A 57479-nucleotide genomic window follows, 5' to 3' on the forward strand; every position below is an offset into this window, starting at 1 on the left:
TTGTTTGGGGGGCTGGTTTTTGTTTTTATCTCACTTTTACACCCCCGGTGGGGCTGCGCCCTGGCGGGTACTTGCCTGGCCTGGGGGGGGGGCGCGGGCCCCCCGGCGCCGACCGCACGCGTGCCTCCTCCGGGGCCGTGTACTCCGAACGGCTCTGTCCGGTGGCCCGCTTTCCGACCCTGTCGTGTAGTGGGAGCTGCGGCCGCGATCGGGCGGGCGCTGAGCTGCCCGTAGGGCGGCCCTGAGCTGTGAGGAGACTTGAATGAGGATCAACACCAGGACAGCCACCGCGGTGGCCGCGGCCGCACTCTGCGCCGGGACGCTCGCCGGTTGCTCCGACAGTGGGAGCGGATCGGCGTCCAAGGAGAAGCCCGCGGACTTCGTGGCGGCCTCAGCCTCCACCTCTCCGTCCTCGTCCATGCCGGCCTCCCCGTCGGTGAACCCGTCCGAGGAAGTGGGCAAGGTATCCGTCAAGACCGGGGCCTTCGGGAAGATCCTGGTCAACGGCAAGGGTCATACGCTCTACCTCTTCGAGGCGGACAAGGCGAAGAAGTCCACATGCGAAGGGGACTGCGCGGTCGACTGGCCGCCCGCGCTCGTCAAGGGCAAGCCACAGGCGGGCACCGGCGTCAAGGCGGACCTGCTGACCACCACCACCCGCAGTGACGGGACCGAGCAGGCCATGTACAACGGCCACCCGCTCTACACGTTCAGGGAAGACACCAAGCCCGGCGAGACCAAGGGCCAGGACCTGACCGAGTTCGGCGCCAAGTGGTTCGTCGTCAGCCCCGAGGGCAAGGCCATCACCACCCCGCCGCAGAGCGCGAGCCCCAGCTCAAGCACCAGCCCGAGCGCGAGCGCGAGCGCCAGCCCGAGCGCGAGCTGACGCTCCGCTCACCCACCCGGTCCACCGGTCCGATCCACCGGTCGGTCCGGTCCACCGATCCGAACGCTCGGAGAGGCCATGCCACTCACGAGGAATGACAGCGTGTGTGCCTATGGCCTGCCCCCGCCGGCCACGCGGACGTGGTGGGCGGGGGCGTGTGTGTACAGCCGGACGCCGGCCGGGTCAGCGGCCGGAGCCGCGCCTGCCGCCCATGCCCGTGTCGGTCTGATCGGTGTCGTACTCGATCTGCTCCTTGCGGACCTCGGCGGAGACCTCCTTCTGTTCGGTCACCTTCTCCGTCTCCATGCGCACGCGCTCGACCGGGACGGACTCCTTGCGGATGACCGGCTCTTCGGCGTGCAGGGTCACTTCGGTCTGGGCCTCCCCGATGAGGGAGCCGCGGACGCCGGTCCGGTCCTCGGGCGCGATCGCCTCGTGAATGACCCGGACCTCCTCATGGCTGAGCGGTACGGACGTGGTCACGTTCTCGGTCACCACGACCTTGCGCAGCCGGGCGTGGCCCACCTCGTGTTCCTCGGTGCTGACGTGCAGCTGCTCCTCGGACCGGATCAGCTCCTCGCCGTACCGTTCCTTGCCCTCGTCGGAGGGCATCGAGCCGCGCACCCCGGCCATGGGCCGTCCCGCGCCACCGGTGGAGGCGGCGCCCGCCAGCCCGCCGGTGCCCGCCGCCCCGGCTCCCGTCCGCCCCGTGCCGGAGGCCGCGCCTGTGGCCGTGCCCGCGGTCGTGCCGGCGGTCGTGCCCGTACCCGCGGCGGTGTCCGAGGCCATGCCGAGACCCGCGCCCGTGGCGGTCAGACCGTAGTGCTTGTAGAGCTGCTTCTCCTGACTGGGGTCCAGATGCTCGTCGGCGTCCAGTCGCGGAGCGTCCTTGACGGTCTCCTTCGCGTACGGGACGTGGATGTCCTCACCCGCGCGGCGGGCGCCGGACAGCGGGACGAGGCTTTCCTTCATGCCGAACAGACCGGTCTTCACGGTGACCCACTCCGGGCGGCCCGAGCGGTCGCCCACATAGACCTGGCCGACGTTGCCGATCTTGTCGCCGTCCTTGTCGTATATGGCCAAACCGTTGAGCCTGCTGGGGTTGTCGAACACGCCATCGGCTGACATCAGCGATCACTCCTCGCGTGGGGGAAGCGCGTCTGCGGGATCAAGCCCCTCACGGTCAGGCGCGCACGACTCCATCGCGCATCCGTCCGGGACCCGGGGCAACCGGGGCAGCGTTCCGACCCCGCCGCTCCCTGGCCCCCGGTGCCTGTCGGGCCAGTGCTCACGGTGGTCGGTGCCGGGGCGGCGCCATCCGGCGCTATCCGCCATTCGGGTGAATCCCATACGGGGCCGACCGGCCCCGGCCGTCCCGCCGGGTAATCGGTGATCCTTGAAAGTGCGCGGCGGCTCCCGACCGCCGGAGCGCACCGCTTCCGAGGGACCGGATGTACGGAGAGCGCGAGCATGTCTGTCGAACGCATCGGCCTCGTGGTCCACCGGGGCCGCCCCGCGGCCGTCGAGACGGCGAGCGCGGTCCACACCTGGTGCCGCGCGCACGGGATCCCGTGCACGGAAATCGATGTGTGGAAGGACCATGAACCACGCCATGGAGGCCAGGAGGAGGCCACGGCGGCCGGCCATCCCGACCTCGTCCTGACCCTCGGCGGCGACGGCACCTTCCTGCGCGGAGCCCGGATCGCCGCCAAGAACGATGCCGCGGTGCTCGGGGTCGATCTGGGCCGGGTCGGCTTCCTGACCGAAGTCCCGGCGGGGAAGGTCACGAAGGCGCTGGACGCCGTTCACGAGGGGCGCGCCGAGATCGAGGAACGGATGACGCTCACCATGCGGACGTCCCGCGTTCCGCAGATGCCCTCCGTCATGGAAGCGCTGCTGCGCTCCGGCCGCGTACCGTCGCTGCCGCCGCCCCACGTCCGGCCCGACACCGAGGTGGGCGACGGCTGGGGGGTGGCGCTGGACATCGTCGCGGTCAACGATGTCGTACTGGAGAAGCTTGTCCGGGACCGGCAGGTCAGCCTGGGGGTCTATATCGCCGGCCGTCTTCTCGCCGCGTACTCCGCGGACGCGGTCATCGTGGCCTCACCGACCGGCTCGACGGCCTACAGCTTCGCGGCCGGGGGACCGGTGCTCTCCCCGCACATGGACGCCGTGGTCTTCACGCCCGTGGCCGCGCACATGACCTTCGACCGTACGGTCGTGGCCGCGCCCGACGAACCGGTGGCCCTGCGGGTGCTGCCTCATTCCGGCGAGGTGGCGCTCAGCGTCGACGGGCAGTTGCGCGGGGTGCTCGGGCCCGGCGACTGGGTCGGCGTGTACGGCGCCAAGTACCGTTTGCGGCTGGTCCGGTTGGGCCCCACCGACTTCTACACCCGGCTGCGCGCCAGGTTCCGGCTCACCGACGCACCCGCGACGGCAGCCGACGGCGAGTCGGCTCCGCTGTTCCGCCCCAACACCCCGGTCCCGGACGACCTGGCCCATCTGCGCCTGCCACCGCCGCCCTCGGAGTGACGGTTGCACCGACAAGCAAATGGTTCTGGACAAAAAAAGCTGTCGGTGGGAGGGTGGAGCCATGTTGGACGTGACCGTGATCGAGGACGCGGCGGCGGCAGCCGTCTCGCTGGACCCCATGAGAGCCCGGCTGCTCGCCGAGCTGGCCGTCGGGCCCGCGTCGGCGACGATGCTCGCCGGACGGGTCGGGCTGCCCCGGCAGAAGGTGAACTACCACCTCAAGGCCCTGGAGCGGCACGGCCTGGTGGAGCTGGCGGGTGAGCGCAGAAAGGGCAATGTCACCGAGCGGCTGATGCGGGCCACCGCGGCCTCGTATGTCATCTCGCCGCTCGCGCTGGCCGCCGTGCAGCCCGACCCGGCCCGTTTCCGTGACCAGCTCTCCGCGCGCTGGCTGCTCGCGGTCGCCGCGCGGCTCGTACGCGATGTGGGCGCGCTGATCACCGGCGCGACGAAGGCCCGCAAGCGGCTCGCCACCTACGCGCTCGACGGGGAGGTGCGCTTCGCCTCCGCGGCGGACCGGGCCGCCTTCGTCGACGAACTGACCCGCGGCGTCAGCGCGTTGATCGCCAAGTACCACGACGAGCACGCGGACCAGGGCCGCGACCACCGGATCGTCGTCGCGCTCCATCCCACCGTCAAGCCCGACACCGTCAAGCCCGACACCGCCGGGCTGGATCCCGTCACGTCCGCCGACCACGGGCCGGCGGGCGCCGGACCGGCTGTCGAGAGCCGGCGGAACACGCCCGACGCGCGGCCGGCCGTGCGCGCGTCCCACACCGCATCACCTTCACACGCACAGGAGTAGGTCGTCATGTCCAAGGAATTCGAGATCGTCCGCGAGTTCGAGGTGGACGCGAGTCCCGAGCAGGTCTGGGAAGCGCTCACCACCGGTACGGCGGGCTGGCTGTGGCCCATGGAGTACGAGCCCCGTGAGGGCGGGGCGGCCCCGCACGGCGGCACCGTCACGGCCTGGGACCCGCCGAGGCGGCTGACCGGCCGGGTCGAGGACGTGGAAGGCATCTCGCAGCAGACGCTGAATCAGCTCGACCATGTCATCGAGCCGCGCGAGGGCGGCGGTTCGTGGGTGCGGTACGTCCACAGCGGCATCCTCGTCGACGACTGGGACAATCAGTACGACGGTGCCTCCAAGCACACCGACTTCTATCTGCACACACTGCGCCAGTATCTGCTGCACTTCACCGGGCGCACGGCGGTGTTCGCCGGTGTGGACGGACCCGCCGCCTCTCGGGCCGCGGACGCGCTCGATGTCGCGAGCCGGGGGCTCGGGGTGCCGGACGAGGCGGCTGAGGGGGCGACCGTACGGATCGAGGTGCCCGGCGCGGGGCCCGTCGACGGTGTCGTCGACTACCGCAATCCGTACTTCGTCGGTGTGCGCACCGACACGGCGATGTACCGGCTGTTCGGCAGGAACCACTTCGGCGCGCCGGTGGGGGTCAGCGTGCACGACTTCGCACCCGGCGCCGACTCCAAGGCGATCGAGGGCGCGTGGCGCGACTGGCTCGACGGCCTGTACGCGTAGCTCCCGTACACGCAGGGGCCTCTGCGCCGGCATCCGCCCAGGCGTGCGCACGGGTGCCGGTCGCTCACCCGTACGGCCCCGCTCAACCCGTTCCGGGCCGGGAGGAGACGGCATGATCAAGACGTTGCTCCAGGCATCCGGGCCCCCGGGGCGTGTCCCCGGGGGCCCGGCCCGAACGGGAACGGGAACGGGACACACATGGCGACGCGCGCGGCACTGTTCGACATCGACGGAACGCTCGTCGACACCAATCACCTCCATGTGACCTCCTGGTGGGAGGCGTTCCGGCAGGCCGGGCACACGGTGACGATGCCGGCGATCCACCGGGCGCTCGGCCTCGGTTCCGGCGACCTGATCGCGTATCTGCTCGGCGACGAGCGTGACCGTGGGCAGGACGCGCGGATCAGCGCCGTGCACACCACGCTGTACGGGACCTTTCTGGACCGGCTGCCCGCCTTCGACGGCGCGGGTGATCTCCTGCGGTCGCTCGCCGACCGCGGCTGGCGGATCGTGCTCGCCACCTCGGCGGGCGAAGCCGAGATCACCGCGCTGCGCGCGGCGATCGACGCCGACGACGTCATCCTGGGTACGGCGGGCGCGGACGGCGCACCGGCGGGCGAGCCCGCTCCCGACCCGGTCGGCCGCGCGCTGGAGCTGGCCGGGGTGCCGGCGGAGCTGGCGGTGTTCGTCGGCGACTCGGTGTGGGACATGGAGGCGGCGACAAGAGCCGGTGTCCGCCCCGTCGCCCTGCTGTCGGGCGGCATTCCGCGCGCCGCCCTGGAGTCCACCGGAGCGGTGGAGGTGTACGAGGATCCGACCGATCTGCTGGCTCGCCTCGACACCAGTCTGTTCGCCGAGTTGGACGGCCGCTGAGTCCCGCTCAGCCGTAGGCCCTGTCTTCAAAGTAGCGCCGTACGCCCAGGAGGAGTCGGTCAGCCCGGGGCCGGTGCCCGCCGGGTCCGCGTCCACTCCAGCAACCCCTCGGCCGGCCAGGTGTTGATGACCCGGTCGGCGGGCACGCCGCACTCCTCCGCCCGTGCGCAGCCCAGGAGTTGCCAGTCGAGCTGCCCCGGCGCGTGCGCGTCCGTGTCGATGGCGAAGAAGACCCCGGCCGCCACCGCCCGGCGCAGCAGCCGGCGGGGCGGATCGAGTCGTTCGGGCCTGCTGTTGATCTCCACCGCGGTGCCGGACTCGGCGCACGCCTCGAACACCGCGTCCGCGTCGAACGCCGACTCCGGCCGGCTGCCGCCCGACCCGCCCCGATCCCGCCGGCTCCGTCCGATGACCAGCCGTCCCGTGCAGTGACCCAGCACATCGGTCAGCGGATTGCGTACGGCGGCGATCATGCGTCGTGTCATCGGAGCGGCGTCCATGCGCAGCTTCGAGTGGACGGACGCCACGACCAGATCGAGCCGGTCGAGCAGTTCCGGCTCCTGGTCGAGCGAGCCGTCCGGCAGGATGTCGCACTCGATGCCGGTCAGCAGCCGGAACGGCGCCCACCGCTCATTCAGCTCCGCGATCACATCGAGCTGCCGGCGCAGCCGCTCGGCCGTCAGGCCCCTGGCCACGGTGAGGGTGGGGGAGTGGTCCGTGAGCACGGCCCACTCATGACCGAGCGCGGCGGCCGTTCGCCCCATCTCCTCGATGGGGCTGCCACCGTCCGACCAGTCCGAGTGCAGATGGCAGTCACCGCGCAGCGCCGCGCGCAGCGCGTGTCCGTGCTCCGTGAGCGGCCCGGCGGCCTCCCGCTCCAGCCGCGCCAGATACTCAGGAACGGAGCCCTTCACCGCGGCTTCCACGACCTGGGACGTCTTGGGACCGATGCCGCGCACCCGGCCGAGAGTGCCCGCCTCGGCCCGCCGCGCGACCTCGTCGGCGGGCATGTCCGCCACCACCGCCGAGGCGGTACGGAACGCCCGTACCCGGTAGGTCTCGGCCCGCGAGCGCTCCAGCAGAAAGGCGATCCTGTCCAGAGCCTCCACCGGATCCATGGCGCCCCCAGTGTGTCGGTGGCCTGTCGGCGGCCTTCCGGTCCCGGCCTCTTCCGGCCTCTTCCGGTCGGTCCCTTCCGGGCCGGTGGCGAGGTGTCGCCGCCGGGGCTTCGCTCCGTCGGCGGGTGTCCGGCCCATTCTCCGCGCCGGGGTCACCCCGCGCATGGCGAGGCCCCGCGAACGGGGATGTCGCGGGGCCTCACACTGTGCGAGGAGTACGTCGGGGTGGCACCCCGGTGGGGTCGCCCGCCCGTTCCGTACCTCCTCGACCTCACACCACCTCCGCCGCGGGGAGTCCGGCCGACGCGTCCCTTGCGGGCGAGCGGTCGTCCGGTCCATGCCTCATGGCCGGGTCACCACTGTCCGGGCCGCCGAGTGTTGGCGGTGGAAGTCCGGACGGCGTCCGGCGTGGCGGCGGGGCGGTGTGTCGGGCGGTGTGTCAGTTTCCCGCGGTGCGACGCTTGCGCGCGGCCCACATGATGCCCGCTCCGGCGACCAGTACGACAGCTGCCGCACCGGCGATCATCGGGGTGGCGCTGGAGGAACCCGTCTCGGCGAGGTCGTCCCCGGCCGGGCTCGGCTGCGAGGAGGGAACCGCCGGCGCCGAGTCGCTGGCCTCGTCCGAGGGCGTGACCGTCGCCGAAGGCGTCGGCTTGGGCGCCTCGGTGGTGGGCGTCGCCTCCGAAGGCGTCGGAGTCGGCGTCGGTGCCTGCGAGGACGGCGGCTGGCTGGGCTCCTCGCAGACCGGAGCGGTCTTCGTCTCGTCCTTCGAGAACTGGTCGCCGTCGGCGGCCACCACGATGAGACGAACGCTCAGCTCGCTCTTGTGCTCGGGAAGGTCGAGCTTCTTGTGGAAGTCGTTCTTGAAATTCTCCGTGGGCAGCAGGTCCTTGCCGTCCACGGTGACCGTCACCGTGTTCTTGTCGCTGTTGCCGTAGGCGGTCAGGTCGAGGCTGACCTCCGAGCAGGTCACCGACCACGTCGGCGTGTGCGCGGACGCGGGAACGGCCGACAGGCCGACACCGAGCGCACTTGCCGTGGCGACGGTTATGAGGGCGCTTCTGCGCCGCCATGATCCGCTGAATAGAGTCACAAAATCCTCCGCGATAACCGCGCCGCCCACGATGACGGCGCGCGCGCACAGTACCGCCATCCGCACCGGCCTCATCAACCGCCCCACCCAACTCGCGCTCTCCGCGCACCCCGTGGACCTGCCGAGACGCCGGAAAACGGTCCGCGCGGCGCACACGGGCGGCGGGGGCGAAGCTCCTGATCACATCCGGCCGCGCGGCCGGATCGCGTCGTCCTCGCTGATGGCGCCCATGATTGCGGGCCCGGAGGGGGGCGGGCGACGGCTTCCCCGCCCGAATACACCTCGGCTCAATGCGTTCTCGGCAAAGACTCCGTCAATAATTCGGTGGGAGTTTCCCGTTGGTCCACGGACGAGCGATTCACGCCACGGCGGTGGCCGGGAGAAGTCCAGCACCGCCCCCCTTTCCCGGTCCGGTATATCGGCCGGCCTTTATCCGCGCCGCCGCGGCAGCGCTTCCCGAACACATTGCCACGCGGCGGCCAGCCGGGGGTATCGCTCACGCGTTTCGCGAGAGGCGCGGTCCAACTCCTCCATCAGCCGCCTGGAGCGGTTCTCCAAGTCCAGCTCGTCCAGGATCCGGTCGAGCTCCGCGAGCAGCGCGCCATGGAGCTGCCACTGGCGAGGGTGCCGCTGGACGCCCTCCAGCAGTAGCCCCGCCACCCGTTCCCGGCTCACGCGCGCCGCCGCCAGATCCTCGGTGAGCCGCGCCTCCGCGGTCTCGGCGCTCCGGCTCGCCTCCGTGGTGACCAGTACGGCGAAGCTGACCACCGCGTCGGCGACCCGGGCCAGCAGCTCCTTCAGCGCGATGCCCACCTCCTGCGGGAACAGCGGCTCCTCCCTGCGCTCCTTGGCGAGATCGGTCAGCGTCCTGGCCAGTACGCGCAGCACCACCGTGCAGATCTCCAGGGTGTCGAGACCGGTACGCAGCACCACGCGATTCAGCAGCCCCTCCTTGACCCGGGGGTTGAGCCGGACGCTGTCCTCGGCCTGCCGGAGATCCGCGTCCACCTCGCTGATGTCGTGGTCGAGACGGCGCGCCTCGTGCAGCCGGTCGGCGGCGCGCTCGACGGGGGTGGGTTCCGTCAGCCCCTCCCCGATACGCAGCAGCAACTGGCGCATACGGCGGGACAGATCCTCGATGGACTGGCCTGCGGTACGGACCCACACCGGCGGTACGAACAGGAAGTTGAACAGCAGCCCCACCACCGCGCCGATCAGCGTCTCCAGCACCCGGTCCCAGGCGGTCGACGCCACCCGTGTCACACCGAGGACGAGCATCGCGCTGATCGCGACCTCCGGCACGAACTCGTCCACCCGGACCAGCCGCCCGACGATCAGCGAAGCCACGATGATCAGCCCCAGGCTCCACCAGGTCAGCCCGACCAGCACACTGAAACCGCTGGCGACCAGCACCCCCGCGACGACGGAGTTGACCCTGCGGATGCCGGTGGTCAGGGTCGAGTAGAGCGTGACCTGCACGACGAGCAGCGCCGTCAGGGGAGCGGTCAGCGGCGCGGGCTCGTTGCTCAGCCGCAGGGCGACCACATAGGCGATCGTCGCGGCGGCGGCCGACCGCACCGTCTGCACCAGGACCGGCTGCGGGCGCGGCCCCTTCACCAGCTCCGCCACCGGCACTCTCACCGCCTTTCGGTCACGACGTACGACCTCACCCTTCCCGCCCCACCCCGCCCGGCCCTCCCCGGCCGGTCCAATAGGGCCGTGTGGATGAGCGGATACGCGAACGACCTCCGCGCGGGCGTGTACGGGGAAGGGGAGGGGCAGACGAAGGTTCACACGCAATGCTCGTGGGGCACGAAAGGAAGTGCACGGCCATGGCCGAGTTCCTGACCGACATCGAGACCATCCGCGCCCGCGCGCGTGAGGAGATCGAGAAGGGCCCGGTGACGGACGCGTACGGCGCCGACGTCGGGCGTGTCATCCAGGTGCTGAACGAGGCGCTGGCCACGGAGATCGTCTGCACCCTGCGGTACAAGCGGCACTACTACACCGCGACGGGGCTGTACTCCGAGCCGGTCGCCGCCCAGTTCCTGGAGCACGCGGGGGAGGAGCAACTGCACGCGGACCGGCTGGCGCAGCGCATCGTCCAGCTCGGCGGGGAGCCCGATTTCAACCCGGACACACTGACCAGGCGTTCCCACGCCCAGTACGACGCGAGTGCGGACCTGATCGAGATGATCAAGGAAGATCTGGTGGCCGAGCGGGTGGCCATCGCGTCGTACACGGAGATCGCGCACTGGCTGGGGCAGGGAGATCCGACCACCCGCCGGGTCTTCGAGGATCTGCTCGCGCAGGAGGAGGAGCACGCCGACGATCTGCGCGGACTGCTGGAGCGCCTGCCGCGGGCCGCGGGCGGCCAGGGCTGACGCCCGCCGCCCGACCGACTCGGTGACCGCGAACGCCCGCTGACCGAGCGGCGCTTCGGCCGGGAACCGGACGGGTCCGGGACCGGTCCGGGACCTTGTCCGGACCGGTGAACTGCTCGGGGGATCCCTGATGCATGTCCCGCGGCCGCTCTCGCGTACTCTGAATCAGCTCCGTACGGGCACGCTCACCGACCGGTGGGTGGTGCGCGGCCGGGCACTCTCACCACCCCGCCCCGCACCCGGTGGAACCGGCCGACGCGGTACGCCGGAGGAGCGGCCGGGACCGGTGGCGCCACGCTCCGGCCACCCGCGGTAATGCGGGACGGGGAATGATGAGGTAGACACCTTTCCAGCGGGTCGATCGGCATTCGGGCCGCGCGGCCGCTCGACTCTCCGAACGGTTGTGCATGCCTTCTTCACCTTCCCGTCAGGATCCGCCGCAGGAACCGAGCACGGGGGCCGCGCCGAACGCGCGTCCGCAGCACCACGACATCTTCCTCGAACCGCGCTACACCGTGGAGCTGCCACCGCTGCCCGACGGCGAAGCGGAGGACGAACCCTCCATGGACAGCGTGTTCGACCGGCCGCAGGCCCGCCGGCGTACGCCCACCCCGCGCCGCGGATAGTCGCGGACAGTCAGGGAGGCGGCGCGGCGGCCCGCCCGGACGGGCCGGGTGACACCGGATCATCACTCGGCCCGCCGGTCCTCGGCCCAGACGATCCCGTAGTACCTCAGCTGCTCGTCCTCCGCGACGAGCCGCATCCCCACCGCCGTCATGACGCGCTGGGACGCGGTGTTCTCGTGATCGGTGTCGCCCTGGACGCGGGTGATTCCGCTCGCCCGCGCGAACCGCAGCAGCTCGCGCAGGGCCTCGGAGGCGTATCCCCTGCCGTGCGCCGACGGGATCAGGCCGTAGCCGATCGTGACGGTGAGGTTCTCGTCCGGGGCGCCGTGGAAGGCGAGACCGCCTATGGCGTACCCGTCCTCGCGACGGCGGATCTCGTACGGGCCGAACGGCTGGGGATCACCGGTGATCGCACAGGTCGTCAGATAGCGTCTGGCCCCCACCATGTCGCCGTCGGCGGGGTACCCGGGCGCCCAGCGGTCCCCGGCCGCCGGCTCGGCCGCGGCCACCCGCTCGGCCTCCAGAACACTCAACGGATGAAGCACGAGCCGCTCAGTCACAAGATCGTCCATGACACGGAGACGTATCACGCGCCGCGGCGGCCCCACACGCGGTTCATCCGATGTGCATACCCCGTCCGCCGGCACGTCCGGCTCGGACGGCCGGTCCCGGGCGTCAAGATCGCGTCAAGGTCCGCGCGGCCGACGGCAGGGCCGCGTCAAGACATCCATCGGCCCGAGTCGCCGGAGGCCGCCCGGGGAAAATCACCGGTGTGGGCCGCTGGACGGCCTGAATCCGGTGGTCGGACGGTTCGGTCCGGCGCACGAGGTACTGCGAGGTGGACCATGAGATTCCCGCTTCGCGACCGCATCGCACTCGGCGTGGCGCTGATCGCGCCGCTGGCGGTCGCCCTGTTGCTGCTGCCGCTCCGTTCGGGCATGGCGAGCGCCGACCTGGCGCTGATCCTCGTCGTGGTCGTCGTGGCGGTCGCCGCCATGGGCAACCGTGTCGCGGGCGCGGTGGCCGCGCTGTCGGCGGCCGTATGGTTCGACTTCTTCCTGGCCCGGCCGTTCGAGCGGTTCAGTATCACCGCCGCGAACGATGTCGTGGCCGCCGTGTTGCTGCTGGCGGTGGGACTCGCCGTGTCACAACTGGCCGCCCATGCCCGACGCCTGCGTGTCATGACGGTGGTGGACGCCGGGCTGCTCAGCCGGATCCATGACACCGCCCGGCTCGCGCAGTCCACCGGCTCGCCTGACGCCGTGGTCGACCAGGTGAGCCGGCATCTCGTGGAGATCCTGCGGCTGCGCGGCTGCCGGTTCGAGTACGGCAGTCTCCTCGGCCATCCGGGCCGTCTGGAGCAGGACGGCACCGTGACGGTGGACCACAAGCCGTGGGACATCGAACAACTCGGCTGGCCGGACGGCGATATCGAGCTGCGGGCCTCGGGCGGCGGGCATTACGTGGGGAGGTTCATGCTCCGGCCCAATCCCGGCCTCGTACCGTCCAAGCAGGTGCGGCTGGTGGCCGTGACGCTCGCCGATGACGCCGGGGCCGCGCTCGACACCACGGGCCCGGCCCTCGACAGCCCTTAGGCTCAGCGAAGAGGGAACGGCACCCCGCGTTCCGCGTCGGGCCGGGGGCCGAGGATCCGGCGCTCGCTCTCCTGGATCGGTACGTCGTTGATGCTGGCCTCGCGGCGGGACATCAGGCCCTCCGCGTCGAACTCCCACAGCTCGTTGCCGTACGAGCGCCACCACTGGCCGTCCGTGTCATGGCTCTCGTACTGGAAGCGCACCGCGATGCGATCGCCCTCGAAGGCCCACAGCTCCTTGCGCAGCGCGTACTCCAGCTCGCGCTCCCACTTCTGTGTCAGCAGCCCGACGATGGCCTCCCTGCCGGTGACGAACGTGTCCCGGTTACGCCATCGCGAGTCCTCGGTGTAGGCGAGCGAGACCTTGTGCGGATCGCGGGTGTTCCACGCGTCCTCGGCGGCCTGGACCTTCTGCTTCGCCGTGTCGAGGGTGAACGGCGGCAGGGGCGGACGAGTGCTCATCACGGTCTCCTTCTGTCGCGGACTGTGCGGACTGTGTACCGGCCTGTCCTCCCGTCAACCGCCTCATGGACGGGACCCTGCACGACTGGTAGCCGGCCGGCCGGGAGGCAGAGGCAGGGACGTCCGGGGCGTCACCGGTGGCCCACCGGCCCCGGGCGCTCCTCCGGCAGCCGGCCCGCCGCGACGGCCGCGGCGAGCGTGGCGTGGTCGGCCGCGTTCCGGTCGGCGTACCGCAGCGCGAAGTCGGCCATGGCACGGTCGAAGGCGTCGGAGCCGCCGAGGTAGTGGGCGATGGCGATCCGGTCGCCGGACCGGGCGTGCGCGCGGGCCAGCGCCGCGCCGCACAGCCGCGCGTAGTCGTGCAGCAGGGGCGGCGACATGTCCTCGACGACGAGGGAGCCCTTCATGTCACGCAGCTGACGCCAGTAGAAGTGCCGGCCCTCGGGGCCGGTCACCCACCCGAGGAAGATGTCGCTCGCCGCCTGGAGCAGCCGCTGCCCCGCCACCACCCGGTGGCCCTGGTGCGGGTAGGCGCTCTGCCGCAGATGGGGTTCGAGTACGGACCGTTCGGCCTCCCTGATCTGGAGGAACAGCGGGTCCCCGGCGTGCCGGCCCTCCAACAGCACGATGTAGCAGCGCGTGCCGACGCTGCTGACGCCCACGACCTTGCGGGCCGCGTCGATGAAGCGGAACCGGTCGAGGAGTGTGCGCCGCTCCTCCGGGAGCGTGCTCCGGTAGCCGATGAAGATGCGGCGGAGCACGGCCATGTCGAGCCGGCTCACCGGTTGCAGCAGGGGCGGGTCGGGGGTGATCCTGCGCTGCCCGTCCCGCGCGTCGGTCAGCATGTCGAGCGTCCGCAGCCCGATGCGTTCCCCGGCGCGCGCCAGCTGTGACTCGACGCGCTTGCGGTGTTCCGACCGCATGAGAGGAAGGATGTCCTCGGCGTCGAGCCGCTCGTACCAGACGTCGAGTTCAGCGCGGGCGGACAGTCGTCGCATCGACGTCCGGTAGGCGGCCGACGCGGCGTGTACGGCGCGCCGGGTGTCGGCCTCGGAGTGGCCGTTCTCGCCGGCGGCGACCGCGATGCTCGCGGCGAGCCGCTTCACATCCCACTCGAAGGGGCCGGGAAGGGTCTCGTCGAAGTCATTGAGATCGAAGAGCAGCGCGCGCTCGGGCGAGGCGAACACACCGAAGTTCAGCAGATGGGCGTCCCCGCAGAGCTGGACGGTCAGTCCGGTGCGGGGCTGGGTGGCCAGATCGGCGGCCATCACGGCGGCGGCGCCGCGCAGAAAGGCGAACGGAGAGGCGGCCATCCGCTCGTAGCGCAGCGGGAGCAGTTCGGGAACGCGGCCGGCGGTCTGACGCGCCAGTACGGTGAGCGGATCGAGCCGGTCCGCGGCGGGTATCCACAGACCGTGCGAGGACCGGGACGCCTGTTTGCGTGCGGACCGGCCGCGCTCCGCCCGGTCCGCGGGAGTGGTCATCACGGCCCCTCTCCCTCCGCTGGTCGGTGACGCGGTGTCGCCCGTGGGCACGAGCATCGCGTTCCGGGGCCCGGGGAGCCCGGTGTGACGGCCATTCGGGTGGTTTTCATACGGGAATACACCGCGACGGCGGACAGCGGAGCATTCTCGGACTACGGCGTGTCGGCCCCCGGCGCGTGCCATGCTCGATAGACGCCCTTACCCCCACGCGACCACGCAACACCGCACGTTCACAGGGCGATTCGGGGAGGTCGGATGGATCCGGTCCGGAAATCCAGGGACACATCGCCCGCCGGTACGGGCCGTTCGCCCGCGCGTACGGGACCACCACCCGCCGGTACGGGCCAGTCCCCCGGGGACACGACCCCCGCGCCGGACCGCACGGGCCAGACGCGCAGGGCGCGGCGCCGCGAGCGGCTGCTCACGACCGCCACCGAACTGTTCACCACCCGTGGTTACCCGGCCACCTCCATCGAGCGGATCTGTGTCACCGCGCGGGTCTCCATCCGCTCGTTCTACGAGGAGTTCGAGGGGCGTGAGGCGCTGCTGATCGCGCTGCACAACGATGTCGCCCGTTCAGGCATGGAAGCCGCGCTGACGGTCCTCAGCGATCCCGCGACGGAGTCCGCGGACACCCGCGACAGGATCACGGCCCTGACCCGCGCCTATGTGGACGCCGTCACCGCCGATCCCGCGGCCACCCGGATAGCCTTCGTCGAGGTCATCGGGGCGGGGCGCGCGGTGGAGGACCAGCGGCTGCTCTGGCGCGGTCTGTGGTCCGACTTCCTGACCGGGGAGGCGGAGCGTGCCGTGGAGCGCGGTGAGGCCGTACGGCGCGACTACGCGCTCGCCATGGTCGCCCTGATCGGGGCGGTCAATGAACTGGTCGGGCACTGGGCCCGTAACACCAGTATGTTCTCGCCGCTGATGCTGGCCGACGAGGTGGTCCACCACGCTCTCGCCGTCCTCGGTCTCTCCGCGGACGGCGCGCGCGGCGGCCTCGTGGACGAAGGGAAATGACGCGATGACCGGACTCTGGCACCAGGTCCTGCGCACCATGTCCCAGCCGGGCGCGTCCCCCGACGACGATCTGCTCGCCCAGGCGGCGGCGGACATCGCGCTGCGTGAGCACCCCCATCCGCCCGCCGACGCCCAAGTGGTGCTGGAGATCGCCCGCAACGAGTTCGCCGCCGTCCTCACGGTCGGGCAGGCGCGGGCCGCCCTGGACCGTGCGCGCCGGTCGTCGAAGGACGGGCAGGCCCGGTGAACGAGCCGCGCGGCGGCGGGTGAACGGGATGGTTCGCGAGCGGGCCGAACCCGCGCTGAACAGGCACCGCGCGAGCCTCGAAGCGTACGCCGCACTCCCGGACGGATAGCCTGTGACCACGATGAACCGTTTGACGACACCCTGGGGCGACTTCGGCCTCACCCGATTCCCCGAGCATCCCCGTGAGGCGCTGCGCGCGTGGGACGCCGCCGATGAATATCTGCTGCGGCACCTCGCGGGAGCCGAGGCCGGGCAGGGGGACGCCGGGCGGCCGGGCGACGCGCCGACGGACGTGGGCCCGGCGGCCGACGCGTCGGCAGGCACCGGACCGACGGACCTGTCGGGCACGGTGGTCGTCGTCGGCGACCGCTGGGGCGCGCTGACCACGGTGCTCGCCGCGCGCCGCCTCGAACAGCTCGACGCGGCCCCGCTCGTGCAGATCACCGACTCGTATCTCACCCAGCAGGCGACCCGCGCCAATCTGCGCCGGGCCGGCGTCGGCGGGGATTCCGTACGGCTGCTCTCGGCCAGGGACACCCCGCCGGAACGTGTCGACGTGCTGCTGATCCGCGTCCCCAAGAGCCTCGCGCTGCTGGAGGACCAGCTGCACCGCCTCGCCCCGGCCGTGCATCCGGGGACCGTGATCATCGGCACGGGACGGGTCACCGAGATCCACACCTCCACACTGAAGCTGTTCGAGCAGATCCTCGGACCGACCAGGACCTCGCTCGCGGTCAGAAAGGCGCGGCTGATCCTCAGTACGGCCGCGCCGGGGCGCACTCGGACCGCCGGCCCCTGGCCGCACAGCTACGCGCTGCCGGAAGGACTCGGAACCGTATCGGGCCGTACCGTCGTCAACCACGCGGGGATCTTCTGTGCCGAGCGGCTCGACATCGGTACGCGCTTCCTGCTGCGCAATCTGCCCCGGCGCCATGGACCCGAGCATGTGGTCGACCTCGGCTGCGGCAATGGTGTGGTCGGCACGGCCATGGCGCTGGAGAACCCGGCGGCCAGGGTGACCTTCATCGACGAGTCGTTCTCGGCGGTGGCCTCGGCCGAGGCCACCTTCCGCAAGAACGTCGACGCCGGGACAGCGGCGGAGTTCGTCCTCGGCGACAGCATGACGGACGTACCGGCCGGGACCGTCGATCTCGTACTGAACAATCCGCCGTTCCACACCCATCAGGCGACGACCGACGCGACGGCATGGCGGATGTTCACCGGGTCGCGCGCCGCGCTGCGGTCCGGGGGTGAGCTGTGGGTGATCGGCAACCGGCATCTCGGCTACCACACCAAGCTGCGACGGCTCTTCGGCAACTGCGAGACCGTGACCAGCGACCCGAAGTTCGTCATTCTGCGGGCCGTCAAACGCTGAGCCCGCGCGCCGTCAAACGCTGAGCCCGCGCGCCGTCAAGGGCTGAGCCGGCCGCCGGGGCCGGGGGCTGCCCGGCGGGGGCTTCGGGACTTCCTCCAGGCGACCTCGCAGCTGCCATGGATGATCATCTCAAGGATTGTATGTGCGAGCGAATACGGCCTATCTTGTCGCACATGCAGTCCTACACCATCGGTCAGGCGGCCAGGCTTCTCGGGGTGAGCCCCGACACCGCGCGCCGCTGGGCCGACGCCGGCCGGGTCACGACCCATCGTGACGAGGGCGGGCGCCGTCTCATCGACGGCCGCGCGCTCGCCGCGTTCTCCATCGAGCTCGCGCAGAACGACTCGGGCGAGGAGGACGTCTCGTACACCTCGGCCCGTAACGCGTTCCCCGGCATCGTCACCGCCGTGAAGCTCGGTGATGTCGCCGCCCAGGTGGAGATCCAGGCCGGTCCGCACCGGCTGGTCTCCCTGCTGACCCGGGAAGCCGTCGAGGAACTGGGTCTTGAGGTCGGTATGCGGGCCACCGCCCGCGTGAAGTCCACCAGTGTGCATATCGACCGTCCGTGACCCGCGCGGTCCCCGAGGCGAGGCGACGCGACGCGGTGCACCGCGCGGCCGTCGTTCCCCGGGCTGTCCCAGACCCATCCGCACCGCCCCGAGGCGTCGCCCGTCCCCGGCGCTCCTGTCACCGTCCGCTCGCGTGCCCGCACCGGGCTCGTACTGCCAAGGAGTCCACCCTCATGTCTCTCGTCCTCACCCGGCGCCGCGCCGCGACCGCGCTCATGACCGCCGCCCTGCTCGTGCCGCTGGCCGCCTGCGGCGGTGAAAGCGACAGCGAGAAGGACGCCGGCACGGGCTCAACCGCCGAGGCGTCGGCGAGCGGCGCCCCGGCGGCGGATCTGACCGTGCTGGCCGCCGCTTCACTGACCGATGTGTTCACGACGGCGGGAGCCGCCTACGAGAAGGCGAACCCGGGCACGAAGGTGAAGTTCTCCTTCGCCGGTTCGCAGGAACTGGCCGCGCAGGTCAAGCAGGGCGCTCCGGCCGACGCGCTGGTCACCGCCGATACCAAGACGATGGACGGCCTCCGGGGCGACACCGGCTCCCCGAAGATCATCGCCAAGAACCGGCTGGTGATCGCCACCGCCGAGGGCAACCCGGACCGGATCGAGAGCCTGAAGGACCTCGCCGACCCCAAGCTGAAGGTCGTCCTGGCCGCGCCGGAGGTGCCGGTCGGCCGCTACAGCAAGCAGGTGCTCGACGCCCAGAAGATCGTGGTCAAGCCGGTCTCGCAGGAGCCGAACGTGCGCGCCGTACTGAGCAAGGTCGAGCTCGGCGAGGCCGACGCGGGCATCGTCTACAAGACCGACGCCGCCACCGCGACCGGCAAGGTCGACGCCGTCACCATCCCCGACGCGCAGAACGCCATCGCCGACTACCCGGCCGCCACCCTGAAGACCTCCGAACACACCGACGCCGCCGCCGCGTTCGTCAGCTGGCTCAGCGGGCCCGAGGCACAGAAGATCCTCCAGGACGCCGGGTTCCAGAAGCCGTGATACCCACCCGGTGACCAGCGACTCCACCACCCAGGGAACCCCGATGAGACGCATGCGCACCCGCGGCCCCGGCGCTCCCGTGGCCCTGGCGCTGCCCGCGCTGCTCGCGATCGCGTTTCTGCTGCTGCCCCTGATCGGCATTCTCGCCCGCACCCCCTGGGGCGATCTCGGGACGCATCTCACCAGCCCCGGTGTGGTGGAGGCGCTGAGGCTGTCGCTGCTGGTCTCCTTCTGGGCGCTCGGTCTCTCCCTGGTGCTCGGGGTGCCACTGGCATGGCTGCTGGCCCGGGTGAGGTTCCCCGGCAAGACGCTGGTGCGCGCGCTGGTCCTGCTGCCGATGGTGCTGCCGCCCACGGTCGGCGGGGTCGCGCTGCTGCTCGGCTTCGGCCGGCGCGGGCTGCTCGGGCCCTGGCTGGAGGACTCCTTCGGCATCACCCTGCCGTTCCACACCTCGGGCGCCGTGATCGCCGCGACGTTCGTGGCGATGCCGTTCCTCATCATCAGCCTCGAAGGCACCCTGGCCGGAATGCGGCCCGCCTACGAGGAGACCGCCGCGTCCCTGGGCGCCTCGCCGGTACGGGTGTTCCTCACCGTCACCCTGCCCATGGTCGCCCCGGGGCTCGCCGCGGGCGCCGCGCTCACCTGGGCGCGCGCCCTCGGCGAGTTCGGCGCCACGATCACCTTCGCCGGCAACCTCCCCGGGACCACCCAGACCCTTCCGCTCCAGGTCTATCTGCTGCTCCAGACCTCGCCGGAGGCCGCGACCTCGGTCTCCCTGCTGCTGCTCGCCATCGCGATGGCCGTACTGATCGCCCTGCGCGGACGCTGGACGGGCGTGACGGCCGACCGCGCGCCGGGCCGTGCCCCGCTGCCGGACGATACGGACGCGCCCGCCACACCGTCCGGGCCGGACGACACCGTCCTCACGACGGACAAGTCCCCCGCCCCGTCCGAGCATTGGCGACTGCACGCCGAGGTCACCGGCTTCAACCAGCTCGTCCTGGACGCCGAGCCCGGTACGACCATCGCCGTCGTCGGCCCCAACGGCGCGGGCAAGACGACTCTGTTGCGCGCCCTCCTCGGCCTCACCCCGCGCGCCCACGCCGAACTCCGCCTCGGGGACCGGGAAGTCACCTCCCTCCCGCCGCACCGCCGCGGTGTCGCCTGGGTACCGCAGGACGGCGCGCTCTTCCCCCATCTCAGCGCCCTCGCCAACACCGCGTACGGGCTTCGCGCCCATGGCGTCCACCGCGCCGAGGCCCGCCGTACCGCGCGCCAGTGGCTCGACCGGCTCGGCGTCGGGCAGCTCGCCCACCGCAAGCCGCATCAGCTCTCAGGCGGCCAGGCGCAGCGGGTCGCGCTGGCCCGCGCGCTGGCCGTCCGGCCCCGGCTGCTGCTTCTCGACGAGCCGCTCGCCGCGCTCGACCAGACCACCCGCGCGCGGGTACGGCACACCCTGCGCGGCCATCTCGACGGCTTCGGCGGGGTCTGTCTGATCGTCACCCATGACCCGGTCGAGGCCGTCTCACTGGCCGACCGGGTCCTCGTACTCGACGACGGCAGAGTCCTCCAGGACGCCCCGCCCGCCGAAGTGACCCGTAACCCGCGCTCGCCATGGGTGGCCCGGATGCTCGGACGTAACGCCTGGCCCGGCAGGTCCGGTGCCGCCGGGTTCGAACTCACCGCCGGCGGGCGGCTGGTCGTCGCGGAGCCGCCCGCCGAGGGCACGGCCGCCCTCGCGATCATCGCCCCGGAGGCCGTCTCCGTACACCGTGAGCGCCCCAGTGGCAGCCCGCGCAACGTCTGGCCGGGAACGGTACGCGAGATCACCGCGCTCGGCAGCAGGCTGCGCGTCCTGATCACCTCGGACGAGGCCCCCGATCTGGTCGCCGAGATCACGCCCCAGTCCGCCGCCGAACTCGGCCTGGCCGACGGCGTATCCGTATGGACCAGTGTCAAGGCCACCGAGGTCACCCTCGTCGCCCTGTGAGACCGGGCCCGCCGGGGAGGTCCCATCGGCGCCCGGGCCTGACAGGGTGAGTACGCGGACCGAGCAGGGGAGCGAGCGATGTTGCTGCGTCAGCTGGAATATCTGGTGGCACTCGCCAGGGAACGGCACTTCGCCCGGGCCGCGGCGGCCTGCTATGTGTCGCAGCCCTCGCTGTCCGCCGCGATCCGCAAACTGGAACACGAACTGGACGTGCCCATCGTGCGGCGAGGCCGCCGCTTCGAGGGGCTGACCCCCGAGGGCGAGCGGGTGCTGCTCTGGGCACACCGCATCCTCGCCGAGCGCGACGCCCTGGGCCATGAACTCTCCGCGATGCGCGACGGTCTGGCCGGCACCCTGCGGCTGGGCGCCATCCCCACCGCGCTGACCGCCGCCTCACTGCTCACCACCCCCTTCGTGGAGCGGCATCCCCGGACCCGGGTCTCGCTCGACTCCCTCTCCTCCCGTGACATCGCCCAGCGGCTGGCCGAATTCGAGCTGGACATCGCGCTCACCTATCTGGACGACGACAGCCTCGGCCAGGTCCGCAGGAGTCCGCTGTACGAGGAGCGCTATCTGCTGCTCACCCCGCACGACGGACCGATGACCGGCCGCCCGGCCGCCCGTTGGGCGGAGATCGCCGATCTGCCGCTCTGCCTGCTCTCCCCGCAGATGCGCAACCGCCGGATCATGGACGAGTACTTCGCCGCCGAAGGCGTGAGCGCGGTGACCCCGGCCATCGAGACGGACTCCGTCGCCGCTCTGTACGCGCATCTCACGGCCGGCCACTGGTCGAGTGTCATCTCCCATGCCTGGCTGCACATGTTCGGCGTTCCCGACGGGATGCGGGTGATTCCGCTGGAACACCCGGCGCACGGCCCGCGCGTGGGCCTGGTCATCGCCGACCGCAGCCCCGCGCCCGTGCTGGCCAGAGCGCTGTTGGAGATAGCCAGGGAGGCGGGCGTACGAGAGGCGCTGGACCGGCTCCTGGACACGTATCTCAGTTCGGCGGGCCCGTCCGGTGACGCGGGATAGCCGCTCCCTATCCCGACATAGAAAGGTTCATTTTGACCATGACCCGGCGGCGCGACGAGGGTGGACACATCTTCCCGCAGCGATGAATGAGGAGCCGCAGTCATGGCAAAGGTGCTGTGTGTGCTGTACGACGACCCGGTCGATGGATACCCCAAGACCTACGCGCGCGACGACCTTCCTCGTATCGACCACTACCCGGGCGGCCAGACCACCCCCACCCCGCAGGGCATCGACTTCACGCCCGGGCAGCTGCTGGGCAGCGTCTCCGGTGAGCTGGGGCTTCGTACCTTCCTGGAGTCCCGCGGCCACACCCTCGTCGTCACCTCGGACAAGGACCGCGAGGGCTCGGTCTTCGACCAGGAGCTGGTCGACGCCGATGTGGTCATCTCGCAGCCGTTCTGGCCCGCCTATCTGACGGCGGAGCGCATCGCGAAGGCCGAGAACCTGAAGCTCGCCATCACCGCGGGCATCGGCTCCGACCATGTCGACCTCGACGCCGCCATCGCCAAGGGCGTCACCGTCGCGGAGGTCACGTACTGCAACAGCATCAGCGTCGCCGAGCATGTCGTGATGATGACGCTGTCGCTCGTACGTAACTACCTGCCCTCGCACCAGTGGGTCCTGGACGGCGGCTGGAACATCGCGGACTGCGTGGCCCGTTCGTACGACCTGGAGGGCATGCAGGTCGGCACCGTCGCCGCGGGCCGGATCGGGCTCGCCGTCCTGCGCAGGCTGGCGCCCTTCGACGTCGGGCTGCACTACACCGACCGCCACCGGCTCCCGGAGTCCGTCGAGCAGGAGCTGGGGCTCACCTGGCACGAGAGCGCGGCCGAGATGGTCCCGCACTGCGACGTGGTCACGATCAACGCGCCCCTCCACCCCGAGACGGAGGGACTGTTCGGCGACGAACTGCTCGCCACCATGAAGCGCGGCGCCTATCTCATCAACACCGCCCGCGCGAAGATCGCGGACCGTGACGCCATCGACCGCGCGCTGCGCAGCGGCCAGCTCGCCGGTTACGCGGGCGACGTGTGGTACCCGCAGCCCGCGCCGGCCGACCACCCCTGGCGGACCATGCCGCACCACGGCATGACCCCGCACATCTCCGGCTCCTCGCTCTCCGCCCAGGCCCGCTACGCCGCGGGGACCCGGGAGATCCTGGAGTCCTGGTTCGCGGGTACCCCGCTGCGCGACGAGTATCTGATCGTCGACCAGGGGGCGCTGGCCGGCGTCGGTGCCCACTCGTACTCCGTGAAGAACACCTGATCGAAACATCTGATCAGGTGTCATAGCTCCTCGGACAAAGAGATCTGACGGTGATTCAGCCGCTTCCGGCCGCGCCCTCGGCCGGGGTGGCTGTGTCGCGTCCGCTCTCGTGTTCGGCACACTGGTGCCGTGTCCACACTTCCTCACCAGGTACAACAGGGCCTGCCGGCGGGCCATATGGTCGTCTGCGGCGATGACACCCTGGCCCACCGGCTGGCCGGCGAGCTGCGCGACGTCTACGGCGAGCGGGTCACGCTCGTCATCCCGCCGGTACGCCCCTCCCGCCTCCCGCCCGCTCCGCTGGCCGGTCTGGGCAGAGCCTCGGCCTTCTTCGGACGGATGTCCGCGGCCATGGCGCGTACGGCGGCGACGCTCCCGGACCCGGCCGGGGAGGGGACCATGAGACCGGACGGTCCGCGTGTCCTGGAGGCGGCGGAACTCGACGAGGACGTCCTCGTGGACGCCGGGGTCGACGAGGCGGCGGCCCTCGCCCTCGTCCATGACGACGACGAGATCAATATCCGGATCGCGCTCGCCGCCCGCCGGCTCAACCCCCAACTGCGGCTGGTCATCCGGCTCTACAACCGCAAGCTCGGCCAGCATCTGGAAGAACTGCTCGACCAGGCGGCCGCCGTCGCCGTCCCCGGACTCGACCGGGCGGCGCTGGACGCCACCACCACCGTCCTCTCGGACGCCGACACCGCCGCCCCCGCGCTGGCCGCCACCGCCGTCGCGGGGACCAGCAAGGTGGTACGTGCCGACGGGCTGCTGCTGCGAGCCGTGGAGCGCAACCCGCCGGGGCCCGGCGAGATCGCCGACCCGGGGCTGTGCACGCTCGCCCTGCTCTCCGCCACCACCAACGATCCGGCGGGGGCGGAGGGTTCGGACAACAGCGGCCAGGACGGCCCGCGACTGCTGCCCGACGACGCGAGCGCCGCGGCCGCCACCGGACGCGGCACGGTCGTACTGGAAGCCGTCTCGCACGCCGCTCCCGACCTGCCGCCGCGCCGGCTCGTGGGCCGCGGTGCCCCGCTCGCCTCACTGTTCTCCCGCCGGCTGCGGTGGTCCTTCGCCGGGATCATCGCCGCCGTACTCGCCCTCGCGGTCGTCTCGTCGCTGGTCACCGAAGCCCATCCGCTGGGCGCGATGTATCTGACACTGCTCGATCTCTTCGCGATCGGCGATCCCGCCGTGGGTGAGCCCGCGCCCCGGCAGGTCATGCAGCTCCTCGCCATGGTCACCGGAATCCTGCTGCTGCCCGTGGTGCTGGCGGCGGTCCTGGAGGCGCTGGGCACGTTCCGTACGGCGTCGGCGCTGCGCCGGCCGCCGCGCGGCATCTCCGGTCATGTCGTACTCCTCGGACTCGGCAAGATCGGCAGCCGGGTGCTCGTACGCCTGCGTGAGCTGGGCATCCCCGTGGTGTGCGTCGAGGAGGACCCCGACGCGCGCGGGATCGCGCTCGCGCGCAGCCTGCGGGTGCCGACCGTCCTGGGCGATGTGACCCAGGAAGGAGTGCTGGAGGCGGCCAAGATCGAGCGCGCGCACGCCCTGCTCGCCCTCACCAGCGTCGACACCACCAATCTCGAAGCGGCGCTGTACGCGCGCTCCGTCGCGCCCGATCTGCGGGTGGCGCTGCGGCTGTACGACGACGACTTCGCGACCGCCGTCTACCGCACCCTGCGCGCGGCGCATCCCGGGGCGCTCACCCGCAGCCGCAGCGTCTCCACCCTGGCGGCCCCCGCCTTCGCCATCGCCATGATGGGGCGCCAGATCCTCGGGGCCATCCCGGTGGAACGCAAGGTGCTGCTGATGGCCGCCATCGATGTGGCGGGACATCCGAGGCTGGAGGGGCGCACGGTCGCGGAGGTGTTCCGACCGGGTGCCTGGCGTGTCATCGCGCTGGACACGGCGGCGCCGGGGGACCGGGTGCCCGATCTCGCGGACACCCGGCTCGATCATGAGGAGCGGCGGCCGGCCGGGCTGGTCTGGGATCTGCACCCCGGCTATGTGCTGCACGCCAGGGACCGGGTGGTGCTGGCGGCCACCCGCAGGGGGCTGGCGGAACTGCTCGGGCGGCAGTCCGCCTCCCGGACCCGCCCGGCGGGGTGATCCGCTGCCTCCGCGATGACGGCACGACCCTCGGCGCCGCCGCGTACCGGGGATGCGGCGGGGCCCGGCGGGCACGAGAATGGCGAACACCGGATGAACGAGGAGGCGGCATGAACGCAGAGTCCACGGCGCGACCGGAGCCCGAGAGCGTGACCCCCGACCGGCTGCTGCACACCGGCGCGTACGACGAGGTCACGGCCGAAGATCTCGCGCTGGCCTCCGGCCGCGATCTCACCCCTGAGAACATCGAATGGGCCAGGCGGCGGCTCGCGGAGAGGGGTCGCGCGGCCATCGAGGAGCAGCTGCCGTAGCCGCGCCGCGGCTGTCGTAGCGCGACCGCGACAGCCACCGAGTCCCCCACCTCCCACCCCCCCCGCACTTCCTACCTCCCACTTCTCACCTCCCGCTTCTCACCTCCCACCACGCGCCTCGCGCACCGAGCGCGCTCCACCGCGACCGAGCGGCGGGGCGCGTTTCTCGCTGCCGTACCCCGCTCCCGCTGATCACATCCGTAAGCTCGCGTCCTCCCGCCCGTCACCGAACTCGCCTACGCTCCCTCTCGGTTGACATGCCCAAGACATGCGCAACGGGAGGAACAAGGGATATGGCAAAGCTCCTTCGCACCACGGTGGCGGCCGGCGCCGTCGCCGTGCTCGCCCTCACCACCACGTCGGCCGGCGCCGCCGACCCGGGCGCGCTGCCGTACGCCTCCACCACCGGGGTCGGTGTCCACAACGCGTACGAGAAGGCCGCCTTCCCGTACTTCGCGGACGCGCTGGACTCCGGAGCCGGGATGCTCGAACTCGACGTGTGGACCAATGTGTTCGGCGCCTCCTGGCGTGTGTCCCACAGCAATCCGCTGGGCAATGACAACAACTGCGCCAACGCCACCACGGTGAGCCAGCTGCGGACCAACGCGAAGAACCGCGATCTGGCCGGCTGCCTGACCGACATCAAGACCTGGCACGACGCCAACCGGAACCACCGGCCGATCGTCATCAAGATCGAGATGAAGGACGGCTTCCAGGGGCAGGGCGGCCGTGGCCCCGCCGCCCTGGACGCGCTGCTCAACAGCAAGCTCGGCGACGCCCTCTACCGTCCCGCCGACCTGGTGGGCGACCGCGCCGACCTCGACCAGGCGGCCCAGGCCGGTGCCTGGCCGACGCGCGCGCAGATGGCCGGCAAGTTCATCGTCGAGCTGATCCCCGGCACGGTGGAGGAGCAGAACCCGCTCGACACCCTGTGGACCGACCGTGAGTACGCCACCTATCTGCGTGACCTCAAGGCGGCGGGCCGGCTGAGCGAGGCCGCGGCCTTCCCCGCCGTCCACAACGCCACCGCCGGTGATCCGCGCACCCGCTACACGGACACGACGATCAGGCCCTGGTTCGTCTTCTTCGACGGCGACGCCGCCACGTACGCGGCCGGCGGAATCGACACCGCCTGGTACGCGCAGCGGAACTACTTCCTGCTGATGACGGACGCCCATAACGTGCCGCCGGCCATCGACGGCACCAACCCCACCGAGCAGCAGGCCCGCGACCGGCTGACCCTGCTGGCTCAGCGGAACGCCAGCCTGATCTCGGCGGACTGGCGCGCGCTGCCGACGGTGCTCGCGACCGTCGTCCCGCGCGGCTGAGCCGGGGAGCCAGGGGAAGCCGGGGAGCCGGGGAGCCGGGGAGCCGCACACGTCCCGGGGCCGGTTCCGCTCACCGGCCCCGGGGCTCGCGGCGACCCGATGCGCGGCCCCGGGGCTCGCGGCATCGCGACCCGCGGTCCCCGGGGGTTCGCGGTCCTCTCGTCCCGTGCTCCCGCCCTGTCAGCCGCGCTCCGCCACATCCCGGCCGTGCGCCGAGAGGACGGCCTCGACCGTGTCCGCCTCCGTGGCGGCCTTGTCCTCGCGGTAGCGGACCACCCGCGCGAAGCGCAGCGTCACCCCCGCCGGATAGCGGGACGACCGCTGGAGTCCGTCGTACGCGATCTCGACCACCAGTTCAGGCCGTACGGTCACGGTGAAGCCGTCGTCACGGACCGCCAGTTCCCGCAGACGCTCCGTCTGCCATTCCAGCATCTGGTCCGTCAGCCCCTTGAACGTCTTGCCGAGCATCGCGAACGAGCCGTCCTGCCGTCGCGCGCCCAGATGCAGATTGGAGAGCCTGCCGGTGCGCCTGCCGTGCCCCCACTCCGCGGCCAGCACCACGAGATCCAGGGTGTGCACCGGCTTCACCTTCAGCCAGCCCGCCCCGCGCCGGCCCGCGCTGTAGGGGGTGTCGAGCGCCTTGATCACCACGCCCTCATGGCCCCGGGCCAGGGTGTCGTGGAGAAACGCCTCGGCGGCCCGCCCCTCCTCCCGGGCCGTGCCGGTGACCACGATCCGCCGTACCCGCATCGGCTCGGGGACCAGCCGCGCCAGCACCTCATGCCGCTCCGCGCACGACATCTCCAGCAGATCCTCGCCCCCGGTGGCGAGGACGTCGAAGAAGACGGGTGACAGCGGCACGGCCGCCGCCGCGGACGCTACGTCCATCCGCGAGCCGACCCGGCTCGCGATCTCCTGGAACGGCCTCGGCCTCCCCTCCGCGTCCAGCGCGATGACCTCGCCGTCCAGCACGAAACGGTCGCCCGGCAGCTCCAGGGCGATCGCCGTCACCTCGGGCAGCCGGTCCGTGATGTCGTCGAGCGTGCGGGTGAAGACCCGTACCGTAGGCCCGTCCCGGTGCACCTGCACCCGGATGCCGTCCAGCTTCTCCTCGACGGCGCACTCCCCGAGCCGGCCGATCGCCTCCGCGACGCTCGCCGCGCTCTGCGCGAGCATCGGCAGTACGGGCCGCCCCACCGTCAGCAGGAACTCCTCCAGCACCCGCGGCCCCTCCGCCAGCAGCCGCTCCGCCACCTGCTGGAGGGAGCCGGCCAGCATCACCGCCCGGCGCACCGCGGCGGCCCGCGCACCCGACGTCTCCGCCAGCGCCTCGACTGCGACGGCGTCCAGCGCGCCCTGGCGCACCTCGCCGGAGATCAGCCCCACCAGGAAGCGCTGCTCCTCGTCGGTGGCCGCGCCCAGCAACTCCTGGACCAGCCGTCGGCGCTCGCCCTGCGCCCCGCGGCCCGCCACGGCCGCGAGGGCGGTGAACACGGCGTCGACGCGATGCACGGTCAGCGTGGCGCGGTCCGCCGGCGCGGGCGGGTCCCTCAGCGCGTTCCAGCCGACGCCGATCCTGCCCTGCGGCAGCCGCCCGGCCAGATACGGAATGACGATGGGCACGTCCTCGGGTCCCGCTGTACGGAAGAGTCCGGCCAGCAGGGAGATCTTCCGGGAGCGCGCCGACGTCTCGGCGACCTCCCGGGAGACATGCGCGAGCGGTGCCAACAGCATGCTGCCATCCTGCAACGCCGCGCGCGGGTCCGCCCGTCCTGGCGGGAGACCGGGCCGAACACCCCGTTGGGTCCGGGCAATGGCCAGGCTAGGCTCTGTCTGACAAATCCCGCCTGGCTCGCGACACCTGGCACGCTCGCCGCGTTGTCGGGGTCTCCCCAGTACGTCCAGTACTGGGGAGACCCTCCGCCTTGCGATCGCACGCACCGGACGCCGCCAGGCCCGCCCTTCAGGCGGACGCCGCTACTTTGAAGACACGCCCTCGGCCCCGACACCCGTCCCGCCCCGTACACACTCCAGGACGGTGCGGCCATACTGGACGGGCCGGGGAGGGCGCAGCGAGGTGACGGGGGCGACAGCACGCGATGGCGGACACCAGGCTGATCCAGGGCCGCTACCGGCTGCTCGATCTGATCGGGCGCGGGGGCATGGGCGAGGTGTGGCGGGCTCTCGACGAATCGCTCGGCAGACAGGTCGCGGTCAAGTGCCTCAAGCCGCTGGGCCCGCAGCAGGACCAGTCGTTCGCCCGGATCATGCGGGAGCGGTTCCGCAGGGAGGCGCGGGTCGCCGCCGCGCTCCAGCACCGGGGCGTCACCGTCGTCCATGACTTCGGCGAGGACAACGGCGTGCTCTATCTCGTGATGGAGCTGCTCGACGGACGCAACCTCAGCCAGCTGCTTGAGGACAACGAACAGCATCCGCTGCCGGTGCCCCATGTCGTCGACATCGCGGAGCAGGTCGCGGACGCCCTCGCGTACACCCACGGCCAGGGCATCATCCACCGCGACCTGAAGCCCGCCAACATCATGCGGCTCACCGACGGCACGGTGAAGATCTGCGACTTCGGTATCGCACGGCTCGGCCATGACATCGGCTTCACCTCGCGGCTGACCGGCACGGGCATCGCGATGGGAACCCCGCACTACATGTCGCCCGAGCAGATCGGCGCCGGCCAGGTCGACCACCGCAGCGATCTCTACTCGCTGGGGTGCGTGCTGTACGAGATCGCCACCGGCGCCCCGCCGTTCGACCTGGGCGACGCCTGGTCGGTACTGGTCGGCCACCGCGACACGATCCCGGAGCCGCCGCGCAAGCACCGGTCGGAACTGCCGGAGTTCTTCGACCGGCTCGTCCTCGATCTGCTGGCCAAGACTCCGGAGGAGCGGCCCGCCGACGCGGGGGATCTGCGGCGCAGGATCGGCGCCGCGCGCACGGCCCCCGGCCCGGCGGGCACGGTCCTGGGGAGCACCGGTTCGCACGTACTCCCGGCGTTCCCGGCGCCTGACGGGGGTCCCGTGCCCTACCACCCGGGCGGCTCGGGGGCGCCGGCGGACGGATCCCGGCTGCCGTCCTGGGCCCTCTCCATGACCACCGGCCACAAGGCGACCGGTGTGTCCGTGCTGCGGCCCACCCCGCCCGACCACAGCGCGGGCCTCACCGGCGAGTGGACCCGCCCGGCCGATCCGCGCGCCACCACCGGAACGTATCCGGCCGCCGCGCGGCCCACCCCGTCCCCCGAGCAGCTGGCGGTCCTCGTCAGCCGGCACAACGCCGGTCTGAGCCTCGGCCGGCTCGGCCGCTGGGAGGAGGCGGGCGAGGTGCACCGCGCGGTCGCCGCGGAACGTGAGCACGCCCTGGGCCCCGACCACCCCGACACCCTCGCCAGCCGGTACGAGGTCGGGTTCACGCTCAGCAGGACCGGGCGTACGGCGGACGCGCTGCGCGAGTTCACCCGCGTCGCGGAGGGGCGCGCCCGCGCGCTGGGCCCGGACCACCCGGACACGCTCGCCGCCCGCCAGGAGATGGCGTACGTGCTGGGGCAGCTCGGCCGGCACTTCGAGGCCCACGACGTGTTCGCCGCGGTGCTCGCCTCCCGCGAGCGCACGATGGGTCCCGACCATCCCGACACCCTGCGCTGCCGCCACAACCTGGCGTACAACCTCAGCCGTCTCGGACGCCTGGAGGACGCGTACCGGCTGGCCCACTCGGTCGCCGTGGCCCGCGCCAGGGTGCTCGGCGCCGACCATCCCGACACCCTGGTCAGCCAGTACGAGGTGGCCTACGCGCTGGGGCGGCTCGGCCGCTGGCCGGAGGCGCTGGCCGGCTACCGTGAGGTGGCCGCCGTCCGCGCCCGCGCGCTGGGCCCCGACCACCCCGACACGCTCTCCGCGCGCTACGAGATCGGCATCAGCCTGGGGCGGCTCGGCCGCAGCGAGGAGGCGCTGGATCTGTACCGCGGGCTCGTCGCCGACCGCGTCCGTATCCAGGGGCCGCTGCATCCGGAGACCCTGCGGGCCCGGCACGGCTTCGGGGTCAATCTGGGCCGGCTCGCCCGCTGGGACGAGGCGCTGGCGGAGGCCCATGAGGTGTGCGCGGCCCGGGAGCGGGTCCTCGGCCCCGACCACCCCGACACCCTCGTCAGCCGTCGGGAGATCGCCGTCGGCCTGGGCTGGCTGGCCCGCTGGCCCGAGGCACTGACCGTCTACCGCGGGGTCGCCGAGGCGCGGCACCGGGTCCTTGGCCCCGTACACCCGGACACCCTGGCGGCCAGGAACGACGAGGCGCACTGCCTGGAACAGCTGGGGCGGGGAGCGGAGGCGGTGGAGCTGTACCGCCAGGTCGCCGCGTTGCGCCAGCAGCACGGCACCAGGGGCCGCTGAGTCCCGGTACCCGTAGGGGGTGGGCCGCCACGGGCCGCTGGGGGTCAGTCCTCCGACGCCACCCAGCCGACCGCCTCGATACGCGCCGCGTCCTTCCGCCGGGCCTCGTCGAAGACCGGGCGCCCGCCGTCCTCGACCCGTAGCCCGTCCACATACGCGCCCCGCCCCACGTACAGCCGGTCCGTCGTGTACCGCCAGCGCAGCCGCACCTCCGTATCCCGCCAGGCCGCCAGATCCGCGGTCAGCCGGTGCCAGCGGCGTTCCGACCAGCCCGTGGCCGAACCCGCCGGGTGTGCCAGCGGCTCCTGCCCGGTGCGTACGGTCGTGAAGGGCACCGGCCGCCAACCGCTCCCGGCGTCGGCCGACGCTTCCAGGAACAGCCCGTCCGCGTCCGGCTCGGTGTCCCACCACAGCGAACAGCGGAGCACTCCGGCGCGGGCCGTGACCGGGGGAAGCGTCAGCGTGGCCGTCGTGGCGCCCGCCATGCCGGAGAACCACGCGGTACGGCCGTGCGCGGGCCGCACCGCGACGGCCCGCGCCATCCGGTCGGCCGCCGCGACGCGCGGCGCGCTGCCGGACCGCCAGCTCCGCACGGGGTGTACCGAGTTGCCGAGCACGATCAGGAAGGAGTCGGTCGTCGGGTCGAGAACGATACTGGTGCCGGTGAACCCGGTGTGGCCCGCCGTGCTCGGGGTGGCCATCGCGCCCATGTACCAGTGCTGGTACAGCTCGAAGCCCAGTCCGTGGGCGTCGCCGGGGAACCCGGAGTTGAAGTCGGTGAACATCAGCTCCACGGACTCGGGCCGCAGGATCCGGGCCCGCCCGTACGCGCCGCCGTTCAGCAGCGTACGGGCGAGGATCGCCAGGTCCCAGGCGCGGGAGAAGATCCCGGCGTGGCCCGCGACCCCGCCGAGGCTGTACGCGTTCTCGTCATGCACCTCACCCCACACCAGCCCCCGGTCGAGCCCCGACCACGGCCGACGCGCGTCCTCGGTGGCGGCGATCCCCGGTTTCCAGGACGCGGGCGGGTTGAAGCGGGTGCGGTGCATCGCGAGCGGCGCGGTGATCTCGTCGCGGAGCAGGGCGTCCAGGGTGTGACCGGTGATCCGCTCCAGGATCAGCTGGAGCGAGATCAGATTGAGGTCCGAGTAAAGATAGGCCGTGCCGGGCGGGGTCACCGGAGCCTCGTTCCACAGCAGCTGGAGCTTGCCCTCGTACGTCGGCGCCGTATAGAGCGGGACCCAGGCGCGGAAGCCGGAGGTGTGCGTCAGCAACTGGCGCACGGTCACGTCCTGCTTGCCCGCCCGCCCGAACTCGGGGAGATACGTGCTGACGCGCGCCGGCAGCTCCAGTGCTCCGCGCTCGATCTGCTGGACGGCGAGGATCGAGGTGAACAGCTTGGAGAGGGAGGCGAGATCGAAGACCGTGTCCTCGGTCATCGCGATCCGACGCTCGGGGGGCAGCTCCACTCCGGTGTCGGTCTTCTCGTCGTACGCCGCGTAGCGCACGGCCGCACCGAGCGGCCGGTGCAGGGCGACCGTACCCCCGCGCCCGGCGAGCAGTACGGCGCCCGCGTACCAGGGGTGCGTGGGGGAGGGGCCGAGGAACGCCGCCGCGTCGTCGACCAGCCGGTCCAGTTGACCGGGGAGGAGACCGGCCCGCTCGGCGGAGCCGTGCCGCAGCGTCGTCCGTCGCGCGCCACCGGAGGCGCCGTCCGAACCGGGCGTGGTGGCGCGGGCCGCGCCCTCGGCGAACGGGATCGGCGCCACGGCCAGCGCCCCGCCCAGGGCCAGCACCCCGCCGCCCAGCCTGCGCCGGCTCATCCCACCGGCCCGCGGACCGCTCCGCGCGCCGTCACCCGCGCCGTCACCCGCGCCGTCTCGCGCGCCGTTCCCCACGCCGCCGCCCTCCGTACCGCTCGCTCCCCGTCCGCCCGCCCGGTGCTCCGCCATGCGGCAGCCCTCCCCTGAACGTCGCTTCTCACACACGGCCCAGGGCGTGTCCGCCGGAAGGACCTGGGTCCTGTCAGGACCTCTTACCACAGCGGAGCTGACACCGCATCACGAGCGACGGGACAGATTCGCCGTACGGCGCCGCCGCCGCGCGTACCACCAGTACCTCTGGCAGCGTGTGGCGCATGAGGACGAGCATCGGCATCAGGTCACTGGTGTCCCAGTGGACCGTGGTGGTGCCACTGCTCGCGGTGGTCGCGCTGGTGCTCAGCTGGGGTCGCAGCCTGGCCGGCTTCGCGGTCGCGCTCGTCGCCCTCTGTCTCGCGGGCGCCGTGCTCGCGGCCGTGCACCACGCCGAGGTGGTCGCCCACCGGGTGGGGGAGCCGTTCGGCTCACTCGTCCTCGCCGTCGCGGTCACGGTCATCGAGGTGGCGCTCATCGTCACGCTGATGATCGACGGCGGCGACAAGACCGCCTCGCTCGCCCGTGACACGGTCTTCGCCGCTGTCATGATCACCTGCAATGGCATTCTCGGCCTCTGTCTGCTGGTCGGGGCGGTGCGCAGCAGGGTCGCCGTCTTCAACGCCGAAGGCACGGGCACCGCACTGGCCACCGTCGCCACCCTGGCCACACTCACGCTCGTGATCCCGACGTTCACCACCAGCAAGCCGGGCCGGGAGTTCTCGTCCGCGCAGCTGGGCTTCGCCGCGGTCGCCTCACTCGTCCTGTACGGGCTCTTCGTCGCCGTACAGACCGTGCGTCACCGCGACTACTTCCTGCCCGTCACCCAGGAGGGAGACGTGCGGGAGGAGGACTCGCACGCCCCGCTGCCCACCCGTCGCGCGACCGTCCTGAGCCTGGTGATGCTGGTCGTGGCGCTGATCGCCGTAGTCGGGGACGCGAAGGCGGTGTCCCCCACCATCGAGTCGGGTGTGGAGTCGGCCGGGCTGCCACAGGCCGTGGTCGGGGTGGTCATCGCCCTGCTGGTGCTGCTGCCCGAGACCCTCGCCGCCGTACGCGCGGCCCGCCGCGAGCGTGTGCAGACGAGCCTCAATCTGGCGCTCGGCTCCGCGATAGCGAGCATCGGTCTGACGATCCCGGCCATCGCGCTCGCCTCGATCTGGCTGAGCGGGCCACTGGTGCTCGGGCTGAGCGCCATCCATATGGTGCTGCTCGCGCTGACGGTGGTGGTGGGCGCCCTGACCATCGCCCCGGGCCGGGCCACCCTGCTCCAGGGCGGGGTGCATCTGGGGATCTTCGCCGCGTTCGTCTTCCTCGCCATCAGCCCGTGACCCGGGCGGGCCGGTCCGGGGGATTGACCCGTCGCGTGACCGCCCGGAGGATCGCGCCATGAACACCGAGGACCACACCGCGCCGGAGCCCGACGACCCCCTGCGGGCACTGCTCGAAAGCACGGTCGACGGTGTGGTGCGGCGTACCGCGGCCCGGGTGCCCGACCGCGTGGCCGTACGGTACGCGGACCGTACCTGGACCTACGCGGAGCTGGACGCGGCCGTCTCCACCGCCGCCGCCGAGCTGCGCGGACACGGTCTCGCGGACGGCGACCGGGTGGCGTCCTACGGGCATAACTCGGACGTCTATCTGATCGCCTACCTCGCCTGCGCGCGGGCCGGGCTCGTCCACGTACCGGTCAATCAGCACCTCACCGGCGACGATCTCGGCTACCTCGTGAAGCAGTCGGGCAGCGCGCTCGTCCTCGCGGATCCGGGCCTCGCCGGACGGGTCGCCGGGGGCGTCCCGGTCCGCGCTCTGCGCGACACCGACGACTCGCTGCTCGCCGCGCTGGCCACGCCGAGGCCGTACGAACGCGCCGGCGACCCGCGCGAGCTGTCCCAGCTGCTCTACACCTCGGGCACCACCGCGCTGCCCAAGGGCGCCATGATGACGCACCGCGCCCAGGTGCACGCGTACGCCAGCGCCATCACCGCCCTGGATCTGCGGGAGAGCGACCGGCCGGTCCACTCACTGCCGCTCTACCACTCCGCCCAGATGCATGTCTTCCTGCTGCCGTATCTCGCGGTCGGCGCGGAGAACACCATCCTGGACGCACCGGACCCGGAGACGATCTTCGAACTCGTCGGCGTGGGCCGCGCCGACAGCCTCTTCGCACCGCCCACCGTATGGATCGGTCTCTCGCGGCACCCCGAGTTCACCACGCGCGATCTGACCGCGCTGCGCAAGGCGTACTACGGCGCCTCGATCATGCCGGTGCCCGTACTGGAACGGCTGCGCGCACAGCTGCCCTCGCTCGCCTTCTACAACTGCTTCGGACAGAGCGAGATCGGCCCCCTCGCCACGGTCCTCGGACCCGACGAGCACGAGGGCCGGATGGACTCCTGCGGCAGGCCCGTCCGGCACGTCGAGGCACGGGTCGTCGACGAGAGCGGCGAGGAGGTTCCGGACGGTACGGCCGGCGAGGTCGTGTACCGGTCGCCGCAGCTCTGCGCGGGGTACTGGGACAAGCCGGAGGAGACGGCGGAGGCGTTCCGCGACGGCTGGTTCCACTCCGGGGATCTCGCCGTGCGGGACACCGAGGGCTACTACACGGTGGTCGACCGGGTGAAGGACGTCATCAACTCCGGTGGGGTGCTGGTGGCCTCCCGGCAGGTCGAGGACGCTCTTTACACCCACCCCGGCGTCGCCGAGACCGCGGTCGTCGGGCTGCCCGACGACCGCTGGATCGAGGCCGTCACCGCCGTCGTCGTCCCGCGCGGCGAGGTCACCGAGGCCGAACTCCTCGCCCACGCCCGCGAGAAGCTTGCCCACTTCAAGGCCCCGAAGCGGATCGTGTTCATGGCGGCGCTGCCGCGCAACGCCAGCGGGAAGATCCTCAAACGTGAGCTGCGGGACCGCCTCAGCGGCTCCTGAGGTCCACGATCCGCTTGATCTTGCCCACCGAGCGCTCCAGGGTCTCCGGATCCACGACCTCCACCGCCACCGAGACCCCGACCCCGTCCTTGACGGCCGCGGCGATCGCCCGCACCGCGTCCGCGCGCTGCGCGGAGGTCGCCTCGGCGCGGGCCTCGGCCCGTACCGTCAGCGCGTCCATCCGGCCCTCGCGGGTCAGCCGGAGCTGGAAGTGCGGGGCCACCCCCGGCGTACGCAGCACGATCTCCTCGATCTGGGTGGGGAAGAGGTTCACCCCGCGCAGGATCACCATGTCGTCGGACCGGCCGGTGATCTTCGCCATCCGGCGGAAGACCCGCGCCGTACCGGGCAGCAGCCGGGTGAGGTCCCGGGTCCGGTAGCGGATCACCGGCATAGCCTCCTTGGTGAGCGAGGTGAAGACCAGCTCGCCCTCCGCGCCGTCCGGCTGTACCTCCCCGGTGAACGGATCGACCACTTCCGGATAGAAGTGGTCCTCCCAGATGTGCAGACCGTCCTTGGTCTCCACACACTCCTGGGCGACCCCCGGGCCCATCACCTCCGACAGTCCGTAGATGTCGACCGCGTCGATCGCGAACCGCTCCTCGATCTCGCGCCGCATCTCCTCCGTCCAGGGCTCGGCGCCGAAGATGCCCACCTGGAGGGAGGTCGTACGGGGGTCCACGCCCTGGCGCTCGAACTCGTCGAGCAGCGTCAGCATGTACGAGGGCGTCACCATGATGATCTCGGGGCGGAAGTCCTGGATCAGCTGGACCTGGCGGGCCGTCATGCCCCCGGACGCGGGGATCACCGTGCAGCCGAGCCGTTCGGCGCCGTAGTGCGCACCGAGGCCGCCGGTGAAGAGCCCGTAGCCGTACGCCACATGGACCTTGTGCCCCGGGCGTCCGCCGGCCGCCCGGATCGAGCGGGCCACCACATCGGCCCAGGTGTCCAGATCCCGCTGGGTGTATCCGACGACGGTCGGCCGGCCCGTGGTGCCGCTGGAGGCGTGGACGCGCCGTACCTCCGACTGATCCACGGCGAACATCCCGAACGGATAGTTGTCCCGCAGATCGGCCTTGGCGGTGAAGGGGAAGCGCGCCAGATCGGCGAGCGAACGGCAGTCCTCGGGACGTACCCCCGCCCGGTCGAAGGCCGTCCGGTAATGGGCGACGTTCTCGTAGGCGTGGCGCAGCGTGGCGCGCAGCCGCTCCAGTTGCAGTACGGCCAGCTCCTCGCGGCTGAGCTGTTCCGCCGCGTCCAGCAGAGGTGTCATGGGCGCTCTCCCGGTCCCTCGGACAATGCGGACGTCTGATCGACCGATCATTCGGTTGATCGTCCCGGGATCAGTAATTCAGGAGTGCCGACGAGCGTCAAGAGCCGCGACGCGACCCATGCGGCGATTCCCCGTGCTCCGGCCGGGGTGTCCGCGCGCGGACACGGGAACCCCGGCCCCGGCGGTACGGGAACCCCGGCCCCGCCAGTCCCCGGTGTGCGGCGAACTACGGCTGGACACGGCGCGGATGACGGCGCCGCGCCGCTCGCCCGGCTCGGCCGGCCGGCCATGAACCGCCCCGCCCGGGCCTCGCGCCGCGGCCTGTCCGGGACCGGCGCCGGTCGATAGGGTGGCCCCGGGACGACGCAGCGGGAGGAGCAGGACGTGGCTGAGAGCACCACCACCCATAAGCCGCTTTCGGGCTGGGAGAAGCCGGAACTCGATCTGAGCAACGCGGACTGGCAGTCGAGCAGCCGGGGTACGGGTGACGTCCAGATCGCCTTCGTGGAGGGGTTCATCGCCATGCGCAACAGCGGCCGGCCGGAGAGCCCGTCGCTGATCTTCAGCCCGGCCGAGTGGCGGGCCTTCGTGATCAACGCGCGCGACGGGGAGTTCGACCTCACCTGACAGATGTGACGGCGTTCCGCCCGGCTGACGGAGCGTGGGCGGCCGGCTCCGGTGAAGTGACGCGAACCCGTACCATGGTGGGATGTCCTTTCTCCGCCGCCGCAGCGCCGCCACACCCGCGGGCCCGGACTTCGATGTCCTGGCCATGGACCCGGGTGACTGGCCCGGCAATCTGGGGGCGGGGCTGCTGCCCGCGCCCGATGGCAGCTGCCAGGGTGTCTTCCTCAGGTACGACCTGTTCGGTGGCCGCGGGCCCGCGATGATCATCGGGAACCTGCCCGCGGGGTCGCCCGCCCGCGAGCTGGCCGACGGGCAGATTCCGTTCGAGGTGGCCCAGCTGCTGCTGGCGCTGGAGAACGAGGAGCCGGTCGAGGTGACCGGCGCCGAGGACATCCCGGTGATGCAGGGGGACAACCTCCTGATCGTGCGCCGCCTCAAGCTCTCGGAAAGCCGGATCTCCTGCGTGCAGTTCGACCGCAGCGACGATGTGCTGGTGACCATCGCCAGCTGGGACCGGCCGATCACGGACGATCTCTACGCACTGCTGAAGCCGCTGCCCGCGGAGCTGTTCCAGCAGGGCTGAGCCAGTAGCCGATCGCTCCCGCACGCTATGGATGACCGGCCGGTAATCGGCCGGGTCCGTACCGGCGGGAGCGAATTTGTCATGTCCCTTGCCATTTCAGTCATCGGACTTTTACCGTGCCTGCCATGACCCCTGGGATGAGCCGCAGAACCACGATCAAGTCCGCGCTCGGGGTAACGGGCGCCCTGACGCTGGGTATTCCGGCGATATCCGGAGCCGCAGCCGCCGTTAACCCCTCCGATGAATTGACGCTCAGGTATCACACACCCGCCGCCGACTGGGAGCGCGAGTCGCTGCCCATCGGCAGTGGTGCGCTCGGTGCGAGCGTGTTCGGCACCCTCGCCACCGAGCGCCTCACCCTCAACGAGAAGACCCTGTGGACCGGCGGCCCCGGGGCCGCCGGCGGATACGACCACGGCAACTGGACCCAGCCCCGGCCCGGGGTGCTCGCCTCCGTACAGCGGCGCCTCGACACCGAGGGCAAACTCACCCCGGAAGCCGTCGCCGCCGAACTCGGCCAGCCGAAGCACGGCTTCGGCGCGTACCAGGTACTGGGCGATCTGGAACTGGCCGTACCGGGCGCCCCGTCGGCCCCCGACGGCTCCTACCGCCGTACCCTCGACCTCGCGTCCGCGCTCGCCGCCGTCACGTACACCCACCAAGGCGTCGCGTACACACGGGAGTTCTTCGCCTCCTACCCCGGCAAGGTCATCGTCGGCCGGTTCTCCGCCAACCAGCCGGGAAAGATCGGCTTCACCCTGCGCTACACCTCGCCGCGCGCCGACTTCACCGCCACGGCGAGCGGTGACCGGCTCACCGTCAGGGGCGCGCTCCAGGACAACGGGATGCGGTTCGAGACCCAGATCCGGGTACGGACCGATGGCGGCCAGGTCAGCGCGGGGGCGAACGGCAGCCTCACCGTCATCGGCGCCAACAGCGCCTGGTTCGTCCTCGCCGCCGGTACGGACTACGCCGACACCTATCCGAGCTACCGGGGCGCCGACCCGCACGGAGCCGTCACCGGCGCGGTCGACGCGGCCGCCGCCCGCTCGTACGACGCCCTGCGCACCGCCCATGTGAACGACCACGGCGCGCTCTTCGGCCGGGTCTCGCTCGATATCGGCCAGCAACTGCCCGACCTGCCCACCAATCAGCTCCTGACGCAGTACACGGGGGGCGCCGGCGCCGCCGACCGGGCGCTCGAAGCGCTGTTCTTCCAGTACGGCCGCTACCTGCTGATCGCCTCATCGCGGGCCGGCTCCCTGCCCGCGAACCTCCAGGGCGTGTGGAACAACGTCACCAACCCGCCCTGGTCGGCGGACTATCACGTCAACATCAACCTCCAGATGAACTACTGGCTCGCCGAGGTCACCAACCTCGCCGAGACCACAGCGCCCTACGACCGCTACGTCGAGGCGATGCGCGCGCCCGGCCGGGTGAGCGCGCGGGAGATCTTCGGCTCGGGCGGCTGGGTCGTACAGAACGAGACCAACCCGTTCGGCTTCACGGGCGTCCACGACTGGGCCACCTCGTTCTGGTTCCCGGAGGCCGCGGCCTGGCTCACCCAGCAGCTCTACGACCACTACAGGTTCAATGGCTCCACCGACTATCTGCGCTCCACCGCCTACCCGGTGATGAAGGAGGCCGCGGAGTTCTGGCTCGCCAATCTCCGCACCGACCCGCGCGACGGCAAGCTCGTCGTCACGCCCAGCTACTCACCGGAGCACGGGGACTTCACGGTGGGCGCGGCGATGTCCCAGCAGATCGTGCACGATCTGTTCACCAACACCCTGGAGGCCGCCAGAACCCTGGGGGACGCGCCCGACTTCCGTACCCGGCTTCAGACCGCTCTGCGCGACCTCGACCCCGGGCTCCGTATCGGTTCCTGGGGCCAGCTCCAGGAGTGGAAGACCGACGTCGACAGCCGGACCGACGACCACCGCCATGTCTCCCATCTCTTCGGCCTCCACCCGGGCCGGCAGATCGTCGCGGGCAGCACATGGGCGGAGGCGGCCAAGGTCTCGCTGACCGCGCGCGGCGACGGAGGGACCGGCTGGAGCAAGGCGTGGAAGATCAACTTCTGGGCACGGCTGCGGGACGGCAACCACGCCCACAAGATGCTCTCGGAGCAGCTCAAGAGCTCCACCCTGCCCAACCTCTGGGACACCCACCCGCCCTTCCAGATCGACGGCAACTTCGGTGCCACCTCGGGGGTCGCCGAGATGCTGGTGCAGAGCCAGCACGGCCCGATCGAGATCCTGCCCGCCCTGCCGGCCTCCTGGCCGAACGGCCGGGTGACGGGGCTGCGGGCGCGCGGCGGCGTCACGCTGGACATCAGCTGGAGCGGCGGCAGGGCGAGCCGGATCACACTGCGCGCGAGCCGTACGACGAACCTGACCCTGCGCAGCACGCTGCTGCCGGGCGGTGAGCGGACCTTCCGGGCGACCGCGGGGCAGACGTACGAGTTCACCCCCTGATACGGGACAGACCACCTGGCGCCGTGACCGGCGATGTTCGCCCCGAAGGAGCGCGCGTACTGGACGACGCGACGGGGCGAGCATCGCCGGGAGGGGCACCGGCAGGGTCCTGACCTGGGGATTCAGAAGCTCCGCCACTGGGTGCGTTCATTTTCTTCTGTTGGACAGGATGACGGCTGGACCTGACCATGGAGAAGCAGGCCAAAACGCATGTTTTTGAAGGGCGGCCCGCCATGAAACGGATCTCTCTCGGCGCTACCGGCCTCCAGGTCTCCCGCATCGCCTTCGGCACCTGGCAGATCGGCGGGCAGTGGGGCACGTTCGACGAGGACCGGGCCATCAACGCCATCCACGAGGCCCGCGACCTCGGGATCAACTTCTTCGACACCGCACAGGCCTACGGCTTCGGGGCCTCGGAGCGTCTGCTGGGCAAGGCACTGCGCGGCGAGATCACCGGGGACAGGGAGGGCGTGGTGATCGCGACCAAGGGAGGTGTTCTGCCGGAAGGGGGGCGCGACACGTCCGCGGACTACCTGCGCCAGGGCGTGGAGCAGAGCCTTCGTGCGCTGGGCGTCGAGACCATTGATCTCTACCAGGTGCACTGGCCGGATCCCACCGTGCCCGCCGCGGAGACAGCCGGTGTGCTGCAGGCCCTCGTCGACGAGGGCAAGATCAGATTCGCGGGCGTGTCCAATTACGACGTCCGGCAGATGGCGGAATTCGCGGCGGTACGGCCGGTGGACACGCTCCAACCGCCGTATCACCTGTTCCGCCGCGGCATCGAGGCGGAAGTGCTGCCCTACACGATCGAGCACAACATCGGCGTGCTGGCCTACAGTCCACTCGCCAGCGGTCTTCTCACCGGCCGCTTCGACGAGAACACGACGTTCGAGGAGAGCGACTGGCGAAGCCAGTCCACGGCGTTCACCGGGGGCGCCCTGAAGCGGAACCTGGCGATCGTGCGGCGACTGGCGGAGTTCGCCCAGGAGCGCGGGCTTACCGTCGCGCAGCTGGCCATCGCCTGGGTGCTCGCACGGCCGGGCGTGCACGTGGCCATCGTCGGCGCGCGCAGCAGCGGCAACATCAAGGCGAGCGCCGCGGCCGCGGACGTCGAGCTGAGCGCCGAGGATCTGTCGCGGATCGACGACCTCACGGCCGGTGCGGTCCCCATCGAGGGCGCCACACCCGAGGGTGTGGTGTGATCCCGCGAGGCCGGTGCCGTGAGTGACCCGCGATGTTCACGGCAGGTGGGCACGTGGGGCCGGGTGGCCCTCCTCTCCTGCGGAACCGGGCGGAATCGCGCAAGATGGAATGCACGAGTGGGGGGCCGGCACGCGGCTGTCCGCCCGCCCGCCGGACCTTCATCGAGCGAAGGGACAGCATGGACAGCAATGGTCTGAACCCCGACGTCCTGCGGGAACTGCGAGCGCTGCGCGCCTATCCCGCCGTGTCCCTGACGATGCCCACGCACCGCCGCGAGCACCACCACGAGCAGGACGCGGTACGGCTGCGCAATTTGCTCGCCGAGGCGGGACGCCGGCTGGAGGGCGAACCGGATCTGGACAAGCGATCCCGCGCCGCCATCAAGGGACAGCTCGACAAGGCCGTCGCCGAGGTCGATCTGCGCCATCTGCTCGACGGACTGCTGCTGCTCGCCGACGCCGGGGAGTTCCGGGTCTGGTATCTGCCGCGCGAGGTGCCCGAGCGCGTCGTACTCTCCGACACGTATCTGACCCGGAACCTCGTGGCCGCCACCGCGCAGTCACGGCCGTTCTGGGTGCTGGCGATCGCCGCCGACCGCGCGACGCTCTGGAGCGGGTCAGGTGAGTCCCTGCGCGAGCACCGCGAGAACGGATTTCCCATGACGCCGCCGGAGGAGACCTGGGACGTCGAACGCGAGGAACGGATCGGCGACACCCCGAGCACCTTCACCGACGAGGAGACCCGCCGCTTTCTGCGGTCCGTCGACGAGGCCATGGGCGCGGTGCTGGCGCGCCGGCCCCGGCCGCTCCTCCTGGTCGGCCTCGCCCCCGCGCTCGCCCTGCTGGAGGAGGCGGGCAACGCCACCCGTACGGCCGTCGGACGGCTGGTCAAGGGCGGCCTGACGGATGGTCCGGCCCCCGTCCTGATGAAGGAACTCCGGCCCGTGGTCGAGGAGTACGCGCGCCGGCAGAAGGCCGAGGTGCTGACCCGGCTGGACGACGCCAAGGGCCGGCGCACCTTCGCCGCCGGACTCGACGAGGTCTGGGAGTCGGTACGCGAGAAGCGGGCCGATCTGGTCGCGCTCGAAGAGCACTACCGCCGTACGGTCCGCGTCAGCGACGGCCATCTGATTCCGGTGGACGACGGGTCCACCGCGGGGCCCGACGTACGCGAGGACATCGTCGACGAACTCGTGGAAGCCGCCCTGGACAGCGGCGCCGAGGTGGTGTTCCTCCCGGACGACGCGCTCGCCGCCCACGACCGGATCGCCGCCGTCCTGCGCTACTGACTCCACGCCACTGACTCCGGGCCGACGACTCCCAGACTGACGACTCCGCGCCGCTGACCCGCGTACCCGGACAGACATGCGCCGGGCGTCACCGGCTCCCCCGCGGCCGGTGACGCCCGGCATTCCCCCGCCGGTTGGTCAGCGTGCCGGACGCACCTCCACATCGGCCGCCTTCACATAGGCGACCCGGTGCCCGAACTGGATCTCGTAGTACGTGTCCCTGCCCCGCACCACCCGGTGTCCGGCGGTGTCGAAGGTCGGCGCGAAGTAGTACTCACTCGGAGCCTCGGCGCCCACCACATAGCGCTGGCCGGCGAGCAGCTTGTAGGGGAACGCCGAGACCGTCTGGACCGGAACCCCCTCCGGATAGGCCCCCGCCTCCGGATAGGCCCGTCCGTACACCGGGATCTCCGCCAGCCCGGCCCTCGGCGTCAGCACCGGCGCCTTGGCGCCCACGGCGGTCGGGCTCGTACGCGGGTTGTGGAACCAGGCCTTCTGCCCGAGGTACCAGATCGCCGTCCAGTCGCGCTCGCGCCCGGCGACCGCGTACTGCTGGCCGGTCGAGGCACGGGCCCCCAGGTCGTTGACGTCGATGGTGGAGTCCTGGCCGCCGGGCCGCAGCCCGATGTCCTTGACGAGCGGCGCGTCCTCGGCCGGCGCCGTGTGCAGCCGTACGGCGCCCGAGCCGTGCGGGGCGCAGGCCTGGCCCGCCTTCTCACAGCCGGTGTACGACGGCTGGTTGGCCGCGTAGTCCGGACGGATCGTGACCACGGACGCGCCCGGCCCCGCGGTCGCCCTGAACGGCTTGCCGAGCAGCTGGAAGTAGTGCGCCCAGTCCCAGTAGGGGCCCGGGTCGGTATGCATCCCGGGGATCAGCGCGGTGGTCGTGCCGGGCACATTGTCGTGGCCCAGGATGTGCTGACGGTCGAGCGGGATGTCGTACTTCCTCGCCAGATACCCGACCAGCCGCGCGGAGGTGCGGTACATCGCCTCCGTGTACCAGGCGTCCGGCGCGGCGAGGAAACCCTCGTGCTCCAGACCCACCGACTTGGAGTTGATGTACCAGTTGCCGGCGTGCCAGCCGACGTCCTCGGTCGCCACGTGCTGGGCGATATGCCCGTCGGACGAGCGCAATGTGTAGTTCCACGACACATATTTCGGGTCCTGGATCAGCTTGAGGGTGGTGTCCCAGGAGCCCTCTGTGTCATGGATGATGATGTAGTCGACCGACTGGGACTTCGGCCGGTCGGCCTTGTCGTGGTTGCCGTAGTCGCCCTCGCCGAACTCCGCGTACGGCGCCGGGATCCACTCGCAGGCGACCTTGCCGGGACACTCGGCCCGCCCCGCGTCGGCCGTGCGCAGACCGAGCCGCGCCGTCTGCGAGGTGTCGGGGGATACCCGGGGGGCCGCGCGCAGCGCCACCCGCTGGCCACTGTCCGTCGTGCGGCGCTCGCCGTTCCTGATCACGTCGTACACATCATTGGCGTAGGTCGTGGCGGTCGCGGAGTCGTCCGCCCCGGAGAACCGGGCCACCGCTCCGTACCAGTCGGCCGGATCGCCGCTCAGCGGCGCTCCCAGCTCCCGTTGGGCCGCGGCCAGCAGCGCCGCGCCACCCAGGACATTGGCGGCGGGGCTCCGCCGCAGCTCCTTGGCGGGCAGCCCGGTCAGCTCGGCGGCGCGGTCCAGGGTGCGCAGCCGGGCGGGCAGTTCGGAGGTCTTGGGCAGCGCCGCCTCGGTGACGGTCTTCGCCGCGCGCGAGGAGTCCCCGCGCGGGTCCTCCGTACCCTCCGAGTGGTGCGGCGCGTCGGCGAGCGCCGTCCTGGCGTCGGTCAGATGCATCGGGCCGTAGCCGCCGGTGACGCTGGGGGCGCCGCTGTGCGTGTCCCAGCGGGACTGGAGATACGAGACACCCAGCAGCACGCTCTGCGGCACCTGGTACCGCTCGGCGGCGGCGGCGAACTCACGTTGCAGCGCGGCGGATCCCGGCTGTTCCGCCGTGGCGGACGGAGCGGCGGAGACCAGGGGCAGCAGCAGCGCGGCGGACGCCACGACACCCCCCGCTCGCAGCGCGCGACCACGCGGGAATCTCGGTCGTGGGGGGACGGAACCTTGCAATGCAGCCTCCAGTGACGGGTGGTGCGTGACAGGGTCTGCCGGGCCGACTGGGACTACAGGGGTATCGGCTTCCGGACGATCCGTCAATCATCGGGCACGGAGCGGATTTCGCACGTCAGCGTGGGTATGACGGAGTTTCGCGGCGATGGTGTCCGGGCCTGCGGCGCGTCAGTGGAATGGACCAATGATCAGACATCCGTCGCCGGGAGCGAACGGGGGCGAACGGGAGCGCCCGGGCGCGGCGGGGAGTGACGCCGGACGCGCCGCGCGCCCCGTGAGTCCCACGGGGCGCGCGGCGCTCTTCGTTCTCGCTCGGTACGGCCGTATCAGCGGGTCCGGTACGGCCGTGTCAGCGGGTCCCGACCGCCGCGCGTACGGCCCGCCGGGCCATCGCGCAGTCGTCGTGCAGCCGCCGCAGCAGCAGCCGCTGCTCCTCGGCCGGCGTCAGACCGTTCTGCTGCGCGGACGGCGACGGGTGGGCGGACGGGCCGGTACCGGGCGCCGGCGTCTCATGCAGCGCGCGCTGCACCGCCGTCTCGTACATGCGGATCTCCCGGGTCAGTACGAGCATCAGATTGACCAGGAACGCGTCCCGCGCCACCGGTCCGCTCGCCTGCGCGAGCTGACTGATCCGGCGCCGCGCCAGCGGGGCGTCCCCGAGCACCGCCCACAGCGTCGCCAGGTCGTAGCCCGGCAGATACCAGCCCGCGTGCTCCCAGTCGACGAGCACCGGACCCGCCGGGGACAGCAGGACGTTGGAGAGCAGGGCGTCACCGTGACAGAATTCCATGCCCTGCCTGGCGCCGGCCAGACCGTGCAGCAGCTTCTGCAGATCGCCCAGGTCCCGGTCGGTGAACAGCCCCAACTCGTGGTAGCGGGCGATCCGCGACGCGTAGTCGAGCGGCTTGTCGAACAGACCGGCGGGGGGCCGCCAGGCGTTCAGCCTGGTGATCGCGCCGAGCGCGGCCCGCAGATCGGCACGCGGCGGCGCCTCCACCGGATGGCGGGTCAGCGCGGCGGCTCGCCCCGGCATCCGCTCGATCACCAGCGCGCAGTTCTCCGGGTCCGCGGCGATCAGCCGGGGGACCCGTACCGGCGGCCGGTGCCGGACGAAGGAGCGATAAGCAGCTATTTCATGCCTGAACCGTTCGGTCCAGACCGGAGAGTGGTCCAGCAGGCACTTGGCGACCGCGTTGGCGCGCCCCGTGGTTCCGACGAGCAGCACGGAGCGCCCGCTGCGCCGCAGCACCTGCACCGGGTTGAACTCCGGGCAGACCCGGTGCACCGCCGTGATCGCCATGCGCAGCTGCGCGCCCTGGGGGCCGGACACGTCGATTCTCCCGCTGAGCGGTTGGGTGACCGTCCCCGCCCTGAGCCGCGGCCGCCCCGCATGCGTGGGGTCCAGATACGGCCCGCTGCCGGGAGTGACCGTACGCTGCGACCGGGGCGGGGCGGACACGGAGGACGATGCTGTGTACATGGGCGATACAGATCCCTTCGTGTGCCGACGAATTACTCGCGCCATCCGCCCGGCAGCCATGGAGCACCCTGGGGAGTACGTCCGGCTGCCGGGCCGGGATGGCGCGTTCCTACCTGACACCGTCGACCCCCTGGCATACGAGCTGGCGAAGCCTGGCGAACCATGGCGAATAGTCGCCACGCGTCTGACAGGCGGTTACTGTCAACTCAGCCGAGAACCTGGGGGCTTGACGTGAGCGGAGAACCCAACACCCGTCTGTCGGATCTGTTCGGCCTGGCCGGCTGGTCCAAGGGCGAACTCGCACGGCTGGTGAACCGGCAGGCGGCGGCCATGGGCCACCCCCAGCTGGCCACCGACACCTCGCGGGTGAGGCGTTGGATCGACATGGGGGAGACCCCGCGCGATCCCGTGCCGAGAGTGCTGGTAGCCCTGTTCACCGAGCGGCTCGGTCGTGTCGTGACCATCGAGGACCTCGGGTTCGTACGGAGCGGGCGCGCGGGGAAACGACGGGACGCCGGGAAGGCGGACAACCCCGATGCCCTCCCCTGGGCGCCCGACCGGACGGCCGCGGTCCTCACCGAATTCACGGGAATGGACCTCATGCTCAACCGTCGCGGCTTGGTGGGCGCGGGTGCCGCGCTCACCGCAGGCTCAGCACTCACCAGCGCTATGTATGACTGGCTGCACTCCGACCCCGCACTCTCGTCCGACGCCCCCCGGATCGACGATCCCCTGAACGCGGAACCCGCCGGGTTCGACCGTTACGAGGCCGCCCCCATCGGGTCGCAGGAGATCGAGGCCCTGGAGCGCTCCGTCGAGGTGTTCCGCGCCTGGGACGCCGCCCGTGGCGGCGGTCTCCAGCGCAAGGCCGTGGTCGGCCAGCTCAATGAGGTGGGCGGCATGCTCGCCTACCGTCACCCCGACCATCTCCAGCGGCGCCTGTGGGGCGTCGCCGCCAATCTCGCCGTACTCGCCGGCTGGATGTCCCACGACATCGGTCTCGAACCCACGGCCCAGAAGTACTTCGTCATCGCCACCCACGCGGCGCGCGAGGGCGGCGACCGGCCCCGCGCGGGCGAGGCCCTGTCCAGGGCCGCTCGTCAGATGGTCCACCTCGGCAGGCCCGACGAGGCACTCGATCTGATGAAGCTCGCGGATTCGGGCTCGGGCGAGGAGGCGCTACCCCGTACCCGCGCCATGCTGCGCACCATCGAGGCATGGGCGCACGCGTCCATGGGCCGCGGTCAGGCCATGCGCCGGACTCTGGGCGAGGCGGAGGAGCTTTTCGTCGCGGACGAGCCGGGCGTCCCGTCGCCCTGCTGGATGCAGATGTTCGACGAGGCCGATCTCCACGGCATGGAGGCCCTGGCCTTCCGTACCCTCGCCGACCATGAGCCCGCGGCGGCGATCACCGCGCAGCGGCACGCCAAGCGGGCGCTGGAGCTGCGCGGCAACGGCCGGCAGCGCTCCAAGATCTTCGACTACATCTCGCTGGCGTCCGCCTGCTTCATCGCGGACGATCCCGAACAGGCCGACCGGTACGCGCGGCTGGCGCTGGTGTCGATGGGGGAGACCTCCTCGCACCGAACCTGGGACCGGCTGCGGGAGATGTACCGGCTCACCGGCCAGTACGCGGGGTACGAGAAGATCGACGATCTGCGCGACGAGCTGAAGCTTGCCATGCCGAAGGGGCCGGTGAAGCGGACGGGGAAGGCCGATGTCCAGGGTGTCTAGTGTCCTGGCGCGGGAGGGCCCGGGAGGGGCACCGGATCCGCGCTTCCCGGAGACCTGGCCCGTCAGCCGGGGATCCTGATGACCATCAGACAGGCGGCGTCCGCGCGTTCGGCCCGGTCGGACTCCTCGACGATCAGCTGAGCACACTCCCGCGCGGAGCGGGTCCCGGCGGTCCTGGGCGCGAGCTCGATGAGGCGTTCCCGTGTCAGCCCGTCGGTGTGCAGCACCAGCAGATCCCCGGGCCGTAGCCGGATTTCGGCCTGCTCGTACGCGGCCCCCGAGGTCGCCCCGAGCAGTACGCCGTCCGGCGGCGTCAGCGCGTGCCCCGTCCCGTCGCGGAACAGCAGCGGGGCGGGGTGGCCCGCCTGCGCCCACGAGAAGGTCCGGGTCTCCGGGGCGTATCGGGAGCAGAGCGCGCTGCCCAGCGCGGGCTGTTCCGCCGTCTCCAGCAGCTGGTTCAGATGGCCGAGCAGGGCCCCGGGCGCGATGCCCGCCACGGCCATTCCACGCAGCGCCCCCAGCAGCATCGCCATCGAGGAGGCACCGGCCACACCACGGACGGTCAGCTCGCCGATGGTCAACAGCGATTCCCCGCACGGAAGTTCAAGGGCGTCGAACCAGTGACCACCGGTCGCGGGGTGCACCGCGTCAGGGAGCCGGCGGGCGGCCAGGTCCAGCGCACCGGGCCCGCCGCGCGGCAGATATGACGAGCCGTGCCACGCGGGGAGCACCGCCTCGTGCAACTCGGCCACCAGCCGGTGTTCGGTCCGCGCGAGATGCTGTTCGCGCCGGAGGGAGTCATGGGAGTCGCGTACGGTCCGCTCGCCGTGGCGCAGCGCGCTGATGTCACGCAGCACCGCCCACATGGAGGCGGTGCAGCCGTCGGTGTCGAGGATGGGCTCGCCCATCATGTGCAGCGTACGGACCCGGCTGTCGGCCCTGATGATACGGAACTCGCCGTCCATGGGCTTTCCGTCGATCAGACAGTCCGTCACCATCGCGGTGAGCAGCACCTGGTCGTCGGGGTGCACCAGGGACGGCAGTTCGTCGAGTGTCAGCGGCCCGCTCTCCGGCTCGCGTCCGAGGATCCGGAACAGCTCGTCCGACCAACTGACCTCGTCGGTCAGGAGGTTCCACTCCCCGCTGCCCACCCGGCCGGGCATCGGCCCGGGGCGGTCCTGACCGGGAGCGGTGTTCCGCGCGGGGCTGTCCAGCGCTCCCTCCGCGTCCGGCCCTCCCGCCTTGAGCTGGTCCAAGTGGGAGCCCAGATGGTCCAGTTGACGTACCGCCAGATCGTAGAGCGCGCGCTGCCAGCGCCGGAGCGTATTGCCGTCGTCGACCTCGGTGTCCCGGCGTACGGCGTCCACGTCACCGCGCAGCCGGCGGGTCCGGGTGATGAGCGCGTCCATCGTCCCGGGCTCGGTGGGCCCCGGAACGGGGCGGTCCGCGAACAGAGGGGACGGCATCTCGTACTCCGATACGGGGCGGCACGGCCTGTCGGTGGGGGGACCGCTACGACTGTCGCACAGCCGCACCGGGCACGTAAGGCGTTTGGCAACACTAGGAGCGATGGTGCCTTTGGCATATGCCGCAGGCTGGGCGTCCCGCATTCACGCACCCCCCGGCGGGCCGGTCTTTCGCTGTATGTCCCGGCCGGTGCCTCAGGTGACCGGCATACGGTGGAGCGCCACCAGCAGCCGCCAGATCCGTGCCGCGATGCCCTCCGGAGTGTCCTCGATCAGCCCGTGCAGCCAGTCCGCCAGCACCCCGGCGAAGGCGGCGGCCACCGCCGAGGCGATCAGCTCGGGGGCGGGCGCCCCGGCCAGGGTCCGCTCCACGCGGCTGCGCTCCCGCAGTTCACGGTGGAGCAGCTCGCCGAGCGGACCGCTCCCGCCCGGGCGCAGCAGCGTCCGGTAGAGCGCGGCATGCGGGGTGAGGCCGGTGAAGAACGAGATCAGCGCGGGCGGTGGGACACGCGGATCGGGGGCGCCGCGCCAGGCGTGCAGGGCGTCCACCGCGTCCCGTACCACCTCGGCGCAGGCGTCGACCGCCAGCGTCCGGAGGTCCGGATAGTGCAGATAGAACGTGGCCCTGCCCATCCCGGCGCGGCGCACCAGAGCGGCGACCCCGATTTCCTCGAACGGGCGCTCCGCGCAGGCGTCGAGCAGAGCCCGCCGCAGCCTGGCCCGCGTCCTGGCCGTACGGGGATCGCCCGCCGCCCCGCTCGTGGACGGCCCGGCCGGTACGCCGGTCATCCCGCCGCCAGTACCGCGGCCAGGGTGACCGCGCCCGGCAGCGCCTGGACGAACAGGATGCGCCTGTTCGCGGTGGCCCCGCCGTACACACCGGCCACGACCACGCAGATCAGGAAGAAGATCTGTACGCGGTACCCCGTCGGGTCCGCGGCGATCAGCCCCCATATCAGCCCGGCGGCGAGGAAGCCGTTGTAGAGCCCCTGGTTGGCGGCGAGGGGCGCGGTCGCGCGGGCCATGTCGGCGTCGAATCCGGAGAGTTCACGGCCCGGCTTCCGCTCCCACAGGAACATCTCCAGCACCATCACATAGACGTGGAACGCGGCCACCAGGCCGACCAGGATGTTCGCGGCGGTCTGCATGATCGGGATCTCCTGAGGATCGGGCACTGCTGGACAGGTGTCCATGAAGGATAGACATCTGTCCAGGAAGTACTTCGGGCGGGGTGGTCCGGGCGGCCTCGGGGACGGGCCGTACGAGACTTCGCGGACAGGCCCTGGCGCCGGGGCGGGTGCCGGGACAAGCCGAAGCCCCCGGGCGAAGCGTGTCCCGGGGGCTCGGCCAGCATTCCCCGCTGGGGGCGCTTGGAGTTAACGCGGCACAGTCTGGCACCGCGGGCGATCAGGCGTGGGCAGGCCGCGCCGTGATCACCGGACGGCCCGCACGATCACCAGATGGCCTCCACCCATTCCGGGTGGTCGATGAACGGGTTGCGGTTGTGCTGGTACTGGTCGTAGATGACCTGGTTGCGGCGCTGCTCGAAGGCGTCCGGCGGGTCCTCGTCGTTCCACTGCTTGAGTACGGAGAGCTTCCCCATCGCGGGGCTCGATCCGTTGTTGACCCTCTCGTTGGGTTCGAGGTCGGGCCAGGAGTCGTCGCCCTCGTACCGTACGGCCATGTACAGGATCATCCGGGCGACATCGCCCTTCACCGCGTCGCGTGGCTCGAAGGAGTCGGAGTCCGTGTAGTTGCCGGGCGCGCCGGAGACCGCGCTGCCGCCGTTGTCGAAGTCCTTGTTCCCGCGTATGGAGTTGACGCCGACGTCCTCCGGGCGCAGATGGTGGACATCGGTGCCGGGACCGGTCGCCTCACCGAAGTCGCCGTGGGACTTGGCCCAGACGTGCTCGCGGTTCCACTGACCCGTATTGCCGCCGTTGCTCGACTTGGAGATGGACTTGCCGGTGTACAGCTCGATCACGTTCGACGAGTTCTTGGGATCCTGGTCCGTGTCCTTGAGCGCCGTCCAGACCTGGGCATAGGTGATCTTCGTCTGGTTCTTGATGATCGAGTGCAGCGACGACTTGAGCGCGGTACCGGTCTTGCCGATGGCGCCCTGGTAGTACGTGTCGTCGAGCGCGGCGACACCGGCGGTGGTGGCTGGCGCGGTCTCCTGGGAGGCGACGGCGGGTGCGGCGGCCGCGGTGGTGGCGAGCACCGCGGTGGCGGCGCAGAGAGCCAACAGCGTGCGTCGGGTGGGACGTTGACGACGGGACATGGGGAGCTGTCCTCTCCGGCGGGACCACCACGACGCACGGCCACAGGGTGGGGGGCGTGCGGCGCATGGTCGTGAAGTAACGGTTCAGCGGGAGCCTTCCACAGGGTGTGTGTCCTCACGTGAACGCCCGGTGTCGGTCATGTGCAAGTCAAATTCCCTTCGTGTTCGGTGTCGTGTCGCCCGGTTGTGGGGGGTCTGCGTTCATATGGATGTGAGTGGGACATGAATCTGGTCAACTTTGGTCCATACCAGCTTCTTGACGACCCCTCGCACCCTCCCTTAAATCAAGTATTGAAATAAGCGTCCGAGGCTGCTTTCCCCGAAGCTTCCCGGCGCTGCGATGTCATGCTCATGACCCCCCACTCGAAGTGATGTGATGACTGTGCGAATCCCGATGGGACGCCGAATGGCGCTCTACGCGCTCGCTCTTCTCTGCTGTTCCAGCCTGGCGGCGGCGGTACCCGCCGCCGCGGCCCCCGCGCCCGAGCAGCCGACCGCCGCGGTCGGGGCGGCGGCGGTCACGTTCTCCGACGACTTCAACGGCGCCGCCGGCTCGGCCGTCGACGGCGGGAAGTGGCAGATCGAGACCGGCGACAACGTCAACAACCACGAGCGGCAGTACTACACGGCAGGCAACAACAACGCCGCCCTCGACGGCCAGGGCAATCTGGTCATCACCGCGCGCAAGGACAATCCCGGCAACTACCAGTGCTGGTACGGCCGGTGCGAGTACACCTCGGCCCGGCTCAACACATCCGGCAAGTTCACCTCGACCTACGGACGGGTCGAGGCCCGGATGAAGGTCCCGCGCGGCCAGGGCATGTGGCCCGCGTTCTGGATGCTCGGCAACGACATCGGCAACGTCGGCTGGCCCAACAGCGGTGAGATCGACATCATGGAGAACGTCGGCTTCGAGCCCGGCACGGTCCACGGCACCCTGCACGGCCCCGGCTACTCCGGCTCGGGCGGCATCGGCGCCGGCTACACCCTGCCGAACGGCCAGGCGTTCGCCGACGCCTTCCACACCTTCGCCATCGACTGGTCGCCCAACGCCATCACCTGGAGCGTCGACGGCAACGTCTACCAGACGCGCACCCCGGCCGATCTCGGCGGCCGTACCTGGGTGTTCAACAAGCCCTTCTTCATCATCCTGAACCTCGCGGTCGGCGGCTACTGGCCCGGTGACCCCAACAGCAGCACCCCCTTCCCGTCCCAGCTCGTCGTCGACTACGTGCGCGTCAGCACGAACGACGGCGGCTCCGGCGGCACCGGGGGCACGATCACCGGACTCGGCGGCAAGTGTATGGACGTGGCCTCGGCCAGCTCCGCCAACGGCACGCCCGTACAGCTCTACGACTGCAACGGCTCGGCCGCCCAGCAGTGGACCGTCGCCTCCGACGGCTCGCTCCGCGCGCTCGGCAAGTGCCTGGACGTGAAGGACAACAGCACGGCGGACGGTGCGCAGCTCCAGCTGTGGGACTGCTCCGGCGGCGCCAATCAGCGCTGGGCCGTCCCGGACGCCCGCGACATCGTGAACATCCAGGCCAACAAATGCGTCGACGCGACCGGCAACAGCTCGGCCAACGGCACCCGGCTGCAGATCTGGACCTGCACGGGCGCCGCGAACCAGAAGTGGACGGTGAACCGCGCATGACGACGGTACGCACCCTCCGCAAGCCCCTCAGATCCCTCGCCTTGCTGGCCGCGCTGCCCCTCGCGCTCGGCGCGTCGCTCATCACCGCGCCCACCCCCGCCACCGCGGCGGTCGCCGCCGTCGGCACGATCACGGGCCTGGGCGGCAAGTGCGTGGACGTGGCGGCAGGCAGCTCCGCCAACGGCGCGGCCGTACAGCTCTACGACTGCAACGGCTCGGCCGCCCAGCAGTGGGACGTCGCCTCCGACGGCTCGATCCGGGCCCTCGGCAAGTGCCTCGACGTCAAGGACAACAGCACCACGAACGGCGCACAGCTCCAGCTGTGGGACTGCACCGGAAGCGCCAACCAGAAGTGGACCGTCTCGGCGGCCCGCGACATCGTGAACACCCAGGCCGACAAGTGCCTGGACGCGACGGGCAACAGCTCGGCCAACGGCACCCGGCTGCAGATCTGGACCTGCACCGGAGCGGCCAACCAGAAGTGGACCGCGCCCTCGGGCGGCGGCGGCCCCGCCCCCAGCGGACCCATGGCCGTCGCACCGTACATCTACAACGGCTGGGGCAGCCCGCCGAATCCGACCACCGTCATGAACGCGACCGGCGTGAAGTGGTTCACCCTGGCGTTCGTGCTCAGCAACGGTTACTGCAACCCTCAGTGGGACGGCGGTCGGCCGCTGACGGGTGGAGTGGACCAGCAGACCATCAACACCGTGCGTGGCGCGGGCGGCGATGTCATCCCGTCCTTCGGCGGCTGGAGCGGCAACAAGCTGGAGAGCTCCTGCTCCAGCGCCGGTGAGCTGGCGGCGGCCTACCAGAAGGTCATCAACGCGTACGGCCTCAAGGCGATCGACATCGACATCGAGGCAGCGGCGTACGACAGTCCCACCGTCCAGCAGCGCACCGTGGACGCCCTCAAGACCATCAAGGCCAACAACCCCGGCATCAAGGTCTATGTCACCTTCGGCACCGGCCAGAACGGTCCTGACAGCAGCCTGATCAACCGCGCGGCCGCCGCCGGACTCACCGTCGACAGCTGGACGATCATGCCGTTCAACTTCGGTGGCGCCGGCCAGAACATGGGCACGCTCACCACCCGCGCCGCCGAGGGCCTCAAGAACGCGGTCAAGAACGCGTACGGGTACAGCGACGACCAGACGTACCGCAGCATCGGCATCTCGTCGATGAACGGCATCACCGACAACAACGAGACGGTGACCGTCGCGGACTTCCGCACCATCCTCGCCTACGCGCAGCAGCACCATCTGGCCCGGCTGACCTTCTGGTCGGTCAACCGCGACCGGCCCTGCACCGGCGGCGGAGCCGACACCTGCTCCGGCGTGAGCCAGCAGGCGTGGGACTTCACCCGCGTCTTCGCCCAGTACGCCGGCTGACCGGGCGAGGAGCCTCCATGAACCGACACCCCTACGGCGGCGGGCAGCCCCGCCGCGGGATCTTCCCGCTCACCCTGCTGCTGACCGTGGTGGCCCTGTGCGCCTCCCTGGTCGGTCTGCCCCAGCAGGAGGCCGCCGCGGGTACCACCGCGGCGGCGGCCCTGCCCACCGGCTGGACCACGATCAGCAACAAGGGCAACGGCAAGTGCGTGGACGCCCGCGCCGCGGCGACCGGCAACGGCACCGCCGTGCAGCAGTACGCCTGCAACGGCAGCCTCGCGCAGAACTGGTCGCTGACGGCGACCAGCGCCGGCTACGTCAGGGCGGGCAACCGCAACGCCGACAGCCAGGTCTGGGACGTCACCGACGTCTCGGCCGCCGACGCCGCCACCATCCAGCTCTGGACGTACAGCGGCGGCAACAACCAGCAGTGGCAGCCGGTGGAGGAGGCCGACGGCGCCTACCACTTCGTCAACCGCAACAGTGGCAAGTGCCTGGACGTACCGGGCGCGTCGACCGCCGACAGCGTCCAGCTCCAGCAGTACACCTGCAACGGATCCGCCGCCCAGTCCTTCCGGGTCCAGGCCGCCGATCCGCCGGCACCCCCCGGCACCCCGGATCTCGGTCCGAACGTCGTCGTCTTCGATCCGTCGATGTCGGCCTCCTCGATCCAGAACCGGGTGAACGCGACCTTCCAGCAGCAGGAGACCAACCAGTTCGGGGCGCAGCGCGCGGCCTTCCTGTTCAAGCCGGGCACCTACGACGCCGATGTGAACGTCGGTTTCTACACCCAGGTGGCCGGCCTCGGACTCTCGCCGGACGACGTCAACATCCGTGGCGCCGTGCATGTCGAGGCCGACTGGTTCCCGCCGCAGAACGCCACGCAGAACTTCTGGCGCAGCGCCGAGAACCTTTCCGTCACCCCCGCCACCGGCACCGACCGCTGGGCCGTCTCACAGGCCGCCCCCTACCGCCGGATGCATGTCCGCGGCAACTTGGCGCTGGATGACGGCGGTTGGGCCAGCGGCGGATTCATGGCCGACTCGAAGGTGGACGGCCAGGTCAGGTCCGGTTCGCAGCAGCAGTGGCTGTCCCGTAACACCGAATGGGGCAGCTGGACGGGGTCCAACTGGAACATGGTGTTCGTCGGCGCCCAGAACGCGCCCGCGAACAGCTTCCCCAACCCGCCCTACACCACGGTCGACCAGACCCCGCAGGTGCGGGAGAAGCCCTTCCTGTACGTCGACTCGGCCGGTGCCTACAAGGTGTTCGTGCCCGCGCTGCGCGCCAACTCGAAGGGAACGACCTGGTCGGGCGGTGCTCCGGCGGGTACGTCGCTCCCGCTCGACCAGTTCTACATCGCCAAGCCGGGCGCGACGGCCGCGGACATGAACGCCGCGCTGGCGGCGGGCAAGGACCTGCTCGTCACTCCCGGCGTCTACCACCTCAACCAGACGCTGAGGATCACCCGTCCCGACACCGTCGTCCTCGGGCTCGGCCTCGCCACCCTCATCCCGGACAACGGCATCACCGCGGTGTCGGTCGCCGATGTGGACGGCGTCAAGGTGGCGGGTCTGCTCATCGACGCGGGCACGGTCAACTCCCAGCGGCTGATGGAGGTGGGCGCCGACGGCTCGAACGCGAGCCACGCCGCCAACCCCACCTCGCTGCACGATGTGTTCTTCCGCATCGGCGGCGCCGGCGTCGGCAAGGCGACCACCAGCCTGGTCGTCAACAGCCGCAATGTGATCGGCGACCATATGTGGATCTGGCGCGCGGATCACGGCAGCGGGGTCGGCTGGAACACCAACACGGCGGACACCGGTCTGGTCGTGAACGGCGCC

At 71.3% G+C, this 57479-nt stretch carries 47 protein-coding genes (1 of these 47 cut by a window edge); 31 read left to right on the forward strand and 16 right to left on the reverse strand.

What is annotated here, in order from left to right:
* The first annotated feature begins 262 nt into the window (after positions 1–262).
* Positions 263–886: a hypothetical protein gene (locus ACFRMN_RS05185; protein ID WP_383013439.1), complete on the forward strand. Its 624-nt coding sequence runs from the start codon at positions 263–265 to the stop codon at positions 884–886.
* A 183-nt stretch (positions 887–1069) separates the two neighbouring features.
* On the opposite strand, the gene ACFRMN_RS05190 is transcribed toward ACFRMN_RS05185, so the two are convergent.
* Complete coding sequence (locus ACFRMN_RS05190; RefSeq protein WP_383013442.1) at positions 1070–2014, reverse strand: DUF2382 domain-containing protein; 945 nt, start codon at positions 2012–2014, stop codon at positions 1070–1072.
* 342 nt (positions 2015–2356) lie between these two features.
* On the opposite strand from ACFRMN_RS05190, the gene ACFRMN_RS05195 reads away from it, so the two are divergent.
* The 4 genes from ACFRMN_RS05195 (at position 2357) to ACFRMN_RS05210 (ending at position 5831) form a co-directional block, all read left to right on the forward strand.
* Positions 2357–3418 (forward strand): NAD(+)/NADH kinase, encoded by a 1062-nt coding sequence (locus ACFRMN_RS05195; protein WP_383013445.1) that lies wholly within the window; start codon positions 2357–2359, stop codon positions 3416–3418.
* A 61-nt stretch (positions 3419–3479) separates the two neighbouring features.
* Positions 3480–4223 carry an ArsR/SmtB family transcription factor gene (locus ACFRMN_RS05200; protein ID WP_383013447.1) on the forward strand — a complete coding sequence of 248 codons (744 nt, stop codon included), beginning with the start codon at positions 3480–3482 and terminating at the stop codon, positions 4221–4223.
* A gap of 6 nt (positions 4224–4229) precedes the next feature.
* Positions 4230–4958 carry an SRPBCC domain-containing protein gene (locus ACFRMN_RS05205; RefSeq protein ID WP_383013450.1) on the forward strand — a complete coding sequence of 243 codons (729 nt, stop codon included), beginning with the start codon at positions 4230–4232 and terminating at the stop codon, positions 4956–4958.
* 198 nt (positions 4959–5156) lie between these two features.
* Positions 5157–5831 carry an HAD family hydrolase gene (locus tag ACFRMN_RS05210; protein WP_383013453.1) on the forward strand — a complete coding sequence of 225 codons (675 nt, stop codon included), beginning with the start codon at positions 5157–5159 and terminating at the stop codon, positions 5829–5831.
* Positions 5832–5890: 59 nt separating this feature from the next.
* On the opposite strand, the gene ACFRMN_RS05215 is transcribed toward ACFRMN_RS05210, so the two are convergent.
* The 3 genes from ACFRMN_RS05215 to ACFRMN_RS05225 form a co-directional block, all read right to left on the reverse strand.
* Positions 5891–6949, reverse strand: coding sequence for a PHP domain-containing protein (locus tag ACFRMN_RS05215; protein ID WP_383013456.1), 1059 nt, complete (start codon positions 6947–6949; stop codon positions 5891–5893).
* A gap of 439 nt (positions 6950–7388) precedes the next feature.
* The gene (locus ACFRMN_RS05220) at positions 7389–8042 is read right to left on the reverse strand and encodes an LAETG motif-containing sortase-dependent surface protein (RefSeq protein ID WP_383013459.1); all 654 of its coding nucleotides are present in this window, start codon (positions 8040–8042) and stop codon (positions 7389–7391) included.
* 429 nt (positions 8043–8471) lie between these two features.
* Complete coding sequence (locus ACFRMN_RS05225) at positions 8472–9683, reverse strand: aromatic acid exporter family protein (RefSeq protein WP_383013462.1); 1212 nt, start codon at positions 9681–9683, stop codon at positions 8472–8474.
* Between the two features lie 191 nt (positions 9684–9874).
* On the opposite strand from ACFRMN_RS05225, the gene ACFRMN_RS05230 reads away from it, so the two are divergent.
* Positions 9875–10426 carry a bacterioferritin gene (locus ACFRMN_RS05230; RefSeq protein WP_383013465.1) on the forward strand — a complete coding sequence of 184 codons (552 nt, stop codon included), beginning with the start codon at positions 9875–9877 and terminating at the stop codon, positions 10424–10426.
* Between the two features lie 407 nt (positions 10427–10833).
* Positions 10834–11052, forward strand: coding sequence for a hypothetical protein (locus ACFRMN_RS05235; protein WP_383013468.1), 219 nt, complete (start codon positions 10834–10836; stop codon positions 11050–11052).
* A 62-nt stretch (positions 11053–11114) separates the two neighbouring features.
* Here ACFRMN_RS05235 and ACFRMN_RS05240 read toward each other — a convergent pair whose 3' ends face one another.
* Positions 11115–11624: a GNAT family N-acetyltransferase gene (locus tag ACFRMN_RS05240; protein ID WP_383013471.1), complete on the reverse strand. Its 510-nt coding sequence runs from the start codon at positions 11622–11624 to the stop codon at positions 11115–11117.
* Between the two features lie 273 nt (positions 11625–11897).
* On the opposite strand from ACFRMN_RS05240, the gene ACFRMN_RS05245 reads away from it, so the two are divergent.
* Positions 11898–12647, forward strand: coding sequence for a DUF4118 domain-containing protein (locus ACFRMN_RS05245; RefSeq protein WP_383013473.1), 750 nt, complete (start codon positions 11898–11900; stop codon positions 12645–12647).
* Between the two features lie 2 nt (positions 12648–12649).
* Here ACFRMN_RS05245 and ACFRMN_RS05250 read toward each other — a convergent pair whose 3' ends face one another.
* Positions 12650–13108: a DUF1348 family protein gene (locus ACFRMN_RS05250; RefSeq protein WP_383013476.1), complete on the reverse strand. Its 459-nt coding sequence runs from the start codon at positions 13106–13108 to the stop codon at positions 12650–12652.
* Positions 13109–13239: 131 nt separating this feature from the next.
* Positions 13240–14592, reverse strand: a complete 1353-nt coding sequence (locus ACFRMN_RS05255; protein ID WP_383013479.1) for a DUF2252 domain-containing protein — start codon at positions 14590–14592, stop codon at positions 13240–13242.
* Between the two features lie 255 nt (positions 14593–14847).
* Between ACFRMN_RS05255 and ACFRMN_RS05260 the strand changes: the two genes are divergently transcribed.
* From ACFRMN_RS05260 to ACFRMN_RS05310, 11 genes are all read left to right on the forward strand, one after another.
* Complete coding sequence (locus tag ACFRMN_RS05260; RefSeq protein ID WP_383013482.1) at positions 14848–15612, forward strand: TetR/AcrR family transcriptional regulator; 765 nt, start codon at positions 14848–14850, stop codon at positions 15610–15612.
* Positions 15613–15616: 4 nt separating this feature from the next.
* On the forward strand, positions 15617–15859 hold the full coding sequence (locus tag ACFRMN_RS05265) for a hypothetical protein (protein WP_383013485.1): 243 nt from the start codon (positions 15617–15619) through the stop codon (positions 15857–15859).
* Positions 15860–15980: 121 nt separating this feature from the next.
* Positions 15981–17234, forward strand: a complete 1254-nt coding sequence (locus tag ACFRMN_RS05270) for a methyltransferase (protein ID WP_383013767.1) — start codon at positions 15981–15983, stop codon at positions 17232–17234.
* A 173-nt stretch (positions 17235–17407) separates the two neighbouring features.
* Positions 17408–17803 (forward strand): molybdopterin-binding protein, encoded by a 396-nt coding sequence (locus tag ACFRMN_RS05275; RefSeq protein ID WP_383013488.1) that lies wholly within the window; start codon positions 17408–17410, stop codon positions 17801–17803.
* A gap of 173 nt (positions 17804–17976) precedes the next feature.
* On the forward strand, positions 17977–18792 hold the full coding sequence (gene modA, locus ACFRMN_RS05280; protein WP_383013491.1) for a molybdate ABC transporter substrate-binding protein: 816 nt from the start codon (positions 17977–17979) through the stop codon (positions 18790–18792).
* A gap of 43 nt (positions 18793–18835) precedes the next feature.
* The gene (locus ACFRMN_RS05285) at positions 18836–20782 is read left to right on the forward strand and encodes an ABC transporter permease (protein WP_383013494.1); all 1947 of its coding nucleotides are present in this window, start codon (positions 18836–18838) and stop codon (positions 20780–20782) included.
* Positions 20783–20860: 78 nt separating this feature from the next.
* On the forward strand, positions 20861–21814 hold the full coding sequence (locus tag ACFRMN_RS05290) for a LysR family transcriptional regulator (RefSeq protein ID WP_383013496.1): 954 nt from the start codon (positions 20861–20863) through the stop codon (positions 21812–21814).
* A gap of 102 nt (positions 21815–21916) precedes the next feature.
* Positions 21917–23080 (forward strand): NAD-dependent formate dehydrogenase, encoded by a 1164-nt coding sequence (locus tag ACFRMN_RS05295; protein ID WP_383013499.1) that lies wholly within the window; start codon positions 21917–21919, stop codon positions 23078–23080.
* Between the two features lie 177 nt (positions 23081–23257).
* Positions 23258–25189 (forward strand): NAD-binding protein, encoded by a 1932-nt coding sequence (locus ACFRMN_RS05300; protein WP_383013770.1) that lies wholly within the window; start codon positions 23258–23260, stop codon positions 25187–25189.
* Positions 25190–25299: 110 nt separating this feature from the next.
* Positions 25300–25500 (forward strand): hypothetical protein, encoded by a 201-nt coding sequence (locus ACFRMN_RS05305; protein WP_365910186.1) that lies wholly within the window; start codon positions 25300–25302, stop codon positions 25498–25500.
* Positions 25501–25793: 293 nt separating this feature from the next.
* Positions 25794–26828, forward strand: coding sequence for a phosphatidylinositol-specific phospholipase C domain-containing protein (locus ACFRMN_RS05310; protein ID WP_383013503.1), 1035 nt, complete (start codon positions 25794–25796; stop codon positions 26826–26828).
* A 180-nt stretch (positions 26829–27008) separates the two neighbouring features.
* On the opposite strand, the gene ACFRMN_RS05315 is transcribed toward ACFRMN_RS05310, so the two are convergent.
* A complete protein-coding gene (locus ACFRMN_RS05315) occupies positions 27009–28562 on the reverse strand; it encodes an ATP-dependent DNA ligase (RefSeq protein WP_383013506.1) in 1554 nt (517 codons plus the stop codon).
* Positions 28563–28927: 365 nt separating this feature from the next.
* Between ACFRMN_RS05315 and ACFRMN_RS05320 the strand changes: the two genes are divergently transcribed.
* Positions 28928–31222, forward strand: a complete 2295-nt coding sequence (locus ACFRMN_RS05320) for a tetratricopeptide repeat protein (protein ID WP_383013509.1) — start codon at positions 28928–28930, stop codon at positions 31220–31222.
* 44 nt (positions 31223–31266) lie between these two features.
* Here the strand turns inward: ACFRMN_RS05320 and ACFRMN_RS05325 are convergent, their stop codons facing one another.
* Positions 31267–33045 (reverse strand): serine hydrolase, encoded by a 1779-nt coding sequence (locus ACFRMN_RS05325; RefSeq protein ID WP_383013773.1) that lies wholly within the window; start codon positions 33043–33045, stop codon positions 31267–31269.
* A gap of 314 nt (positions 33046–33359) precedes the next feature.
* On the opposite strand from ACFRMN_RS05325, the gene ACFRMN_RS05330 reads away from it, so the two are divergent.
* Both ACFRMN_RS05330 and ACFRMN_RS05335 read left to right on the forward strand, forming a co-directional pair.
* Positions 33360–34466 carry a calcium:proton antiporter gene (locus ACFRMN_RS05330; RefSeq protein WP_383013512.1) on the forward strand — a complete coding sequence of 369 codons (1107 nt, stop codon included), beginning with the start codon at positions 33360–33362 and terminating at the stop codon, positions 34464–34466.
* A 58-nt stretch (positions 34467–34524) separates the two neighbouring features.
* Positions 34525–36063 (forward strand): fatty acyl-CoA synthetase, encoded by a 1539-nt coding sequence (locus ACFRMN_RS05335; RefSeq protein ID WP_383013515.1) that lies wholly within the window; start codon positions 34525–34527, stop codon positions 36061–36063.
* Here the strand turns inward: ACFRMN_RS05335 and paaK are convergent.
* The gene (gene paaK / locus ACFRMN_RS05340; protein ID WP_383013518.1) at positions 36050–37336 is read right to left on the reverse strand and encodes a phenylacetate--CoA ligase PaaK; all 1287 of its coding nucleotides are present in this window, start codon (positions 37334–37336) and stop codon (positions 36050–36052) included. The two genes, ACFRMN_RS05335 and paaK, sit on opposite strands and share 14 nt — an antisense overlap.
* Positions 37337–37720: 384 nt before the next feature.
* On the opposite strand from paaK, the gene ACFRMN_RS05345 reads away from it, so the two are divergent.
* From ACFRMN_RS05345 to ACFRMN_RS05365, 5 genes are all read left to right on the forward strand, one after another.
* Positions 37721–37963: a DUF397 domain-containing protein gene (locus tag ACFRMN_RS05345; protein WP_365745644.1), complete on the forward strand. Its 243-nt coding sequence runs from the start codon at positions 37721–37723 to the stop codon at positions 37961–37963.
* Between the two features lie 82 nt (positions 37964–38045).
* Positions 38046–38546: a hypothetical protein gene (locus tag ACFRMN_RS05350; protein WP_030353882.1), complete on the forward strand. Its 501-nt coding sequence runs from the start codon at positions 38046–38048 to the stop codon at positions 38544–38546.
* Positions 38547–38671: 125 nt separating this feature from the next.
* Positions 38672–41023: a glycoside hydrolase N-terminal domain-containing protein gene (locus ACFRMN_RS05355; RefSeq protein WP_383013522.1), complete on the forward strand. Its 2352-nt coding sequence runs from the start codon at positions 38672–38674 to the stop codon at positions 41021–41023.
* A 188-nt stretch (positions 41024–41211) separates the two neighbouring features.
* Positions 41212–42225: an aldo/keto reductase gene (locus ACFRMN_RS05360; RefSeq protein ID WP_383013525.1), complete on the forward strand. Its 1014-nt coding sequence runs from the start codon at positions 41212–41214 to the stop codon at positions 42223–42225.
* Positions 42226–42404: 179 nt separating this feature from the next.
* The gene (locus ACFRMN_RS05365) at positions 42405–43514 is read left to right on the forward strand and encodes a chemotaxis protein (RefSeq protein ID WP_383013528.1); all 1110 of its coding nucleotides are present in this window, start codon (positions 42405–42407) and stop codon (positions 43512–43514) included.
* Positions 43515–43652: 138 nt separating this feature from the next.
* Here the strand turns inward: ACFRMN_RS05365 and ACFRMN_RS05370 are convergent, their stop codons facing one another.
* Entirely contained in the window at positions 43653–45629 is a 1977-nt protein-coding gene (locus tag ACFRMN_RS05370) for an N-acetylmuramoyl-L-alanine amidase (protein ID WP_383013531.1), read from the reverse strand.
* 349 nt (positions 45630–45978) lie between these two features.
* A complete protein-coding gene (locus tag ACFRMN_RS05375) occupies positions 45979–47109 on the reverse strand; it encodes an aminoglycoside phosphotransferase family protein (protein ID WP_383013534.1) in 1131 nt (376 codons plus the stop codon).
* A gap of 231 nt (positions 47110–47340) precedes the next feature.
* Between ACFRMN_RS05375 and ACFRMN_RS05380 the strand changes: the two genes are divergently transcribed.
* Positions 47341–48843: a hypothetical protein gene (locus ACFRMN_RS05380; RefSeq protein WP_383013537.1), complete on the forward strand. Its 1503-nt coding sequence runs from the start codon at positions 47341–47343 to the stop codon at positions 48841–48843.
* Positions 48844–48905: 62 nt separating this feature from the next.
* Here the strand turns inward: ACFRMN_RS05380 and ACFRMN_RS05385 are convergent, their stop codons facing one another.
* From ACFRMN_RS05385 to ACFRMN_RS05400, 4 genes are all read right to left on the reverse strand, one after another.
* A complete protein-coding gene (locus ACFRMN_RS05385) occupies positions 48906–50309 on the reverse strand; it encodes a PP2C family protein-serine/threonine phosphatase (protein WP_383013540.1) in 1404 nt (467 codons plus the stop codon).
* A 195-nt stretch (positions 50310–50504) separates the two neighbouring features.
* Entirely contained in the window at positions 50505–51098 is a 594-nt protein-coding gene (locus tag ACFRMN_RS05390) for a TetR/AcrR family transcriptional regulator (RefSeq protein ID WP_383013543.1), read from the reverse strand.
* On the reverse strand, positions 51095–51457 hold the full coding sequence (locus ACFRMN_RS05395) for a DUF1304 domain-containing protein (RefSeq protein ID WP_383013546.1): 363 nt from the start codon (positions 51455–51457) through the stop codon (positions 51095–51097). The genes ACFRMN_RS05390 and ACFRMN_RS05395 overlap by 4 nt, the downstream gene beginning before the upstream one ends.
* A gap of 305 nt (positions 51458–51762) precedes the next feature.
* The gene (locus ACFRMN_RS05400; protein WP_383013549.1) at positions 51763–52590 is read right to left on the reverse strand and encodes an endonuclease I family protein; all 828 of its coding nucleotides are present in this window, start codon (positions 52588–52590) and stop codon (positions 51763–51765) included.
* Between the two features lie 376 nt (positions 52591–52966).
* Between ACFRMN_RS05400 and ACFRMN_RS05405 the strand changes: the two genes are divergently transcribed.
* The 3 genes in view from ACFRMN_RS05405 to ACFRMN_RS05415 are tightly spaced (at most 17 nt apart) and all read left to right on the forward strand, a layout consistent with a single transcriptional unit that may run on beyond the window.
* Positions 52967–54244, forward strand: coding sequence for a family 16 glycosylhydrolase (locus ACFRMN_RS05405; RefSeq protein ID WP_383013552.1), 1278 nt, complete (start codon positions 52967–52969; stop codon positions 54242–54244).
* Positions 54241–55635 carry a ricin-type beta-trefoil lectin domain protein gene (locus ACFRMN_RS05410; RefSeq protein WP_383013555.1) on the forward strand — a complete coding sequence of 465 codons (1395 nt, stop codon included), beginning with the start codon at positions 54241–54243 and terminating at the stop codon, positions 55633–55635. Before ACFRMN_RS05405 ends, ACFRMN_RS05410 begins: the two co-directional genes overlap by 4 nt.
* A 17-nt stretch (positions 55636–55652) precedes the next feature.
* Positions 55653–57479: the 5' portion of an RICIN domain-containing protein gene (locus ACFRMN_RS05415; protein WP_383013557.1), read on the forward strand. Its footprint extends 405 nt past the window's final position; 1827 of the gene's 2232 nt are visible here — the first part of the coding sequence; the start codon lies at positions 55653–55655; its stop codon lies beyond the right edge, outside the window.

This window comes from Streptomyces sp. NPDC056835, from assembly GCF_042789485.1.
GTDB lineage: Bacteria > Actinomycetota > Actinomycetes > Streptomycetales > Streptomycetaceae > Streptomyces.

Excerpts from the sequence above, each read along its gene's own strand:
- ACFRMN_RS05185 (WP_383013439.1), top strand. The coding sequence starts at position 263 with ATGAGGATCAACACCAGGACAGCCACCGCGGTGGCCGCGGCCGCACTC.
- ACFRMN_RS05190 (WP_383013442.1), bottom strand. The coding sequence starts at position 2,014 with ATGTCAGCCGATGGCGTGTTCGACAACCCCAGCAGGCTCAACGGTTTG.
- ACFRMN_RS05195 (WP_383013445.1), top strand. The coding sequence starts at position 2,357 with ATGTCTGTCGAACGCATCGGCCTCGTGGTCCACCGGGGCCGCCCCGCG.
- ACFRMN_RS05200 (WP_383013447.1), top strand. The coding sequence starts at position 3,480 with ATGTTGGACGTGACCGTGATCGAGGACGCGGCGGCGGCAGCCGTCTCG.
- ACFRMN_RS05205 (WP_383013450.1), top strand. The coding sequence starts at position 4,230 with ATGTCCAAGGAATTCGAGATCGTCCGCGAGTTCGAGGTGGACGCGAGT.
- ACFRMN_RS05210 (WP_383013453.1), top strand. The coding sequence starts at position 5,157 with ATGGCGACGCGCGCGGCACTGTTCGACATCGACGGAACGCTCGTCGAC.
- ACFRMN_RS05215 (WP_383013456.1), bottom strand. The coding sequence starts at position 6,949 with ATGGATCCGGTGGAGGCTCTGGACAGGATCGCCTTTCTGCTGGAGCGC.
- ACFRMN_RS05230 (WP_383013465.1), top strand. The coding sequence starts at position 9,875 with ATGGCCGAGTTCCTGACCGACATCGAGACCATCCGCGCCCGCGCGCGT.
- ACFRMN_RS05235 (WP_383013468.1), top strand. The coding sequence starts at position 10,834 with ATGCCTTCTTCACCTTCCCGTCAGGATCCGCCGCAGGAACCGAGCACG.
- ACFRMN_RS05240 (WP_383013471.1), bottom strand. The coding sequence starts at position 11,624 with ATGGACGATCTTGTGACTGAGCGGCTCGTGCTTCATCCGTTGAGTGTT.
- ACFRMN_RS05245 (WP_383013473.1), top strand. The coding sequence starts at position 11,898 with ATGAGATTCCCGCTTCGCGACCGCATCGCACTCGGCGTGGCGCTGATC.
- ACFRMN_RS05250 (WP_383013476.1), bottom strand. The coding sequence starts at position 13,108 with ATGAGCACTCGTCCGCCCCTGCCGCCGTTCACCCTCGACACGGCGAAG.
- ACFRMN_RS05255 (WP_383013479.1), bottom strand. The coding sequence starts at position 14,592 with ATGACCACTCCCGCGGACCGGGCGGAGCGCGGCCGGTCCGCACGCAAA.
- ACFRMN_RS05260 (WP_383013482.1), top strand. The coding sequence starts at position 14,848 with ATGGATCCGGTCCGGAAATCCAGGGACACATCGCCCGCCGGTACGGGC.
- ACFRMN_RS05265 (WP_383013485.1), top strand. The coding sequence starts at position 15,617 with ATGACCGGACTCTGGCACCAGGTCCTGCGCACCATGTCCCAGCCGGGC.
- ACFRMN_RS05270 (WP_383013767.1), top strand. The coding sequence starts at position 15,981 with ATGAACCGTTTGACGACACCCTGGGGCGACTTCGGCCTCACCCGATTC.
- ACFRMN_RS05275 (WP_383013488.1), top strand. The coding sequence starts at position 17,408 with ATGCAGTCCTACACCATCGGTCAGGCGGCCAGGCTTCTCGGGGTGAGC.
- modA (WP_383013491.1), top strand. The coding sequence starts at position 17,977 with ATGTCTCTCGTCCTCACCCGGCGCCGCGCCGCGACCGCGCTCATGACC.
- ACFRMN_RS05285 (WP_383013494.1), top strand. The coding sequence starts at position 18,836 with ATGAGACGCATGCGCACCCGCGGCCCCGGCGCTCCCGTGGCCCTGGCG.
- ACFRMN_RS05290 (WP_383013496.1), top strand. The coding sequence starts at position 20,861 with ATGTTGCTGCGTCAGCTGGAATATCTGGTGGCACTCGCCAGGGAACGG.
- ACFRMN_RS05295 (WP_383013499.1), top strand. The coding sequence starts at position 21,917 with ATGGCAAAGGTGCTGTGTGTGCTGTACGACGACCCGGTCGATGGATAC.
- ACFRMN_RS05300 (WP_383013770.1), top strand. The coding sequence starts at position 23,258 with ATGGTCGTCTGCGGCGATGACACCCTGGCCCACCGGCTGGCCGGCGAG.
- ACFRMN_RS05305 (WP_365910186.1), top strand. The coding sequence starts at position 25,300 with ATGAACGCAGAGTCCACGGCGCGACCGGAGCCCGAGAGCGTGACCCCC.
- ACFRMN_RS05310 (WP_383013503.1), top strand. The coding sequence starts at position 25,794 with ATGGCAAAGCTCCTTCGCACCACGGTGGCGGCCGGCGCCGTCGCCGTG.
- ACFRMN_RS05315 (WP_383013506.1), bottom strand. The coding sequence starts at position 28,562 with ATGCTGTTGGCACCGCTCGCGCATGTCTCCCGGGAGGTCGCCGAGACG.
- ACFRMN_RS05320 (WP_383013509.1), top strand. The coding sequence starts at position 28,928 with ATGGCGGACACCAGGCTGATCCAGGGCCGCTACCGGCTGCTCGATCTG.
- ACFRMN_RS05325 (WP_383013773.1), bottom strand. The coding sequence starts at position 33,045 with ATGAGCCGGCGCAGGCTGGGCGGCGGGGTGCTGGCCCTGGGCGGGGCG.
- ACFRMN_RS05330 (WP_383013512.1), top strand. The coding sequence starts at position 33,360 with ATGAGGACGAGCATCGGCATCAGGTCACTGGTGTCCCAGTGGACCGTG.
- ACFRMN_RS05335 (WP_383013515.1), top strand. The coding sequence starts at position 34,525 with ATGAACACCGAGGACCACACCGCGCCGGAGCCCGACGACCCCCTGCGG.
- paaK (WP_383013518.1), bottom strand. The coding sequence starts at position 37,336 with ATGACACCTCTGCTGGACGCGGCGGAACAGCTCAGCCGCGAGGAGCTG.
- ACFRMN_RS05350 (WP_030353882.1), top strand. The coding sequence starts at position 38,046 with ATGTCCTTTCTCCGCCGCCGCAGCGCCGCCACACCCGCGGGCCCGGAC.
- ACFRMN_RS05355 (WP_383013522.1), top strand. The coding sequence starts at position 38,672 with ATGACCCCTGGGATGAGCCGCAGAACCACGATCAAGTCCGCGCTCGGG.
- ACFRMN_RS05360 (WP_383013525.1), top strand. The coding sequence starts at position 41,212 with ATGGAGAAGCAGGCCAAAACGCATGTTTTTGAAGGGCGGCCCGCCATG.
- ACFRMN_RS05365 (WP_383013528.1), top strand. The coding sequence starts at position 42,405 with ATGGACAGCAATGGTCTGAACCCCGACGTCCTGCGGGAACTGCGAGCG.
- ACFRMN_RS05375 (WP_383013534.1), bottom strand. The coding sequence starts at position 47,109 with ATGTACACAGCATCGTCCTCCGTGTCCGCCCCGCCCCGGTCGCAGCGT.
- ACFRMN_RS05385 (WP_383013540.1), bottom strand. The coding sequence starts at position 50,309 with ATGCCGTCCCCTCTGTTCGCGGACCGCCCCGTTCCGGGGCCCACCGAG.
- ACFRMN_RS05390 (WP_383013543.1), bottom strand. The coding sequence starts at position 51,098 with ATGACCGGCGTACCGGCCGGGCCGTCCACGAGCGGGGCGGCGGGCGAT.
- ACFRMN_RS05395 (WP_383013546.1), bottom strand. The coding sequence starts at position 51,457 with ATGCAGACCGCCGCGAACATCCTGGTCGGCCTGGTGGCCGCGTTCCAC.
- ACFRMN_RS05400 (WP_383013549.1), bottom strand. The coding sequence starts at position 52,590 with ATGTCCCGTCGTCAACGTCCCACCCGACGCACGCTGTTGGCTCTCTGC.
- ACFRMN_RS05405 (WP_383013552.1), top strand. The coding sequence starts at position 52,967 with ATGACTGTGCGAATCCCGATGGGACGCCGAATGGCGCTCTACGCGCTC.
- ACFRMN_RS05410 (WP_383013555.1), top strand. The coding sequence starts at position 54,241 with ATGACGACGGTACGCACCCTCCGCAAGCCCCTCAGATCCCTCGCCTTG.